Source organism: Flavobacterium sp., assembly GCF_039595935.1.
Classification (GTDB): Bacteria; Bacteroidota; Bacteroidia; order Flavobacteriales; family Flavobacteriaceae; genus Flavobacterium.
The window spans coordinates 461,372-519,042 of sequence record NZ_JBCNKR010000006.1 but is presented as its reverse complement, the minus strand read 5'-3'; the positions used below and the strand labels follow the sequence as shown (position 1 = coordinate 519,042).

Below are 57,671 nucleotides of genomic sequence, written 5' to 3'. Positions count from 1 at the left end.
GCAAATTGTAATTTCGGTGCAAAAGTTACTGTTTTAGCAAACGGTGGAACACCAAACTATACTTATGCATTTGTTCAGGACGGTGTTACACCAGTTGCTGGAGATTACACAAATAGTGCAAGTGCAGTATTAGCACCTACTGTAAACACCCAATGGGATGTTTATGCTAAAGATGCAAACGGATGTACAGTAAAACTTGATGTAACTATTGCTACAGATGCGTTGCCAACAATTAATTCATCTGCGGGATTATACTGCTACACAGGAGGTCCGGTTCCAATTACAATTACTGGAACTTATGTTGGAACACCAACATACAGCATTGGTAACGGATACCAGTCTAGCCCTAACTTTGTATTGAATGCGCCAGGAAACTACACATTCTATATTAAAGACGGTAACGGATGTATCGTTTCAGCTCCTTATACATTACGTCAGGAATTGTTATTGAAAGCTACTTTAACACAAGATTTAACTTGTGCAGGATCAGCTAGTATCACATTATTGGCGACTCAAGGAACTCTTACTTACACAGGATTTGAGGTTAGCTTTAATAGTGGAGCATATGTTGCTGCAACATCACCTTACACGGCTACTGCAGCTGGAACTTACACTTTCAGAGTAACAGACAGTCAGGGATGTCAGGCAGTTTCTATTCCGGTAGTAGTAACTCCAACAACAACTCCAACAGCAACATTTACACAAACAAATGTTAGTTGTGTAGGAGGAAATGACGGAAGTATTATTGTTACTGCTGCAAATGGAATCACTCCATACCAATACAGTATTAACGGAGGAGCTTTCCAAGCTTCAAATATATTCACAGGATTAACTGCAGGAACTTACAACATTGTTGTTCGTGATGCTAAACAATGTACTTCAGTAAGCGTAACTGCTACAATTACTGAGCCTACAGCTTTAGCGGCTACTGCTATGTTAACTCAAGGTTTAACTTGCGGAACAGGTAACTCAACACAGCCGGCAATTGTTACAATCAACGTAACTGCAGGAACTGGAACAGCGCCTTACCAATACAGTTTCAACGGTGGAACAAATTACAGCACGACAAATACGTTAACTACGTATAACGCAGGAACAGTTACAGCTTATGTAAAAGATGCTAACAACTGTATCATTGCAGTGCCAGTTACTATTACTATCCCAGCGTTAAATGCGCCAACAAATATGGATATTAATGGTACACCAATTTATTGTGCTCCGGCTGCTAATACAACAAGTACAGTTACAATCAGTAACGTAATCAATGGTGTTGGAACGTTACAATATGAGATTCTTTCTCCAATTGTTGTAGCTAAACAAACATCTGCTGTATTTGCAGGATTAGCTCCAGACACTTATTTATTCCAGGTGACTGATGCAAACGGATGTACTTACCAAGAATCATACACTATTAACCCAGTAACTAATATTACAGTTTCAGGTCAGTTAGTGAGCAATGTAGTTTGTAACGGACAATCAAACGGTGCAGTTAAATTCACTGTTGCTAATTATGCTGGAACTTACACTACGGTATTAACTGCTGGAACAGGTACATTAACTCAAACTGGAAACACAGTAAATGTTACAGGATTAGTTCCGGGAACATACACAGTTCAGGTTACAGATAATATTACAGGATGTACAGCAACTGCTTCAGTAGTTGTGGCTCAGCCAACAGCTATAGGCCTTAACTTAGTAAGCAATGTAAATGCAAATTGTAATTTTGGTGCAAAAGTTAGTGTTTTAGCTAACGGTGGAACACCAGTTTACAAATACGTGTTCGTTCAGGATGGAGTTACTCCAAACGTATTAGACTACGATACCGTAGCAAGTGCAGTATTAGATCCAACAGTTAACACTCAATGGGATGTTTACGCTATGGATGCAAATGGATGTACAACTATGATTAATGTAACAATTGGTACAGATGCGTTGCCAACAATCAATTCATCTGCGGGATTATACTGCTACACAGGAGGTCCAGTTCCAATTACAATTACTGGAACTTATGTTGGAACGCCAACATACAGTATTGGTAACGGATACCAATCTAGTCCTAACTTTGTATTGAATGCACCAGGAAACTACACATTCTATATTAAAGATGGTAACGGATGTATCGTTTCAAGTCCATATACATTAAATCAGGAATTATTATTACAAGCTACTTTAACACAAGATTTAACTTGTGCAGGATCAGCTAGTATCACATTATTGGCAACTCAGGGAACTCATACATACACAAGTTTCGAAGTTGACTTTGATGGTGGAGGATATTTCCCTGCGACATCACCGTATACTGCCACTGCAGCTGGAACTTATACTTTCAGAGTAACAGACAGTCAGGGATGTCAGGCAGTTTCTATTCCGGTAGTAGTAACTCCAACAACAACTCCAACAGCAACATTTACACAAACAAATGTTAGTTGTGTAGGTGGAAATGACGGAAGTATTATTGTTACTGCTGCTAATGGAATCACACCATACCAGTACAGTATCAATGGAGGAGCTTTCCAGGCTTCAAACATATTCACAGGATTAACTGCGGGAACTTACAACATTGTTGTTCAAGATGCTAAGCAATGTACATCAGTAAGCATAACAGCTACTATTACAGAACCAGCTGCTCTTGCTGCAACAGCAGTATTAACTCAAAGTTTAACTTGCGGAACAGGTAATGCAACGCAGCCAGCTGTTGTTACAATTAATGTAACTGCAGGAACAGGAACAGCGCCTTACCAATACAGTTTCAACGGTGGAACAAATTATAGTGCAACAAATACGTATACAACTTACAATGCAGGAACAGTTACAGCTTATGTAAAAGATGCTAACAACTGTATTATTGCAGTACCAGTAAGTGTAACAATTCCGGCACTTGATCCACCAACAATTGATTCTGTAACAGGAACAGACATTTGGTGTACACCAGCTGCTAACACTACAAGTACAGTTACTGTAACTGTTTCTCACGGTGTTGGTGCATTACACTACGAGATTCTTTCTCCAGCAAGCGCAGTAACAAATGTTACAGGAGCTGCAAACGGAATATTTACAGGTCTAACAGCAGATACTTACTTATTCCAGGTAACAGACGCAAACGGATGTAAAGACGATATGTACTATACAGTTGATCCTTTAGTAAACATTACAGCTGCAGGTCAGTTAATCAACGACGTAAGTTGTAATGGAGGTTCAAACGGATCAGTGAAATTTGATGTTGACAATTTTGGAGGAGCTTATACAGCTGCTCTAATTGGAGGCCCAACAACAGGAACTTTAACTCAGGTTGGAAAAGTGGTAACATTAACAAACTTACCAGTTGGTACATACACAGTTCAAGTTACTGATAATACAACAGGATGTACAGCTTCAGCTTCTGTAACAGTTGGTGAACCTGCTGTATTAACATTAGTTCAGGCAACTAACGTAAATGCTAATTGTAATTCAGGTGCTCAGGTAAGCGTAACGGCTGCAGGAGGAACACCAGATTACCAATATGCTTTCGTGCCAGGTACAGGAACACCAACAGCTGCTGACTATACAAATAGTAATAACGCTGTTCTTGATCCGGCTGTGAACTTGAACTGGAGAGCTTATGTTCTGGATTCAAAAGGTTGTGAAACGTTTATTCCAATCACAATTGCAGTAGATCCATTACCAAGTGCAATTACAGCTAATGTTTCTAGCCAATGTCCAACGGCAGCAGGTGAGTATACATTTACAGTTACTGTTGGTTCAGGTGTAGCACCTTACGAGTATAGCATCGGAGCTGGTTTCCAAACGAGCCCAACATTCACAGTAAATGCTGCTGGAACTTATGACATAACAGTTAGAGATGCAAACGCATGTACAACTACAGTAACAGCTGCAGTAACTATTACTCCGGCATTACAGTTAGAAACTACAGTAACAGCATTACCAAGCTGTACATTTAATAACGGTGTAATTACTGCAACAGCAACAGGTGGTTCAGGAACTGCGAACTACAGATATACTCTTGACGGAGGTGTAATCGTAAATACTACACCAGCAGTATTTAATAATGTTGCTCCTGGTACACACGTGATCAGAGTAAGAGACGTATTAACTACTTGTGACTTTAGTGTTACAATTGAAATCGCTCCGGCAACAGTTATTACTGGACTTGCTTTAACAGGAACTAATGTTTCTTGTAGAGGTAACTCTGACGGATCTATTACAGCTAACATCGACCCAAGTTCTCCTGGTGTAAATGATAACCCGGTTTACACTTACACATTAACAGGAACTACAGCTTTAGGTGTAGCGGTAAACAGACCAGCTCAGACATCAAATATTTTTGATAACCTTCAGGCTGGAGATTATACAGTAACAGTAACATCAGGAAGAGGATGTGTTGATTCTGAAGATATTAGAATCAGTGAGCCAAATGTAATTACAGTAGGATTGCCAGTTATAGCACAATACAGCTGTACAGCAGGTACAAATGCGCCAAACTATGCAGTTATTACAGTAAACAATGTTACTGGTGGTTCAGGAACTTATACAATTTATGAGTTCTTTAAAAACGGAGTTCAGGTTCAAAAAGGGGCTGATAATTTCTACACTGAATCTGATTTCGCAGGAGGTGATTATACTGTAAATGTTTATGATGATAAAGGATGTATGGGATCTAGTACAGGAATTATTAGAGTAAATCCTTTCATTCGTTTAGATCAGATAAATGTTGCTGTAAATACTGCTGTAACATGTATTTCTAACGAAGATATTACAGTATCTGTAACATCAATTGGAGGTACACCAGCGATATTAAATTATAATGTTGCAGGAACAGACGGAAACACATACAATCAATCAAATACAAATGGTGTTTTCACAGGATTAACTATCGGAAATTATTTAATTACCGTAACGAATCCAGCAACAGGATGTTCTATTACACAAGTTCATTATGTTAATGATCCTAACACATTCGATATTAATGTAGCTCCAGTTAACGGACAAATCTGTTACGGTACTGCAGACGGAAGTGTTGATTTAACTATAGTTGATAATCAATTAAACCCAACAGATGACGCAGGAGCATTTAACTATGTAATTACAGGACCAGTTCCAAGCAACGGAACTTCTGCAAATGCAGGACCAGTTAGAATTTCTAACTTAACTGCCGGTCAGTACACAGTTGTAGCTACATTAGTAAATAATCCATTCTGTACAATAACAACGTTATTTACAATAGAACAGCCAACAGCTGCTCTTACAGTAACAACAGCGAAATCTGATATTACTTGTGTAACAGGTAATAATGACGGAGAAATCACTGCTTCAGCTGCAGGCGGATGGGATAACAAATATGAATACCAATTAGTATTGAATGGTACAACATTAGTTGATTACTCTGCTCAATATGTTTGGTCAGGATTATCAGCAGGAAACTATACTATCAATGTTAGAGATAATGTAGGATGTATTGCAACAGCTACAGAAGTGTTAGTTGTTCCTGCACCAATCGTGGTTAACGCAACAGCAAATGCTACTTCATTAACATGTTTCGGAGATAAAACAGGAGTTATTACAGTTGATCCTCCAACAGGCGGACAAGGAAGTAACTACCAGTATACTTTAAATATACTTTCAGCAAATCCAGTAATTGTTTCTGGACCACAGCTTAGCCCAATTTTCAGTGGATTAGGTGCTGGAACTTATAGTATAACTGTTACTGACGGATTCAGTTGTTCTGCAACTTCAACAAATATTGTGATTACAGAACCTACAGAAGTTGTTCCAACTTTAGTAGAAGCTACATCACAAACATGTTTAACTCAGGCAACGCTTACGTTAAGCGCAGTAGGTGGAACAGCTCCTTACTCTTATAGTACTGATGCTGGTTTCGGAACTGTCTTAGGTACATTTAACACATCAGTTACATTCCCGGTAGGGGTTGGAACATTCAGCTACTTCGTAAGAGATGCTGTAGGATGTGTAGGATATGTTTCTAATGAAATCGTAATTGATCCGATTGTACCACTTAGCCTTGATATTGATGCTTCAAATGCAGTTGTGAAATGTACTGGTGAAGCTACAGGAGTTATCGTAGCTGAAGCTACAGGAGGTTTAGGAAACTATGTTTACAGATTAGAAGATACAGCAGGAAATGTTATCCAAGGTCCACAGGCAACAGGAATCTTCGAGAACTTAGTAATTGGTGATTATATTGTAAAAGTAGATAGCGGTGATTGTAACTATGCGTCAGCAACAATTACAATCAACGAGCCGCCAGTTGCTTTACAAGCTCAGTTCACTCCAACAAATGTTTCTTGTTTCGGTGAAAACAATGGTAAAATTGTCGTAACCGCGACAGGAGGAACAGGAGTTATTAAATATGCGATTTCACCAGACTTGAACCAGTTTGATACAATTAGCGTATTCGATAAACTTGCAGCAGGTACTTATACAATTATCGCTCAGGATGCAAACGGATGTTACATTATGACTGATGTTGTAATTACTCAGCCAGCAGCGCCACTTGCAGTTGCAGTTACACCTGGTTCAATATTAGGTGAGCAATGTAAAGGTGACTTAAACGGTGAGTTTACTATTGATATCACTGGTGGAACAGCTCCATACACAGTAAGCCTTGATTTACCAAATGGACCGTTTACTCCAATTACTGGAGCTCAGCATACATTTGATGGTCTTGCAGGAGGTAACCATACAGCTTATGTAAAAGATACAAATGGTTGTACTTATGAAATTGAAGTTCTTGTTCCACTAGCAGTTGACATTGATCCGATTGCGGAAGTTGTATATGGTTGTGAAACTAATACAGTAACAGTAACTATCGATCCATCTGTAGACCCTGCTGATGTTGATTACGCTTTAGATTCTAACGCTGGTCCATTCCAGTTAGAAAATGAATTTAAAGATGTAGTTCCAGGTACACACGTAATTTATGCTAGACATACTAACGGATGTATCCAGCCAACAGCAAGTTTCACTATCGAAGCATTTGATAAGTTACATATTCAATTAGCTGCAGGACAACCAGAGATGAACATAATTTCTGTAACTGCAATTGGTGGAAAACCAGCTTACGAATACAGTTTCGAAGGAGGACCATTTACATCTGATACTAAATTCAAAATCTACAAATCTGGAGATTATACAATTACAGTAAGAGATCAAAATGGATGTATAGACACAATTGTAGTTCCAATGACTTATATTGATGTTTGTCTTGACAATTACTTTACACCAAACGGAACTCACGATGGTTGGGGACCTGGCTGTACAAATATTTACACGAATCTTGAGTTTGCGATCTTCGATAGATACGGACGTCAAATTGCTAAATATCATTATGGTCAAAAATGGGATGGTAGATACAATGGCGAGGAATTACCAACAGGTGATTACTGGTATGTTCTTAAACTAAATGATGTGAATGATTCAAGAGAGTTTGTTGGACACTTCACTTTATACAGATAACAAAATAATAGCCCCATGATGTTATCTAAAAAAATTATTAAAATGAAAAAGTTTATTTTATCCTTAGTACTCATGGCTGTAACAACAAGTTACAGCCAAGAGTTAAACCTACCAGTGTTTACGCAGTATCTTGCTGATAACCCTTTCGTGCTTTCTCCTGCATATGCAGGTATTGGCGATAACCTTAGAATTAGAGCTAATGGTTTAACACAATGGGTTGGAATTAAAGATGCTCCGCAAAACCAATCGCTATATGCCGATTTTAGAATTTTAGACCGTTCGGGTGTGGGTATTTCGTTATACAACGATAAAAACGGATACACTAGACAAACCGGAGCAAAAGTCTCTTTTGCACACCACCTTATTCTGGATTATTATTCTAAGCAGTATTTATCTTTTGGTATTTCATACAACTTCAATACGTTTAGAATTGATACTGATGAATTCAATACAACAATTGAACATCCGGTTATAGATCCTACGGTTACAGATAACAGATACAATGCAAATAATAACTTTGACATTAGTGCTTTATACCGTAATAAAGATTTCTATTTGAGTTTTAATGCTAATAACGTTTTGAAGAAAAACACTGATAAATACAGAGGAGTAGAACCAAACTTACTTTCAAATTATCAGGTTTATACGGGATATGTTTTCCGCGATGCAGAAAATAGCCGTATAGAATATGAGCCTTCAGTTTTCTTCCAGTATTTTGCAAGTGACCAGCGTTCAACAACCGATATCAACTTCAAATACAGAAGATACAATCGTTATGAAGATTACTATTGGATTGGAGTTTCATATCGTTTCTTAAATGACCAGTTTCCAAAACCATTATCAGTTGGGCCAATGGCAGGTTTCATGAAATCTAAATTCTATTTTGGGTATTCATACCAGGTTATGTTCAACGATTTAGGAAACTACAATACAGGTACACACGTTGTAACCATCGGATTCGATTTCTTACAATCTATCAGTAACTGTCCTTGTACGCAGAGTCCGGTTCACGATTAATCGCCATTTGACGATTATTTTATAAGACTGAAAAGTCTCAATATTATAAAGCGAGTCGCAACATTATGTGTTTTTACCGCAATAATTTGAAATAAACATTCAATAGCATTAAATTTGAATCGTATCATTTTGTTTTTCAAAACGGTATAAATCAAATTTGATTCATGAAAGCAAAATTTTCATTTTATGCGAAACACTTAGTTCTGTGCCTCGCTTTTTTATTTCTGCCGTATGCGTTCACGTCTACAAATACCGTTTTTTCATTACCGCATTTGTACACAAACCCGCATGACCGCATATATTTGTTTATTTATTTTACACTTCTTTGTTTCTTTTACATCAATTACTATTATCTAATTCCAAGATTATATTTTTCAGAAAAGAAACTGCTGTACTATTTCATAATAGTCATTTTTCTTTTATTTTTTCTTTGGATATCAACTGTTTTAGATCATCCAAGCAGAAACTTTTTAGATTTTGAATATCATTCAGGAAAATTCCCAATTCATCCAAAACCATTTGAAGGAAGATTTCCGCCACCGCCGCATAGAAATGAACCTATGTCATTTGAATTTGCCGGAGGTCCGCCAACACAATATGGACACACCGCACTTGTATATTTAATAGGTGTAATCTCAAGTTTACTTTTTGCTATTTCCGGCAGGCTGCAAAATGTAGAAAAAGAAAAAGTAAAATCAGAATTAGCCTTTTTAAAAGCGCAGATCAATCCGCATTTTTTATTCAATACCCTAAACAGCATTTATGCCCTGGCCTTAAAAAAAGACGACAAAACTCCAGATGCAGTAGTTCAGCTTTCGGAGTTGATGCGATACATCATGACCAATTCAAATGATGAAGAAATTGACTTAAACAAGGAAATCAATTACATAAGCAATTATATTTCACTCCAAAAAACACGTTTAGGAAATACCGTAAATGTCGATTATTACGTAACCGGAAATACATATGGAAAGGTAATAACACCGCTTATTTTGATTTCATTTATAGAAAACGCATTCAAATACGGAGTCAATCCGGATCAAACATCAGAAATTACGATTAAAATTGATATTGAAGAAGAAACACTAACTTTATACGTTTCTAATAAAAAAACATTTTCTGTACAGTCTGATTCCGGAATTGGTTTACAAAACACAATCGAAAGATTAAAATTAGTTTATCCAAACCGACACGCTTTATTAATAGAAGATTCAGCAGAAAAGTACATTGTAAATTTGAGCGTTAAAATACGATGATAAAAGCAATAGCATTAGATGACGAGCCATTGGCATTAGAAATTCTTCAGAGTTTGTGCGATACTATAGATTACATTGAACTGAAGAAAACTTTCACGAAATCTGATGAAGCTTTTAAATATCTTAAAAAATATCCTGTCGATTTACTTTTTCTCGATATCAACATGCCATCGATTTCCGGTTTAGATTTCTACAAAAAACTGCCGCATAAAACGATGGTAATTTTCACAACAGCCTATTCTGAATTTGCTGTTGAAGGTTTCACCTTAAGTGCCACAGACTATTTACTAAAACCAATTTCACTATCACGGTTTCAGCAGGCAGTAGAGAAAGCGTATTCTCAATGGAAACTCCAAAACCAAAACATCGAGCAGCAATATCTTTTTATCCGCGCCGATTATAGTCTTATAAAAATCTTGTTTTCAGATATATTGTATATTGAAGGTTTAGACGATTATGTGAAAATTCATATTCAAAATCAAAAAACCGTAGTGGCCAGAATGACCTTAAAAGCAATTCTTCAAAAACTTCCCGAAACAGAATTCATAAGAGTTCACCGCTCGTTTATAATTCCAATTTCTAAAATATCCAAAATTAGAAACAAGGTTATTTATATCGGTCAGGCCGAAATTCCAATAAGTGCCAGTTACGAAGAACCTTTCCTAAAACTCTTAGATCAAAAATAAGATTGTTTTTGTTTGAAGATTTTTACTACAAAAAATAATTATTTTCCAGTTTACCTCATAAATAATAACGTTTACCTCAAACTTTTTACAGCGCCTAAATTTCCAATAATTTTATCTCAAAATAACTGTTAATCATTTAATTGAATAACATTTAAAAGACAAAAAAATGGAAAGAAAAGAGTTTTTAAGAGGTTTGGGTTTAGTAGGAATTGGTTCATTAGCCATTCCATTAATAAATTCATGTAGTCAGGATAATGATGATGGTTCATCAGATTCTTCAACCGACACAGATTCAGGTTCTGGTTCTTCTTCTGGTTCAGGTTCATCATCAGGAGATTGTTCCGTAACACCATCAGAAACAGCAGGACCATTTCCAACTATTTCGCCATCGACTTTGGTAAAATCAAATATTGTAATGGACAGAACCGGAGTAGCTTTCACCATTAAAATCACCATCAAAAATACAAAAGCAAGTTGTGCCGTTTTAAAAGATGCAATCGTAGACATTTGGCATTGCGATAAAGACGGTTATTATTCTGAATATGGCGGAACTTCCATGCAGTCTGTTAATTATACCTCAGTTCATTTTTTAAGAGGAAGACAAACTACAGACGAAAACGGACTGGTTACTTTCACTTCTATTTTTCCGGGATGGTACTCTGGCCGAGCCACTCATATTCATGTTCACATCTATAATTCAAGCGGAACTTCTTTATTAGTAACCCAAATTGCTTTTCCGGAAGGAACAAACAGCGCAGTTGCTTTAGTAAACGCATCAAGTGCAAACGGATATACAAAAGGAATGTCTGGCTATACTTATAACGCATCAGACAATGTTTTTTCAGATTCAGTTGCCAACGAATTAGGAACCGTTACCGGAAGTGTTAGTGAAGGTTTTGTTTTAACGCACACCATAAACGTTTCAAGTTAGATTTTAAAATAGGTTATAATGATAGCGCAGATTCCGGTACAAATTTACAAGTCAGATTCAAGAGGTGTTTTCCATTCAGAAAAACACAATTGCTTTTCGACTTTTAATTTTGAACATTATCAGGATGTATCCCGAAATGCATTTGGATCATTAAAAATTTTGAATGAGGTTATACTGGCGCCCCAACAACGTATTACCCGATTTATAAATTCTAAAACAAATGTGATTATTCTGCCCTTATTCGGCGGAATTGAATACAAGGATAATATTGGTAATGCCGAATTTGTGCATGTAGATCAAATCAGGGTTCTCGCTGCAGATGACGAATTAGAAGTTGAAATCTTCAATCCCTATGAAACTGAAAATGTAAGTTACTTAGAACTTGAATTTCACATGGGAAAACAATATTTCAAAAACTATTTTGAGCAATATAAGTTCAATTTGAATTCGCACAATAAGCTTCAGCCTTTGTTTGAAATAGAAAGAGCACTTGGCTTTATTGGGCTTTTTGATGGTAGAAAAGAAGGTACTTTTACATTAAAGAATCCTCGAAATGGTGTTTTTGCATTTGTTTTAAGCGGAGCTTTTGAAATTGAAGATCGACTTTTAGAAGCAAAAGACGGACTTGCACTAAAAGTAACCCATAAAATTGAATGGGAGGCACTTTCAGAAAATGCAATTCTGCTTGTTATCGAAGTTCCATTAAATCATTGATTATGAAAATAAGAAAGATAAAACTAGCCTATCGAATCGTGATTGATAAATCGTCAACATTTCTTTGGGATCAATATGTTTTTGAAGACACTTTCAAAGAATATCAAATGCAGAGTCAGCAGTATAATTCAGCAGAAAATCCTAAAAACACATTTAGAGAATTATTAAGTGTAAACGAAAAAGCCGTTCAGCTTCATTTCTTAACCGGAATTGCTGCAAATGGTTATGTTGAGCAGTTAAAAGGAAATTTTTATCGAGTTACTGATGTTTTAGGTAATAATTATTTCCCATTTATTAATTATCAATTAGATATCATAAACACAGACGTGACCGATTCGTCAAAACATAAAATCGGTATCACATTTTATTCGCCTTTGTTGTATTATTTCGGGATTATTGAAGGAAGCTATCTTGTTTCTAAAAGCATTGAAAACAAAAATGAATACGAAACCATTATGTTTCCGGTTCAGAACAATTTGTCTATTTGTTATATTCAGACAGAAGACTAATTCAACTTCCAAAAACAAAAAATTAATTTATTTCATTTTTTACCTTTTCTGTTTTTCTGTGAACAGGAAAGGTTTTTTTATATATATGAATATGAAATTGCTATCAATTAATTGTTTTTAATATTTAATAAACCAATTTATTTGTGAATTTATAACGTTTTCGTGCTTTTTATCCCTTCTTTTTTACTTTATTCGAATTTATTGGTAGCTGAAAAGTTCTATATTTGTTGTTCTTTCTAAAAAACTAAAAAAAATATCAAATGAAAACTTTAAGCGATTTCGATTTTAAAAATAAAAAGGCAATAATCCGTGTTGATTTTAATGTGCCGCTGGACGAGAATTTTAATGTAACTGATACAACACGTATTGAAGCTGCAAAACCTACGATTGATGCTATTTTAGCTCAAGGCGGAAGTGTTATTTTAATGTCGCATTTAGGAAGACCAAAAGGTGCAGAAGAAAAATACTCTTTAAAACATATCTTAAAAACAGCTTCTGAAATTTTAGGAGTACAAGTTAAGTTTGCTGAAAACTGTGTTGGTGAACCAGCTCAAACAGTTGCTAAAAACTTACAGCCTGGAGAAGTTTTATTACTTGAAAATTTACGTTTCCACGCTGAGGAAGAAGCTGGAGATGTTGCTTTCGCAAAAGAATTAGCTTCATTAGGAGATATTTATGTAAACGACGCTTTCGGAACGGCGCACAGAGCACACGCTTCGACAACAATCATTGCACAGTTTTTTCCAAATGATAAAACTTTTGGAACTTTATTAGCAAAAGAAATCGAAAGCTTAAATAAAGTACTTAATAATAGTGTAAAACCAGTTACTGCTGTTTTAGGAGGTTCTAAAGTTTCTTCTAAAATTACAGTTATCGAAAATATCTTAGATAAAGTTGACCACATGATTATTGGTGGAGGTATGACTTTTACATTCATCAAAGCTCAAGGCGGAAAAATCGGTGAATCAATCTGCGAAGATGATAAATTAGATTTAGCACTTGAAATCTTAAGATTAGCAAAAGAGAAAAATGTTCAGGTTCATATTCCTGTTGATGTTGTAGCTGCTGATGATTTCTCAAACTCAGCAAACACACAAATTGTAGACGTAACTGCAATTCCTGATGGATGGCAAGGTCTTGACGCAGGTCCAAAATCATTAGAAAACTTCAAAAAAGTAATTTTAGAATCAAAAACAATTCTTTGGAATGGTCCGTTAGGTGTTTTTGAAATGGAAACTTTCTCAAAAGGAACTATCGCTTTAGGTGATTTTATTGCAGAAGCTACTCAAAACGGAGCATTTTCTTTAGTTGGAGGAGGAGATTCAGTTGCAGCAGTAAAACAATTCGGTTTTGAAGAAAAAATGAGTTATGTTTCTACTGGTGGAGGGGCAATGCTTGAAATGTTAGAAGGTCGTGTTTTACCTGGAATTGCAGCGATTTTAGACTAAAATATCACAATTAACATTTTTTTGCGTATATTTAAGCGGTAAACTTTATAAGTTTGCAAAAATAACGTTTCTATAATAGTCTGATTTATAGAATTTTAAAAAAATGTTATATGATTGTAAAGAAAATTTCATTAGCGGTAACCGCTTTGTTCTCCCTGACGGCCTTTGCGCAGCAATCTGCCGAAGTCTCTCAGGAAATAAGGCCCGAAGTAAAGTTGTCTTATTTAGATTCTATTAAAGGCACATTCAAAAAAGATAATCTGGCAGCAAAAGTTGACAGCCTTTGGATGAATGAGTTGGTAAGTTTAGATATCTACGATGATTTGACAAAAGATATTCAAACAATTAATAAAGATGTTACTGTAGATGAAGAGCTGCCAACTGAACTGCTAAAAGAGCGTTTGGCGGCAATGAATGCAAAATCACCTTTTGAAATTGAATACAATCAAGGATTAGAAAATATAATAAAGTCATTTCTAAAAAATCGTAAAAAATCATTTTCACGATTAATGGCTTTATCAGAATACTACTTTCCAATATTCGAGGAAACATTCGCAAAAGAAAAAGTTCCATTGGAAATAAAATACTTAGCCGTTGTAGAATCTGCTTTAAATCCTAAAGCAGTTTCTAGAATGGGCGCCACCGGACTTTGGCAGTTTATGTACGGAACCGGAAAACAATACTCTTTAAAAATCGATTCTTATATCGACGAAAGAAGCGATCCTCTTAAAGCTACTGCAGCATGTTCTGATTATTTGACCAGAATGTTCAACATTTTTAATGATTGGGAATTGGTTCTGGCTTCTTATAATTCAGGTCCTGGAAACGTAACAAAAGCGATTCGTCGTTCTGGTGGAAAAACAGGTTACTGGGATATTCGCAATTATCTTCCAAAAGAAACTCAAGGTTATGTTCCGGCTTTTTATGCTACAATGTACCTTTTTGAATATCATAAAGAACACGGAATCAATCCTGAAAGGGCTGTAGTAAAAAACTTTGAGACAGACACAATAGCAATTAAAAATGAAATGTCATTTAAGCAGATTGCCAATTTATTAGATATGCCGGAATCGCAGTTGCAGCTTTTGAATCCTTCATATAAATTAAATGTTGTGCCTGCTTATCATGGCGAGCAGAATTTCCTGCGGTTACCAAAAGACAAAATCGCAACATTTGTTTCTAACGAAGATAAAATTTACGCTTACGTAAAATACGAATCAGAAAACAAAACGATTCCATCTCGTTTAGCAATGAAAATTGCTCCAAAAGGAAAACCGGTTAAAGACACTAAATCTTTAGAAGTTCAAAAAGAAATTCAAAAAGATATCGAGTTTTATAAAGTTAGAAAAGGAGATAACTTAGGCTCAATTGCTGATAAATACAATGTGAATGTTTCTGATTTGAAAAAATGGAATAATCTGAAATCAAATTCTATTGCCTTAGGAAAAACATTGAAAATTAAATCAGAAAAAGATTCTGCTGAAAAAGTGGTTAAAGAGCCAAAAGCTTTACCAGTTATAGAGAAAAATACTGAAGAAGCAGTTGCCTCTGCAGATGAAAAAGATAAAGTTTCAATACAAACAGTTGAGTATACTGTAGCAGCCGGAGACAATTTAGGAAGCATTGCTAAAAAATTCGGTACGACTATTGCGGAGTTAAAAGAGTTAAATGATCTTAGCTCTAACAATATTGGTTTAGGAAAAACATTAGTAGTTTCTAAAATAGTTACAGAAATACAAGAGCCTGTTTCAACAGCAATTGCTTCAAATTCTGTAGATTCTTTCAAAAAGAAAGCGCCATCAGTAAAAAATACAAGTGAAGATTATTACGTTAAAAAAGGTGATTCTTTATACAGCATTTCTAAAAAATATCCTGGAGTAACAATTTCAGATATTAAAAAATGGAATGGTATTAAAGATGAAGATATTAAACCTGGAATGAAACTTAAAATAAACGGATAATTCAAAATCTTAACTAAATTTGGGTTTTATTTCATAAATTAAGAAAATGAATAAAACCCATTTTTTATTTATAATACTTCCGTTTCTACTGATTTCTTGTTTTAAAACAGATAAACAGCAAGAGCCTGTTTCTGGAAAAACAAATACAATTTCTATTATAATTGACGATCAGTTATGGTATGGAGAAGTAGGCGACAGTATTCGAAATAAATTTGCTTCGCCCGTATTAGGCTTAACTCAGGAAGAGCCGCTTTTTACAATAAATCAATATCCCGCAAAACTTCTTGAAGGTTTCGTAACTGACAGCCGCAGTATTATTGTGGTAAAAAAATCAGCTGTAGAAAAGTTTGAAATTACACATAGTAAAGCACTTCCTCATAATACTTTTCGCATTTACGGAAAATCTGTCGATGATATTATTTGCAGTATCGAATTAAATTCGGCGCAGATTATCAAAATGATTCGCGATGCCGAAATTGAAAAAATTCAGGAAGATAACAGGCAGTCACTTTTAAATCCGGCTGTAATAAAAAATAAATTCCATATCGATATTCAAATTCCAACCGGATATGTATATATGCTTCATAAAAAGAATTTTATCTGGCTAAAAAAAGACATAATCAGTGGGAATACAAGTTTATTGATTTATCAAATTCCACTCAACAATTTCAAAACACGCGGAAATGTCATAGGCAATATTATCAAAATGCGTGATTCTGTTGGTTATTACATAAAAGGACGCGAGCCTAAAACAAGAATGATTACGGGAGAAGCGTACGCACCGTATTTCTCAAATACGTCTCTTGACGGAAAAGAAGCTTTTGAAACAAAAGGAACGTGGGAACTTAAAAACGATTTCATGGCCGGACCTTTCATTAACTATGCAATTGTAGATCCTGTTTACAATCGAATTTTGGTAATCGAAGGTTTTTGTTATTCGCCTTCAAATCAGGAACGTGATTTAATGTTGAATCTTGAAGCGATTATAAAATCGGTTAAAATTGACAAGCGTTAATGTTTGTTTCAAGTTTAAGGTTTCAAGTTTTTTGACCAAAAAGATTTTATAATTCTTTTCGTTGTCTTGCCTGCTTATACGGTTTGAGATCACTCAAAAGTATATAAACCTGAAACTTTATACCTGAAACCATGTTGACTAATATTTTTCTTACTTTTGTTTTGTAACAAACATAAAAACAAATGCTTATGAAAAAGTTAACCGCAACATTAGCAATTATTGCACTATGTTTTATTTCGTGTAAAAAAGAAGTAAAATCAGAAACTGAAACCCCAGCCGCCACTGTTTCAGATAGTGTTAAAACCGAAGAACCAGTTGCAGAAGCTCCTGTAGATTCTGCGGCAGCTGCAAAAGCATGGCAGGCTTATGCTACTCCGGGAGAATCACACAAATTAATGGCTGACGAAGTTGGAACATGGAATTGTGAAATGACATTTTGGTACGAACCAGATGGCAAACCTGAAAAATCAACTTCTGTAGCTAATATTAAAATGATTCTTGGCGGACGCTATCAGGAAGCAACTTATCAGGGAAAAATTATGGGAGCTCCGTTTGAAGGAAAAAGTACTCTTGCTTATAACAACGCAAGTAAAGAATTCACGTCTACCTTTATCGATAATATGGGAACCGGAATGATGGTGGCAACCGGAAAATATGATGAAGCTACAAAAAGCATGGAGCTGAAAGGGGAGATGGTAAATCCTATGGACGGAAAGAAATCTCCATACAGAGAGATTTATACTATTATAGATCCCACGACACGTAAAATGGAAATGTTTGACGTAAAAAATGGGAAAGAGTTTAAAAGCATGGAAATTGTAATGAAAAAGAAATAATAAAGCTTAGTTTTAATCTTAAGAAAAAATATAGAATCCCGACTTGATACAAAATGAAGTCGGGATTTCTATTTGATGATATTTGGCGTAATTTTGTCTTTCATCACTATTAAATAAAAAGAAAAATATACCATGGAATTAAAATGGAAAATAAAGCCATTTGAGGCATTAACTGCAAACGAGCTATATGATTTATTAAAACTAAGAAGCGAAATCTTCGTAGTAGAGCAAAACTGTGTTTATTTAGATCTTGATGGTAAGGACAAAAAAGCGCTTCACCTGATTGGTGAATACGATGGCAAAACGGTAGCCTATTCTCGTTTATTTGATGCCGGAATTTCTTTCGATAATGCATCGATTGGAAGGGTAGTTGTCGATCAAAATTATCGTGACAGAAAATGGGGACATGATTTAATGCGTGAAGCAATTGCCGGAATCAAATCTAATTTTGATAAAGACAAAATTACAATTGGAGCCCAATTATATTTGAAGAAGTTTTACGAAAGTCACGGCTTTGTGCAATCAAGTGAAATGTATCTTGAAGATGACATTCCGCACATTGAAATGGTACGTGAATAGTCTAAAGTGCTTAATGCAACATTGTTTCTATTTTTTGTATATAAACTATTTTAAAAGCATAAATAGTTTATATACAAAAAATTAACAGCTTTGTTTAGAGCAAAACTTTAAGTGAAATCTTTTTTTGTAACAACCAGTATTCTTAAATTTTCGTAATCAAAAATTCTACTCGGCGGTCATAACTATCACCTCTTTTTAATGGAAATTTATTACCGCAGCCTTGATAACGCATTCTGTTTTTAGAAACTTTTCTGGAGCTTAAATAATAGAAAACGGTTTTGGCCCGGTTCCAGGAAAGTTTTCTTTCTTTGGTGTCACGGTCAATTGCGTCGCTGTATATTTGAGGTGTACAGCAAACATGACCTCTAATTTCAAACTGAATGTTTTTTTGTTTTTGGAGAGTTAAGGCAATTCTGTCCAGTTCTTTTTTGGAGTTATTCGTTAGTCGGGCGCTTCCCATATCAAACAGAATATTTTCGAGATATATTTTATCGCCTACTTTCAGTTTGTCTTTAAAAGAAGTATAATCTTTTTTTAAGAAACTATTGCGTTTTACCACAATCAAATCAACCCGCCGATTACGTAATCGGGTTTCGTATAAATTTTCAACCGTGTCTGCCTTAACCACAACACGGCCTTTACCTTCAAGAATTACAATTTTACTTTGGCTGAATCCTGATGAGAGAAGTAAATTCTGTATCGTATTGACACGATAGTGCGAGAGTTTGAAGTTATAATCGTCGGTGCCGCGGTCATCACAGTAGCCGTAGATTTGTATAGATTCGACTTTGGCCGTGTCTATCGATTTTATAAATTTATTTACAATTTTGGTTTGCGGTTCAGTAAGATCGTACTTGTCGAAATCAAAATAGACTGTTTCGATTGGTTTTTGCTGCGCCGATAGATTGTAAATAAAAAACAAAAACAGGACCCGGGAAAGTTTCATTTTACTACATTTTTAAAATCGTTTTATATTCAGTTTGATTATTTAATACGTTTACTGCTCTCTTAATTTCTGAATTGTTCTTGATATAAAACTGATACAAACCTTCCTGGTATTGGTATCTTTTGATAAGCTCTTCCTGAATCAAACCTTTAATTTCTTTTTGATTTTTATCAAGAAGCGTGTTTTCACTTTTCTCTAATGCGGCTAATAATTGTTGATATTCCGGAGCAATAGTTTCGTCAATTTTTTCATTTTTGGCTGCTGCCAAAGTATTTTTTAAGGCAACTTCTGTCTCAGTATCAAAACTGATTTTATTTGTTTTAAGATATTGTTTAAAAGCAGCATAATCAGCATCTGTAACAACAGGTATTTTATCGCCTAAATTTGGATTTTTATAATAGTAAGTAGTGGCATAATCAAATATTCCGTCATTTTTCAACAGAGCGGTCGTAATAGGGCTCATTTTGGCTTCTTCAAGCTCAATGTCCGGTAAAACACCTCCGCCGTCATAAACCGTTCTTTCTTTTCTGGTTTTAAAAGCATTGAAATTTTTAGAATCGGTTTTTTGGGCAACACCATTTTTATCTTTATGCGCATAATCCAGTGCCTGAATGCATCGGCCTGATGGAGTGTAGTAACGTGAAATAGTTACTTTAAGCTGAGTGCCGTAAGTTAAATCAACAGAGCGTTGTACGAGTCCTTTTCCAAAACTTCTGCTTCCTAAAATTACAGCGCGGTCTAAATCCTGCAATGCGCCCGAAACAATTTCAGATGCAGAGGCACTTCTTCCGTTTACTAAAATGGCAAGCGGAATTTCAGTATCGATCGGTTCTTTTGTTGTTTTATAAGTATTGTTATGTTTTTCAATCCTTGATTTTGTGGTTACGATAACTTCGTTTTTCGGAACAAACAAATTACAAATGTCTATGGCTTCATTCAAAAGTCCGCCTGGGTTTCCTCTTAAATCTAAAACAATCTGTTTTGCGCCATCAGCTTTTAGTTTTTCTAAAGCTTCTTTAACTTCTGCGGAAGCTTTTCGGCTAAAATGTGCCAAAACGATATAACCGGTTTTGTCGTCGATTTTTCCGTAAAAAGGAACCGATTTAATATCAACTTCATCCAAAACCAATTCTGTTGTATACGTTTTTCCCTGACGAAGATATTTGATAGCGATTTTAGTGTTTTTTGTTCCTTTCAATAATTGCGATGCATCATCTTTAAAATCAGCAATCAAGACATCACCAATTTGGATAATTTCATCACCTGCTTTTAATCCGGCTTTGTCAGCAGGATAATTTTTGTACGGTTCGCGAACAATTAAACGGTCTTTCTTGCGGGCAATCATAGCGCCAATTCCGGTATATTCTCCCGTATTGTTGATTTTGAAATTCACGACATCCTGTTCGTTAAAGTAAACCGTATACGGATCTAAACTTCCCAACATGCTTTTAATGGCTTTGTCCATCAAATCTCCCGGATTCGTTTCGTCTACATAATTGGTATTTACAGCTTTGAATAAGGTTGTGAAGATTTCGATTTGTTTGGCAATTTCAAAAAAGTCTTCTTTGAAACTGGTTCCCACAAATAATAACCCCGCTGCAACAGTTGGTATAATGAATTTCTTTTTGAAATAACGATTCATGATTGTTCTTTTTTTCTTTTTAATCTTTTTCTAATAAAATAGGCTAATACACAAAATATAATTATAAACGGCCAAATGCTGATAATTGATATAACAAAACTTGACAAACTAAAGAATCCTGATTTAATAGCCGTCCAAAGTTTAGATCCGTATGATAATTGCACCGCTTCTTGTTCAGGAAGGTTTTTGTAGAACTCGATTGTAACAGTACTTTCAGAAACTCTGCTTTCCAGATATTTTAACTGACCTTCTTTGGCTTCAATTTCTTCACGTATGATAGAAACCTGTTTTTCGATTTCTAAAATTTCGCTGATTTTTGTCGCTTTTTGTAATAGCTGAAGATAACGTTCTTCGAGTTTTCGTTTGTTTTTTAATCTTGTAGTAAGATCAATGTATTGTTCTGTAACATCTTCAGCAGAAATGTCTTTTCTCTCAAAATAAGAAACTCCTTTTGAAATTGTATTTATAAAATTATCAAAATTCTGACTAGGAACTTTAATCGTAAGATTTCTGAAAACAGAGTTGTAGTCTTTTCCTTCAGAATCAATTAAAATATTTCCTTTGTTTGCTGCAACCGCACTTTTGATTTGACTGAAAGTTTCTCCCAAATCATTGGTTTCAAATCGAAGTGAAGCTTCTTTAATGATTTTTTGTTCAATTTTAGGCGAAGGAGCTTCAGGAGCATTTAAATTCTTATCATTAGAGGAAGGCGCATCATTTTTTGGAGGCAATTTAATTGCACTAATTGACATTACTTCATCTTTAGATTCTTCAGCTTTGCTGCAACCCGAAAGAACACAAAAAAATACAGATAAAAAGAAAATGTATCGCATAAAATTTGAATTTAGTGCTAAAACTACAATTTTTTTAGAATCTTTTATCTGATTTGTTGTACAAAGTTGATTTTGAAAGCCTATAAATCCTTTTTAATTTCTGAATCAGGAGTTTTGTTTATCTGCTGTACAAATTTCTCAAACAACTGAATTGTTTTGGTGTTGATTTCTTCATACGATAATCTGTCTTTTGTCTGATAAAAAAGCATGATCGAATAAGGCTGATCCAGATTATTTAAAATCAAATGTTTGTTTAATCGGTACGTTTCACGAAGTACTCTTTTAAAGTAATTTCTATCTACGGCTTTCTTAAAATATTTCTTCGAAACCGAAACGCCGACTTTTGTTATTTCTTCTGAATTTCCTTCCGCTTGACGGAAAACCAAACGCAACGGATATTTTGAAACCGATTTTCCTTCAGAAAACAGTAATCCAATTGTGGTTTTGCTCTTTAAGCGCTCATTTTTAGGGTAAGTAAAGTTCATTTAATTCAGAAAAAAGTTGCAATTTCTGCGACAAAGGTACAATTAAACCATAAAAACGGTTATTGTTTTCAAATTTTCTATCGCTAAGAATATATTTACTACTTTTGACCTCAAATTTTTTCAAGCATGCAAAAGATAATTTCATATCCAATTTCCGTAATTTATTATGTATTTTTTGGATTGTCTCTGGTTATTTTTCACCCGATACAATGGATCTGCCTAAATCTTTTTGGTTATCAGGCTCATAAAAAAAGTGTCGATTATTTAAATCTGTGTCTTTTAAGATGTACCAATTTGGTTGGAACAACGTATAAAATTTCTGGAGTAGAGAATATTCCGACAGGAGTTCCGATCATTTTTGTGGCCAATCACCAAAGTATGTACGATATCGTTACAATCATTTGGTACTTTAGACGTTTTCATTGTAAATTTGTAAGTAAGAAGGAGTTAGGAAGCGGAATACCGAGTGTGTCGTATAATCTGCGTCACGGAGGTTCTGTTTTAATTGACCGTAAAGACCCTAAACAAGCGATTCCAGTAATCAAAGGCTTGTCTGAATATATAGAAAAAAACACTAGATCAGCAGTAATCTTCCCGGAAGGAACCCGTAGTAAAACAGGTAAACCAAAAGAATTTGCCCAAAGCGGTTTAAAAATTCTATGCAAATATGCGCCTTCGGCGTATGTTGTTCCGGTAAGTATTAATAATTCATGGAAAATGGTTCGTTACGGTATGTTTCCGGTTGGTTTAGGAAACCGCTTAACTTTTACGGCACACAAAGCAATGGCTGTAAAAGATTATGATTTTGCCGAATTAATGGAATTAACAGAAAAGGCGGTAGTTGAAGGAGTAAACGAGTATAAACAGGTTTAAGTTTTAGTCCGAGCTAAAACATAAATCCCCAAATTAAAATAAGTAATGTCTATAAAAAACATTAGATTAGAAGTGATGCAGTTTTTGGAAAAAAACGTTGACAGCTTCGTTGAACAGTATTTAATTCCGGTGGAAAAAATTTGGCAGCCGTCAGATTTCCTGCCTAATTCTGAAGGAGAAAACTTCTTTGAAGAGGTAAAGGAACTACGCGAAATTGCTAAAGAATTGCCATACGATTTCTGGGTAACGCTTGTAGGTGACACTATTACCGAAGAAGCTTTGCCAACATATGAGTCATGGTTAATGGATGTTGAAGGTGTCGATCAGGTGGAGAACGGCGGAAATGGCTGGTCTAAATGGATCAGACAATGGACCGGTGAAGAAAACCGCCATGGAGATCTTTTAAATAAATACTTGTATTTGTCTGGTCGTGTTAATATGCGTGAAATCGAAATGACTACGCAGCATTTAATCAACGACGGTTTTGATATTGGAACTGGAACTGATCCGTATAAAAACTTTATTTACACAAGTTTTCAGGAATTAGCAACTTACGTTTCTCACAACAGAGTTTCGCAGATTGCAAAGAAATTTGGTGATAACAAGTTGTCTAAAATGTGTAAAATGATTGCTGGTGATGAAATGCGCCACCATCATGCTTACAGCGAATTTGTTACCAGAATTTTTCAGATTGATCCAAGTGAAATGATGCTGGCTTTTCAATACATGATGAAGCAAAAAATTGTTATGCCTGCTCACTTCTTAAGAGAATCAGGTCAAAAGATAAGTTCTGCTTTCGAACAGTTTTCTGATTCTGCACAACGTATTGGAGTTTACACTGCAACTGATTATGTTGAAATTATGCAGAAATTAATCAACAAATGGGAAATTGATAAAATCACGAACTTAACAGATGAAGCTGAAAAAGCACGTGATTACTTAATGAAACTTCCGGCTCGTATGGCTAAAATTTCAGAAAGAATTGTAATTCCTGCTGAGAGTCATATCTTTAAATGGGTTGAGCCGGCTAGATTGTAAAAATTTTAGATTGCAGATTTCTGATTTTAGATTTTAAAATTGATTTTTTGCAATTGATATTGAAAATATTGTTGATTGTTGAGGTTTTAAAACTTTGACAATCAACATTTTTTATTTAAAATATAAACACCAGTGTAAATCCGTTTAATTTGTTTTATCCGCGTGCCATTTTCACACAAACCAAAATACCCTTATGAATAACTCTGAACTTATAGATAAAACCATTGCTTTTGTAAAAGAAAAATTAAATGATGCCGAAGGCGGACACGACTGGTTTCATATTGAACGTGTTTACAAAAACGCGCTTTTAATCGCAAAAGATACTAATTGCGATAAAACAGTTGTAGAATTAGGAGCACTGCTTCACGATATAGCCGATAGTAAATTTCACGACGGAGACGAAACAATTGGACCAAAAACAGCCCGTTTGTTTTTAGAATCACATAATGTTGCAGAAGATATAATTCAGCATGTGGTAAATATCATCGAAAACATTTCTTATAAAGGCGGAAATTTTGAAAAGAAATTTGCTTCTGTAGAATTAGACATTGTTCAGGATGCTGATCGCTTAGATGCAATTGGTGCAATTGGTATTGCAAGGGCTTTTAATTACGGCGGATTTAAAAACCGTGCGTTGTACAACCCGGAAATTGAGCCGATAACAAATATGACGAAAGAAGAATATAAAAAGAATAATGCGCCAACGATTAATCACTTTTATGAAAAGCTTTTACTTTTAAAAGATAAAATGAATACCGAAAAAGGAAAAGAAATCGCTGCAGAAAGACATCATTTTATGGAATTATTCCTGGCTCAGTTTTATGCTGAATGGGAAGGTGTAAAATAGCATCCGATTTTAGTATGACTAAAAAAACGACCTCAGATTTTGAAGTCGTTTTTTTATTATAAGAATTTAGAAACTCTGCTGTTTTTATTGTTTAGAAATTAGGATTTTAAAGCACTCATTAATGCAAAAGCACATAAGAATCCAATCGAAAACCATAATAATCTTGCAACTCTGTTATCTCTTACAATTTCTTCTCTTTCAAACTTAGTCATTTCTGATGAATTTTTACACTGCAAAATTAATTCTGAAATAGTTTAAGAACAGGACTTAAAAGATTTAAAAATAATAACATAAGATAGAATCTTCATCAAATAAAAATAGTAATTTTCTTAACATTTAATATATTTGTGACTTATCCTAAAACAAATTATTTAATGAGAAAACTTTACTTAATTATTGCAGTTTTATTTAGTACATTTTGTTTGGCACAAGTATCAGTTAAAGACGAAATGGTGATTACAGGTAAGGATTCTGTTCTTACCTCAAAAATTAGATTTGGAAATGATTTGGTTACAGTAGAAAGTACACCTGAATGGAAATTTACTATAGTTTCAGAAGCGGCTGTAGCTGAACGCAAAGGAATAACCTTAAAAATTTCTGCCGCCAAAGACGAGATCGATTATTCTGATGCGGTTTTGGAATACTATGTCAACAACGAATGTCAGCCTTCAATAGACAAATGTTTCTATCAAAAAATCGACAACCGCACTGTACTTTTTCAAAGACGTTTTAGTGTTGATGATCCGAGATATTATTACAGAATGACTAATATTTTCTTTAAACGTGCTGTTCTTTTAGAATGGTATGCTGATATTCCGGTTGATGGAAATGAAGATGAACTGAAAAAACAGCTTGATGAGTTTGCAGAATACATGGGAATGCATAAAGTTAAAATTTCGGGTAACATTTTCAGTAAACCAACTGTTGGTAAAACGGTAAAAAAGTAAGGAAAGCATAAAAAAAGAAAAAGCTTTATAAGGATTAAAAATCCCTGTAAAGCTTTTTCTAGTTTATGAAATAAGGTTTTACGAGCAGCCGCAATTACCATCGCCGCAGTCTTTTTTCTTTTTTGATTTCCAAAAGAATTTTTTAATTAAAAACCCTACTGCCAAAAGTAATATTGCAAAGGCTATAATTTCTTGTACCATAACTTTTTACTTTAAAAATTGATAAGCCACAAGCGCTGTAATATAAGCCAGACCACTCATAAAGAAAAGCTGCATTACCGGCCATTTCCATGAATTAGTTTCTTTTTTAGTAATGGCCAATGTACTGGCGCACTGCATGGCAAAAGCATAAAATAACAATAATGAAATACCGGTTGCAAAGTTAAAAACCTTTTCTCCGGTTTCAGGATTTACTTCTTTTTGCATTCTGCTTTTAATGGTCGATTCATTATCACTGTCTCCAACGCTGTAAATAGTAGCCAGTGTTCCCACTAAAACTTCGCGTGCGGCAAAAGAACTGATAATAGCAATCCCAATTTTCCAATCGTAACCCAATGGAGAAATTACAGGTTCAATGGTCTTGCCCATTATTCCGATATATGAATTCTCTATTTTTTGAGAAGCAACTTCATTCTCAAACTGAGTTTCAGTTAAAGTTGTGTGGGCAAATTTTTCCTTAACGATAGTTTCGGCTTCGTTAAATTCTTTTCCAGGTCCGAAAGAAGCCAAAAACCATAAAATAACCGAAATTGCCAGAATGATTTTACCTGCTCCTAAAACAAACGCTTTTGTTTTTTCTACAACATTAATTCCAACGTTTTTAAAAAGCGGCAGTTTATAGCTTGGCATTTCAACAACGAAATAGGTTTTCGATTCAAACTTCAAAATTTTATTTAAAATTGTAGCCGATAGAATCGCCATAAAGAATCCTAAAAGGTATAATAACATTAGTGATAAACCTTGTAAATTTAAAATTCCAAGAACACGTTTATTCGGAATCACTAATGAAATCATAATCGCATAAACGGGTAGTCTTGCAGAACAAGTTGTGAATGGCGTTACTAAGATCGTAATAAGGCGTTCTTTCCAGTTTTCAATATTTCGTGTGGCCATAATCGCCGGAATAGCACAAGCAGTTCCTGAAATTAATGGCACAACGCTTTTCCCGGAGAGCCCGAATTTGCGCATGATTTTATCCATTAAAAAAACCACCCGGCTCATATAACCGCTTTCTTCGAGTATTGAGATGAATAAAAACAAGAAAGCAATTTGTGGAATGAAAATAATAACACCGCCAATTCCCGGAATAATTCCCTGCGAAATTAAATCAGTCAAAATACCGCTTGGCAATTTTTCAGCGGCATAACTGCTCAAAGAAGCAAAAGTACCGTCAATGAAATCCATAGGAATTGTCGACCAGCTGAAAATAGACTGGAAAATGATAAATAAAATGCAAAGGAAAATAGCATAACCCCAAAACTTATGGGTTAAAACACGATCCAGTTTTGCTCTAAAATCAGTAGCCGCTTCTGTATCGATTTTTAAACCTTCTTTTAAAACATCATTTATAAACTGATATCTTTTGATGGTTTCTTTTTGTTGTAAACGCTTTAATTCTGAATGAGATTTGGTAAAAGTATTGCGAATTTCATTTCGATCTAAATTTGAAAAATTGACATCCTGAGTAATTACCAGCCACAATTTATACATTAATTGGTTTGGAAAAGCATGCTGTAATTTTTGAAAATACTCGGGGTCAATTACCGATGCATTTAAGCAAGGTTCATGCGGAACGGTTTTATAAGAAACTATCAATTCTTTTAATTCTTCAATTCCTAAACCTTTGCGTGAACTTACTAAAGCAATTTTGGTTTTTAGTTTTTCTTCTAAAAGCGGAATATCTAAAGAAATTCCTTTGCTCTGCATACGATCCGCCATATTGATAACCAAGATCGTCGGAATTTCAAGATCTTTTATTTGAGTAAAAATCAGAAGATTTCTTTTCAGATTTTCAACATCCGTTATCACAACGGCAACGTCGGGATATAGTTTATCGTTTTTGTTGAGTAAAAGTTCAATTACAACACTTTCGTCCATCGAACTGGCGTTCAAACTATATGTTCCCGGCAAATCGAGAATATTTGCTTTTACATTATGAGGTAATTTGCAAAAACCTATTTTTTTCTCAACAGTAATTCCTGGATAATTTCCAACTTGTTGATTTAAACCTGTTAATTGATTAAAAACAGAAGTTTTCCCAACATTAGGATTTCCGATAAGGGCAACATTGATATTCTGAACGCTCATTATAAATTGTTTTGGACAGGTTCAACTTCAATTTCACGAGCAGTTTCAACACGAATCGCAACATGTGAACCATTAATGTCTAAATATAGAGGGTCTCCAAAAGGAGCAATATGCAATAATTCAACTAAGCTGCCAGGCAGACAACCCATTTCTAATAATTTTAGAGGAATAAGATCTATATCAAAATCTTTGATAATGGCTTTATCGCCTTTTTTCAGAGTGTGGATAGTATTTTGCAAGCTTATTTAGATTGAATTTAGATTGCAAAAATAGGTAATAATTATCTATTCCAAGACAATATTCACTTTGGAAAATGCTAAATGTTTCTAAAAATAAGGAATTTTACTCTTTAGATAAGAAATTTATGTCTTCAATAAGGCGTTCAATTTCTTCTTTTTTAGTTCCGTCATAAAATCCGCGAACGCGTCTTTTTTGATCTACCAAAACAAAATTCTCAGTATGAACCATATCATAAAGCTGATCCGGACGGCCTAATTTTACAGCCAGATAGGATTTTCTGGCCATGGTGTAGATTTCTTTTTTATCTCCGGTAACCAAATTCCATTTACTGTCTACAACGCCATATTTTACCGCATAAGCTTTTAAAACCGAAACACTGTCTACTTCTGGAAAAACAGTATGAGAAAGCAGCATTACTTTTGGATTGTTTAAAACGGCCTTTTGAACTTCAACAAGATTTGTCGACATTTTTGGACAGATTGATCCACAGGTAGTAAAGAAAAAGTCGGCAACATAAATTTTGCCTTCGTAATTTTTTTGAGTAATTGTATCGCCGTTTTGGTTTACAAACGAAAAATCAGCGATGGTATGGTATTTACTTTTATACTGAATCGTACTGTCAACCAACTCAGGGTTTACATCGGCAGGGTTATAAATAGGAAGTGTTTTTTGTGGCTTTAATGCCGAATAAAATAAAGATATAGTGACAACCGAAAAGACAATTAATACAATGAAGAATTTGCGGTATTTATAAAGAAGCGATTTCATAAAAATAATTTGGCGCAAAAATACGAAAAGACCATTTTAAAAGGCACAATTTTAATGGTTTTTAACAAATGACAAGGAGTTTTTCGCCACGAATTCACGAATTAAAATTAATGAATTGAATAAAAAATAATTCGTGAATTCGTGGCTAACTAAATTTTAGGTTTTCGAATTGATTTATTTACCATATACAAACCAGCTAAAGTCACAACTGAACCAATTACAATTGCCTGAGAAAGTGTTTCGCCAAAAATAATCGAACCCAAAACCATTGCTACAATCGGGTTGATGTATACATAAATACTGCTGATTTCTGTTGGAAGATGCTGAAGCGAATAAATAAAAGCAATGAAAGTTAAAACCGAACCTACGATAACCAGGTAAATAATAGACAACCACGATTCAGATGGAATTTCATTCATAGGAATATTAACTCCCGTGCTTTCCGTAATTCCAAAAAGAAATATACTCGAAATCAACATTTGCAGTCCAAGACTAAAATACGGATTAAAACTGGCCGCCTTTTTCTTGGTTTGTAGAATTCCAAAAGCCCAGGTAACCGTTGACGCTGTCATTAGAAAAATTCCGAATTGAAAATCAGGATTCAAAAAATCGGCGATATAATCAATAAAGATTACACAAATTCCGCCAAAACTGATTAAAATTCCCAGTAAAGCCATTTTGGCAATTCGTTCTCCATTAAAGAAATTGATGATGATAATCCAGACTGGAAAAAGCGCACTGATGATGGCGCCCAGTCCGCTTGTCATATATTTTACGCCCCAGGTACTTAAGCCGTTGCTGCAAACAAAATTCAGAAAACTCAAAATGATAATAGTACGCCATTGTTTTCCTTTTGGCCACGGCTCTTTTTTCAGAACAAAATAAACCACATACAGTAAGCCGCCAAAAAACTGGCGAATGGTAGCAAGCTGCAGAGCCGGCATATGTTTAACACCTTCTTTTGACGCCAGCCAGGTCGTTCCCCAAAAAAAACTTACCCAGCATACTGCCAAAATGGGTAAACCAATAGCTTCAATTTTTCCGGAAAAGGCATTCTGAATTTTTGCTTTCATTTTTGAGTATAATTTGATAAACAAATATTCCAAAAACAATTTCAATTATCGCAGAGAAACAGCGTTTTAATTCATGAAAATAATTGATAGTTTCTATTAGAATGAAATAACAGAATTTATTGCCTCGATTATTGCAAAAATTTTAACATGAAGTTATCAATATTAACAATATGTTTGTATAAACACTCGAAACATATAAATTAATGAAAAAACAACTTAGTAAACCGTTGTTTTGTGCTTTTTCTGTAATGTTATCATTTACAGCTGCTAATGCTCAAAACGCTGCTCCAAAAGAGCCTGGTATTAATGTGTCTTACATGAATACCCAAATTAGTCCGAGTCAGGATTTTTTCCAATACGTAAATGGAACCTGGCTTAATCAAACTGAAATTCCAAGCGATCGTACCACTTGGGGAAGTTTTAATGAATTGATTAAAAGGACAGATAAAGATGCGATGTCTATTTTGAAAGAAGCATCAAAAAATCCAAAATACAAATCGAATACTGATCAGGGAAAAGCTGTTAACTTATTTCTGACGGTTTTAGATACTGTGGGTAGAAACAAAGCAGGAATTACTCCGTTAAAACCGTATCTGAAAAAAATCGACGCCATTAAAAATGTGGCTGATCTGCAAAAATATTTAGTTGAAATGGAACCGGAAGGCGGTTCTGGTTTCTTCGGAATTTACATTGGAGCTGATGAAAAAAACAGTTCTAAAAATTCAGTAAGTCTGGCCGTAAGTCAATTAGGTTTGAGCGACAAGGATTATTATACTTCTGACGATAAAGATTCTAAAGAAAAACGCGCTAAATATGAACTTCACGTTGCAAGAATGATGCAGTTTATTGGAGAATCTCCAGAGAAAGCAAAACAAAGTGCAGCAGAAATCGTAGCTTTTGAAACCGAATTATCTAAACCAAGATTAAACCGTGTTGAAAGCAGAGACAGCCGTTTGCAATATAACCCGATGACAGTTGCAGAACTTCAAAAGTTAACACCTGCCATTAACTGGAATGCTTATTTTACAGGTATTGGTCTGGCAAAACTAGACAGTGTAGTTGTAATGGAACCTCGTTATATGAAAGCGCTGCAAACCGTTTTTACTGAAAATAAAGTAGAGCAGTGGAAGGAATATTTGAAATGGGACTTGTTAAATACTTCAGCTTCAAAATTATCTACTGATATTGAAACAGCAAATTTTGATTTTTACAGCAAAACATTAAGAGGTGCAAAAAAAGAATTACCTCGCGAAGAAAAAGCGTTACAAGTTGTAAACAGAGGTATTGGTGAAGCACTTGGAAAACTGTATGTAGAGAAAGTATTTCCTGCTGAAGCAAAAACCAAAGCATTGGATATGATTCATAATGTTATTACGGCGTACCAAAACCGTATTAATAATTTGGCTTGGATGTCTAAAGACACTAAAGCGAAAGCTATTGAAAAACTGAATAAAATTACCATTAAAGTGGGATATCCTGATAAATGGAAAGATTATTCGGCACTTGAAATTAAAAGCGTAGCAGAAGGCGGAAGTTATTTCAGCAATTCTAAAAACCTGTCAAAATGGAGATTTAAAAAAGGTATTGAAAAACTAAATAAACCGGTTGATAGAACAGAATGGGGAATGTCGCCTCAAACGGTAAATGCTTATTACAACCCATCATATAATGAAATTGTATTTCCAGCCGCCATTTTACAGCCGCCATTTTACAATTACCAAGCTGATGAAGCTGTAAATTATGGTGGAATTGGAGCTGTTATTGGTCATGAAATATCTCATGGTTTTGATGATTCAGGAGCTCGTTATAATGCTGATGGAAATCTTGTTGACTGGTGGACACCAGAAGATTTAGAGCAGTTTACAAAATTAGGTTCTCAATTAGCAGATCAATACAGCGCTCTTGAACCGTTACCGGGAATTCATGTTGATGGTAAATTTACTTTAGGAGAAAATATTGGTGATTTAGGCGGAATCAACGCGGCTTATGATGGTTTGCAATTGTATTTGAAAGCACACGGAAATCCGGGTTTAATTGACGGATTTACTCCTGAACAGCGTTTCTTTATTTCCTGGGCAACAGTCTGGAGAACCAAAACGAGAGACGAAGCGATTAAAAATCAGGTGAAAACTGATCCGCATTCACCGGGAATGTACAGAGCGTATGTGCCAATTCAAAACGTGGATGCTTTTTATGAAGCTTTTGGAATTAAAAGCGGAGATAAAATGTTTGTTACTCCAGAAAAACGAGTTAAAATCTGGTAAGATTTATAAATAGAAAAACGGCGCTGATACAGCGCCGTTTTTTATTGGTTATTGAACTGCAATGTAAATGTCTACTTCTGCATTTTCGTGATTATGAGCTTTTTCTCCGTAAATTTCAAAATCACTGGTAAAGATTCTGTTTAAACCAGAATCCCATATTTTAAGCCATTCGTTATAAACAATTCCTTCAGCAAGATTTCCTTTAGGAGCAAATTTTTCATAATTATCACTTTCAATGATTTTGCCGGTCAAACCTTCCGGAATTGAATCTAAATTTTCTACCGGGCAGCCTAAAATGGTTGTGTAAGGTTTAGTATGATCTTTTTCATAATCCGTGTAAACGCAAATAATATCGTTGTTTAATTTATTTGCGATTTTATCAGCAATTCCTTCTGATATAAATTTGTTCCAAAGTGCAGGAATATCTTGTCCTGACTGCCCATTTTCGTTAGTTGTTCTAACAGAAATTCCAATAATGCTAAAATTATGAATATCCATTTTTACTTAATTTTTGAGTTGAGCTCAAATTTATATTCAGGTGGTGACAACAGTATGTCAGCAGGAAAATGAAATTGCGTATAAATTATTTTAAATGGCTGTAAATATAAGTTTCAATTGCTTTTAACTCTTCATCAGACATTGTTTTTGTAACGGCAAAGTTAGTCTGCATTACCGTAAACTGACTTGGGTCTACAATAGGATCTGCGTTTCCTTTTAAGAACGTTGGAATATCGCCTTTTTTATCTTTGTATATTTTGGCAATCTCCTGAATACTTGGGCCAATAACTTTTTGGTCAGGCTGATGGCAGGAAGTACAATTTCCTCTTCCTTCAAAGATTTCCTTTCCTAAAGCTTCAGGTGTTGTGGCTTCTGTAGTTTCTCGTTCGGTATAAGTTTCTGTTGTCGAGTCTGTATTTGCGGGAACTTCATTTTTGCAAGATGCAAATGCTAAAACGGCTGATAAAAATAATACTTTCTTCATCTTATTTATTTAAAATTATTGAGGCTTCTTTTGCAAAGTATGTTGAGATAATACTTGCTCCTGCACGCTTAATGCAATAAAGTTGCTCTATCATAATTTTGTCGTGATCTAACCATCCTCTTTCGGCTGCAGCCTTTACCATAGCGTACTCACCAGATACTTGGTAAACTGCAACGGGTACGTGAACGGCATTTTTTACTTCACGAACTATGTCTAAATAGGCCATTCCAGGTTTTACCATTACGATGTCTGCGCCTTCTTCAACATCTAATAATGCTTCACGAATTCCTTCAATTCTATTGGCATAATCCATTTGATAAGTCTTCTTGTCTTTTGGAATATTTTGAGAATCTACCGGAGCAGAATCTAAAGCATCACGGAAAGGGCCATAGAATGCCGAAGCATATTTGGCACTGTAACTCATAATTCCAACATTATGATGTCCGTTTTCTTCTAGTGCTTTTCTAATCGCCAAAACACGTCCATCCATCATATCACTTGGCGCTACGAAATCAGCTCCCGCTTCAGCGTGGCTTAAACTCATACGAGTTAGAGCATCAACCGTTGCATCATTGATTAACTGACCGTTTTCGATGATTCCATCATGACCATAAATTGAATAAGGATCTAAGGCCACATCTGGCATTACAATCATTTCCGGAACAGCATCTTTAATCGCACGGATTGTTTGCTGCATTAAACCGTCTTTGTTCCAGGCTTCAGTTCCTTTATTGTCTTTTAAATTATCCGAAACTTTTACATAAATGTTTACCGCTTTGATTCCTAAATCCCAGGCTTCTTTTACTTCTTTGATGGTGTTGTCTAATGAATGACGGTAAATCCCCGGCATTGAAGGAATTGCTGATTTTACATCTTTTCCTTCTGCAACAAACATTGGAAGCATAAAATCCTGTGGACTTAAACTGGTTTCACGAACTAAAGAACGAATAGATTCATTGGTTCTTAAACGACGGTTTCTTTGAAGTGGAAACATATGATTTTAGATTTTAGATTTTAGATTTTAGATTGCAGCTGATTTCTTCGAAATCATATTGATGAATCGTATTTCTAAAATGTATTGTTTTTTATTTTTTTGAAGGTTGTTTTACTTTTTGACAAGTGGCGCAAAGTTAAAGAAAAAGGAACAGAATTAGGCTGTTAGCTGAGGTTAGAATGAGTTAATATTATCTAAAAATTTGATTGGATATTAATATTTTCGAAGTCATTAAAATTATGCCGAATCTTCTTTTTACAAAAGGGTGTAAAATTTAAAATTAGACCAAAAATAATGGGGTTTTAAAACCCCATTATTTACTTCTTTTTTTAGTCTAAACTATTTTTAAGTAATCGAAGCTTTATAAATAGCTTTAATTGTATTACTAAGTGTTGTGTCAAAATAGGCATCAGACTGATCAGCATTTAAACCTTCGGATAATGCCCTTGAAAAACTCGCAATCAATCCGTGGTTATGAGCAAGTTTGTCATTGGCTTCTTCTCTTGAATATCCACCAGACAAAGCCACTACACGCACGACATGCGGGTCTGAAATTAATTCAGTATAAAAATTATTTACTGTTGGAATAGATAGTTTCAGCATCACTTTTACATCTTTGTCTAAAGAATGAAGCTGTTTTAGGATTTCATCTTTCAGAATCTGTTCTGATTTTTCTTTATCTGGACTATAAATATCAACTTCAGGTTCTATAATCGGGATAAGTCCTTTTTCAAAGATTTGTTTTCCAACTTCAAATTGCTGTTCTACAATGTCCCGAATTCCAGCTGCATTGGCTTCTTTAATAACAGAACGCATTTTTGTTCCAAAAACATTTCTTTCTACAGCCCTCGTAAGCAATTCATCTAAATTAGAAATAGGTTTCATTAATTGCACACCATTTGCAGGATCAGCAAGTCCTTTATCAACTTTTAAAAAAGGAACTATATTTTTTTCTTTCCATAAATAGTCAGCCGTCCATTGACCGTCTATTTTACGGTCCATAGTATTTTCAAATAAAATAGCACCCAGAATATAATTGCTGTCAAAAGCAGGACTTTTAATAATTCTGGTTCTCATTTCATGTACAAGTGTGTACATTTCTTCGTCATTTTTATAACTGCTTTCCTCAACACCATATTGCGATAATGCCTTTGGAGTACTGCCGCCGCTTTGATCTAATGCAGCAATAAACCCTTTTCCGGAATGCATACGATTTAATTGTTCCTGGTTTATACTTGCCATAATAATGAATTTTAGTTTTTATAAATCTATGTAATTTAAGCAATTTTCAGAACTTATTGATTATGAGAGAGAAGATTTCTCAAAGACCAATTTTCTCATTTACTTTATCGTATACTTCTTTTACTTTTTTTGGAGGATCAAATCGATAACCTGCAGAAAGTTTTAAAGTAACAATGTTATCATTCAGTCTTGGATCGACTTTTTCATCCTGAGCAAAACTTATAGTGTTAAGACTTGCAAAAGCAAAGAAACGATCATTATTATAAGCGAGTTTTAAATTAAAATCCGCCTGATACAAAGCCGAGGATTCTTTGTCGATTAAATTAATTCCGGCGCCAAGAGCAAGTCCGGCTCCAATTAAAACCCTGTCGCTAATTACGAAATTATAGAAATAGGAGGGAGCGAGTGTAAAAACATAAATATCTCCGGGTGATGAATCGGGAGTATTCAGGTCTAAATTGGTATAATAAAAAGAAAAAATAGGGATAAAGCTTCCGGAACTTTTAATCTGCCATTCGTTTTGACTAATTAAGGTTTTAAAAGAGAATTTGTCATTGAAGATATAAGAAGTCGAACCGCCGATTTTGGTTGTCCGCATACTGGGAAGCTGTGCCGTAATGCCATCGTCATTAATATAAAACCCTTTCTGATTAATGAAAGAGAAAGACTGCATCCATTTTTTATAATAAAAACGTGTATTAAAATTGAAATTTTTTGATTTTGAATCGCCTTTGTTTCCACCTAGAAATTTCGGTGCAAAACCTACTGTTACATCAATAATTTTATAGTTTAAAGTAAAACCAATCTGTTCTCTGCGATTGGGGATGAGGTCAACATAAAACCGCTCTCCGTTTTCATTTGATGCAATCTGAAAACTATTAGAAGTGTTTAAATAATAAGTGCTGACTGTAATTTTATCTCTGTAGGATTTAAAATAGAATTTTTGCAGAGAATCATTTTGGGCGAAACATCCAAAAATGCTGGTAAAGAATGCTATGTAAATTATTTTTAAACACATAGAGACATAGTTTTTAGATAATTTGAAAATACGTTTCGTTCAAAATATTTCACATAAATGACATGTGAAAAATGTAATTTTCTAAAATATCCTCTAAGATAGGTCTTTAAATTTATGTTTCTATGTGTTGAATAAATTTTAGGCTATGACATTAAACCCAATCAATCGGATTTTGCAATACTTTTATCAATTTTTCTTCCTCACTTCCGGCTACTGGATGATGATCATAAACCCATTGCACGTGAGGCGGCAGACTCATCAGGATACTTTCAATTCTTCCGTTGGTTTTTAAACCGAATAATGTGCCTTTGTCATGAACCAGATTAAACTCAACATAACGGCCGCGGCGAATTTCCTGCCAGTTTCTGTTTTTAGGAGTATATTGCAGATTTTTTCTTCTTTCTACAACCGGAACATATGCTTGAAGGAAACTGTTTCCGACTTCGGTTACAAAATCATACCAGTTTTCCATCGACATTTGCTCATTTGCTTTGCAATAATCAAAGAATAAACCACCAAGACCGCGCGCTTCGAAACGATGTGCATTCCAGAAATACGAATCACATTGTTTTTTATATTTTGGATAAAACTCCGGATTGTGTTTGTCGCAGGCTGTTTTACAAGTTTGATGAAAGTGTTTTGCATCTTCTTCAAACAAATAATAAGGCGTTAAATCCTGTCCGCCGCCAAACCATTGTTCGATTACTTTTCCAGAATCGTCATACATTTCAAAATATCGCCAATTGGCGTGCACCGTAGGAACCATGGGGTTTTTCGGATGTATGACCAAACTTAATCCACATGCAAAGAAATCAGCTTCACCCACACCAAACATTTTTTGCATGGTATCTGGAAGTTTTCCGTGAACTGCTGAAATGTTTACGCCGCCTTTTTCAAAAACAGCTCCATTTTCAATAACGCGCGTTCTTCCACCGCCGCCTTCAGGACGTTTCCATAAGTCTTCACGAAATTTTGCAGTTCCGTCAACAGTTTCTAATCCAGCACAGATTTGGTCTTGTAAATTTTGTATGTAGGCGTAAAATTTGTCTTTCATTGTGATTATTTTTTGGCTTTCGCCGAAGCTATTTTGGTATTTATTCCAAAAGAAAAAACTTTGCTTTCCTGCTGAATATATTGATAAATCACTAAAGCTTTATCAGTAAAATTATAATTTTCATCTTTAGAGAATTCGATTAAAATATCTCCAAATTGTTCTAAATGTTCCCAATCAAAATGAAGTCGCATTAATAATGTAATCAGATCTTCATTCGTTTGACTTGATAAAGTTTCGAAATTTAGCCCAATTTCTTTTAGCTGATCTTCAATGTTTTCTTTTTCTAAATTATTCAAAGGATAAGGAACATACATAAGAGTTCGTAACGTTTTGAGGACGTTATCAATTCTTATTTTCTCTTCGTCTCTTAATCCTTTGTTGAGCATTTTATTTCGTTTCCTGCAAGGTTTTCAAAACCTTGTAGGTATTGGTTATATATTAAATTAAATATAATGATCTTGTTTTAGACCTACAAGGTTTTAAAAACCTTGCAGGACAGATCGAAATCATTCAAAAGTATAAGTTTCATTTAAAAACTTATTTTTTTGATTATGGCAAAAAACGAAATTTTCTAAATCTCCAAATAGACTTAAAGCTTCATCTCGTTCTATTTTTGTTTCTCGATTTGATAAAAAAGCTTGATAAGATGAAAATTTAAAGCTGGTAAAGTCTAAATCGAAATGATGTTTTGGATTTAAATGAACGTAAACAATCAGTCGTCTTAAATAATTTTCATCATTTAACTTTATTCTTTTAAAATGTTTTTCGAATAAACTTCCTGTTCTGTTGGTTTGTTTATTAAATGCTTTGGCATAAGAATTAAACAAGTTTGAAAATGCTTGTATTACTTCTTTTTCTTCTATGTTTAAACGAATAACTAAATGAAAATGATTGTTCATCAAACAATAAGCAAATATGGAAATTCTATTTTCCAAATATTTAGCTACTTGCTTTAAGAAATATAGTTTGTTAGAGTCATTTTCAAAAATGGTTGTTCCATTAATGCCTCGGTTATAAATATGGTAATAACAATCTTTTTTTAATACCTCAAGTTTCATTCGTAAGTTTTTTTATATTTATTGTAGGTTTTTACTGTAAATATAAAAACAACTTTTAAACCTGCAAGGTTTACAAAACCTTGCAGGAATGTTACTTAAGACTAAAACTATTGCCCGTATTCCTTAACCGCGTCAATAAACGCTTTTGCGTGATCTACAGGAATATTTGGTAAAATACCGTGACCTAAATTTACAACATATTTATCTTTTCCAAACTCATCGATCATTTCATGAACCATTTTCTTAATAGTCGGAATTGGAGAAAGTAATCTCGACGGGTCAAAATTTCCTTGTAAAGTAATATTTCCACCAGACAAATAACGCGCGTTTCTTGCCGAACAAGTCCAGTCTACTCCAAGTGCAGAAGCGCGGCTTTTACCCATTTCGCCAAGAGCAAACCAACAACCTTTTCCGAAAACAATAACCGGAGTTAAATCGGCTAAAGCTTCAACGATTTGGTTGATATATTTCCATGAAAATTCCTGATAATCAACAGGAGAAAGCATTCCTCCCCAAGAATCAAAAATTTGAACAGCATCAACACCCGCTTTTACTTTTTCTTTTAAGTATAAAATAGTTGTGTCTGTAATTTTTTGTAATAAAGTATGCGCAGCAGCCGGATTTGAGAAACAGAATCCTTTTGCCATATCAAAACTCTTAGAACCACGACCTTCAACAGCATAACAGAAAATTGTCCAAGGCGAACCAGCGAAACCAATTAATGGCACTTCGTCGTTCAGCATTTCTTTAGTCAATTTAATTGCATCCATTACATAACCAAGGCTTTCCTGAATATCCGGAACATAAACTCTGTGAACATCTGCCATAGAGCGAATTGGATTCGGAATAAATGGTCCGATGTTTTCTTTCATCAAAACTTCAATACCCATTGCCTGAGGCACAACTAAAATATCAGAAAATAAAATAGCCGCATCCGGAGCGATTCTGCGAATAGGTTGTACCGTAATTTCTGCTGCTAATTCAGGAGTCTGACAGCGAGTGAAGAAATCGTATTTATCACGTAATTCAATAAATTCCGGTAAATATCTTCCGGCTTGACGCATCATCCATACCGGCGGACGCTGAACAGTTTCTCCTTTTAGTGCTCTTAAAAATAGGTCGTTTTTTAACATTTGTTTTTTGCTTTAGGCTTTAAGCTTTAGGCTTTAAGCGGTGTTTGTTTTTTTGCTTTAGGCTTTAAGCTTTAAGCTTTAGGCCATCACATTGATTGTTTTTGTTTTTTTGCTTACGGCTTATAGCCTAAAGCGTATTGCTTACTTGTATTCATTAATTACATCTTCAATCACGTCTTCAATCGTTGGCTGATCTGCGATGATGATGTTTTTGGTAATTTTATGTAAAGCTTCTGCTGTGGTTTCGCCAATACAGAAACAAAGCTGTTTGTTTATAGTGTTGTCTTTCAGGTAACTTGTAACTCCAGACGGACTAAAAAACAAAAGAGCTTCAGGATTTGCTTTTATTTTCTGAGGCTGAAGTGAAGTTTCGTAAACCTGAATTTCATTGAATTGTATTCCAGCTTCTGTTAAAGCTTCCGGTAAAGTATCTCTTCGAAGATTTCCACTGAAAAAAGTAAAACTTTCTTTATTGTAAATCAGAGCAATAATTTCGGCCAAATCAGATGCGTAACCTGTGTAAGCCACAACATTAAAGCCATTATCGCTTAAAAGCGTTTTGGTTTTTAGACCAACACAGTACACATTTTTCTTTTTTAATTCTTCTGATTTTGGATTTGACAAAATACTGTGTACGGCATTTTGACTTGTGAAAATTAAACTTTCGTTGAGGTTTTTTAATTCGAAAGGTTTGTTTTCGGTTTTGATGAAATCAGCTTCAATTACTTCTAAACCAATTTTTACCAACCCTTGTTTTTGAAGAGGAGATAATATTTTAGTAGATAATATCTGAATTGGGTTTGCCATTATTTTTTCAGGGATTCTTTGATTTGCTGCATTAATTCCGTTCCGCCATTATTCAAAATCTCCTGAGCAGAGTTGAAACCTAGTTTTTTCCATTCAGAAATATCAACCGTTTTGTTGATTTCCAGTTTTTGTTTTCCATCGATAGAAAGTAAAACACCTTGAAAATGCAAAGTGTCTTCATCTTCATTATATTTTACTAAAGCTCCAATGGGTGCTGTACATCCGCCTTCAAGCGTTCTTAAAAACTGACGTTCGATATGCGTACAAATTTCAGTTTCTATATCATTTAATTGAGAAAGGGCATCCAAAGTATAGTTGTCATTCTCCATTCCCACAACTAACATTGCGCCTTGTGCCGGTGCGGGAATCATCCAATCAAGATTAATGAAATTTTCAGGTTTTAAGTTTATACGCTCCAAACCTGCAGCGGCAAAAACAGCTCCGTCCCAATTATTATCCTGCAATTTTTGCATACGAGTGTTTACGTTTCCACGTAAATCAACCACCGTATGATTTGGGTATTTATTGAACCATTGCGCCTGACGACGTAGACTTCCCGTCGCAATTATACTTGGATTTGTAAAATCAGGATTTCCTTTATGGACTAAAATATCCAGAACATTGGCTCTTGGCAAAACCGCCGCCTGAACAATTCCTTTTGGTAAAGCCGTTGGAACATCTTTCATAGAATGTACTGCGATATCAATATCACCATTGATCATGGCAATGTCAAGCGTTTTGGTAAAAATTCCGGTAATTCCCAATTCGTAAAGAGGTTTATCCAGAATAATATCACCTTGAGATTTTACGGCAATAATTGTGGTTTTATAACCTAAATCATTTAGTAATTTCTCTACAGTATGTGCCTGCCAAAGTGCTAATTCGCTATCGCGCGTTCCAATTCTGATTGTTTTTTCTGCCATGTTTTGTTTTTTGAACAATATACGTTATATAAGTGTAAGCAGTTTGGGCAAAACACGAACTTTTATTAAATGAACTTATATAACTTATATGGTTTAAAATTTATTTAAGATGCTTTTATTTTAAAGACTTTTTCGATCCATTCGATGCTTTCATCAACCATGGTGTTATCGTCTTTTAAATGATTTGCAAAATGAGTAGTGATTTTCTGGATGATTCGGTTGCTTATGATTTCAGCTTGCTCTTCATTAAAATCGGCAATTTTTTTACTTTGAAAATCCAATTCAGAAGCTTTAATAGCATTTAGTTTTTCTTTTAAAGCATTGATTGTCGGCGCAAATTTGCGGCCTTTCATCCAGGTAATAAATTCGTCTTTAATTTCTTCGATGATTGCTTCAGCAGCCGGAATATGTAATTTTCTGTTTTCCAAAGTTTCATCTGTCAACTGAGACAAATAATCCATATGAATTAAAGTTACACCTTCTAATTCTTCAACATTTTCATGAACGTTTTTCGGAATTGACAAATCCAGAATCAGTAAAGGTTTTTTCAAATTCAAAATTGCTTTGTCAACTGTTGGATTTTGCGCGCCGGTTGCTACAACCACGACATCGGCTTTTTGAAGTTCTAAATGTAATTCAGAATAATCTTTAACAATTAAATTTAATTTTCCAGCCAGTTTCTCGGCTTTGTCTTTAGTTCGGTTTATTAAAGTAATATGTTCATTTTTAGTATGTTTTACTAAATTTTCACAAGTATTTCTTCCAATTTTTCCGGTTCCGAAAAGCAAAATGTTTTTATTGCTGATGTCTTCAACATTCTTCAAAATATATTGTACAGAAGCAAAAGAAACCGAAGTGGCACCAGAACTGATTTCAGTTTCATTTTTAATTCTTTTACTTGCCTGGATAACCGCATTGACTAATCTTTCCATAAAAGCATTGGCCAGGCCTAATGATTTTGAATGGATAAAAGAAGTTTTGATTTGAGATATAATTTCAAAATCGCCCAGAATCTGACTATCTAAACCAGTCCCTACGCGAAATAAATGATTAATTGCTTCCTGATTTTTATAAACGAAACCAACTCTCTGAAAAGCGTCAACAGAACCATTGCTGTTATCGCAGATAAGTTTAATTAATTGAAATGGATGTTCTGCAAAACCGTATACCTCAGTTCTGTTGCAGGTCGAAGTTACAAGTAAACTTTCTATTCCATCTTTTTTAGCTTGTTCCAGCAAACGCGTTTTGGCAATTGCATCCAAACTAAATTGACCTCTGACCTCAGCATCAGCTTTTTTATAACTCAGACCAACTGAGTAAAAATAAAGGTGTTTCGGTACGTTATTGTTTTCCATAAATTCACTTCATAAAAGTGCAACAAAAATATTATTATACCCTTGATAAAAATAACGCTAAAAGTACTTTTTATGTCGCTGTATGTTTTTTTGAACCTAAATAGGTGTTTTTGAGTAAAAAGGACTATTTTTGTAGCAAAATCAACTCGTTTGAAGCGATTTGTTTAGAGTGATTCTAAATAACATTTTGCATTTGTTTTGATTTTTGTTTTAAAAAAATATCGCTATGGGTTCTCAAGAAATTATTAAAATTGAAGACGACTTTACGCTGATCCGTTTTCAAAACGATGGCACTGAGCCTTTTTATGCACAGCATGAAATAATAGGTACTGGCCTGATACAGTTTCATTTCGGGATAAAAGGGAATGCAAAATTTTTATTCAATCAAGGCAATTATGCTTTAGAATTAAAAGAAGAAAAATCGCTGCTTTTATATAATCCTCAGAAAGAATTGCCACTTAATTTAGAGCTGGCTCCAAACTCATGGGCGATCTCGGTAATTGTATCGATTAAAAAGTTTCACGCCTTATTTTCTGCCGAAGCCGATTATATTACTTTTTTAAGTCCTGATAATAAGGATAAAAAGTATTATAACGAAGGAAATATAAGTCCGTCAATGGCAATTGTTTTAAGTCAGCTGTTTCATTATAATCTACATCCGTCTATAAAGAACCTTTATTATAAAGGAAAAGGATACGAATTGTTGAGTTTGTATTTCAACAGAACCGAAGACCCAAATGCAGAACAATGTCCGTTTTTAATTGATGAGGATAACGTTTTAAAAATCCGAAAAGCCAAAGAAATTATCATCGCCAATATGGCTGAACCTCCGGGATTGCAGGAACTGGCAGATGAAATTGGTTTAAATTTGAAGAAACTAAAAATGGGTTTCAAACAAATTTACGGCGATACAGTTTATGGTTTTCTTTTCGATTACAAAATGGATTTCGCGAGAAAACTTTTAGACAGCGGTTCTTATAATGTAAACGAAGTAGGATTGAAAATAGGCTACAGCACCGGAAGCCACTTTATAGCAGCTTTCAAAAAGAAATTTGCCACGACTCCAAAGAAATATTTAATGTCGATTAATGCGAATGTTTAATGGAATGAAAAAAGTTTCTTTTATAATATGTGTTGTTTTCTTTAACTGTAAATCACCAGACAGTCCGTTGTTGACTGAATATAAAAATCAAGCTTTACATGATATTGAAGTTGACAGTGTGAAAACATTTACTTATGGTTTGCCATTTATTTCTCCTATTGAATCTCAAAGAAAAATTCAAGAAGCAAAAAAGCATAAACGAGATAGTATTTATAATAAATATGGTTTATTTAAAAAAAATGAAGGATGTGTAATTGGCGACAAAAAATTGGATGAAGCAATAAGTGCATATCATAAAATAACAGATTCTTATTTAGAAAATAGAAATGGAAAAGGATGGAAAGAAAAAATGGAAAAAGAATTAAGCAAATATTAAAAGCATCAATTTTATAAATAAGAACATAATTAAAAAGTAATAATTATCATATTTCCAAAAAGCAGCAAGTTCTACTTTTGACAAAAATTTTAAAAAACAAATAAAAAAGCTTAAAGCTAATGCTTAAAGCCTAAAGCAAAAAATATGAAAGGCGTATTATTAGTAAATCTAGGATCTCCGGATAGTCCAACGACAAAAGATGTTAAACCTTATTTAGACGAATTTTTAATGGATAAATACGTGATTGACGTGCCGTATTTGTTGAGAGCATTATTAGTTCGTGGAATTATTTTAAGAAAAAGACCAGAAGAATCGGCTCACGCTTACGCGAAAATTTGGTGGGAAGAAGGTTCGCCGTTAGTGGTTCTTTCAGAAAGAATGCAGAAAAAGGTTCAGCCACTTGTGAATGTTCCAGTTTCTTTAGCAATGCGTTACGGAAGTATGACAATCGAAAAAGGACTTCAAGAATTGAGCGATAAAGGAGTTACAGATGTAATGCTTTTTCCTTTATATCCGCAATACGCGATGGCTTCCACTTTGACTATTTTAGTTAAAGCTGAAGAAATTCGCAAGAAGAAATTCCCTCACATGAAATTTACTGATGTTCCGGCATTTTACAACAAACCGGATTACATCAAGAATTTGGCAGATTCAATTCAGAAACATTTGGTTGGTTTTGATTATGATCATTTGTTGTTTTCGTATCACGGAATTCCAGAACGTCATATTCGCAAAACCGACGTAACTAAATCGCATTGTAAAATTGACGGTTCTTGCTGCAACACACCATCTCCGGCGCATGAATTCTGCTACCGTCACCAATGTTATGAAACTACAAGACAAGTCGTTAAATTATTAGGACTTCCAGAAGACAAATACAGTCTGACATTTCAATCACGTTTAGCGGGAGACAAATGGTTGGAGCCTTACACTGATGTTGAAATTGATAACATGCCGGCAAAAGGAATCAAGAAATTGGCAGTTGTTACACCAGCTTTCGTTTCAGATTGTTTAGAAACTCTGGAAGAAATCGCGATGCGCGCCAAAGAAGATTTTGAAGCAAATGGAGGAGAAGAATTCTTAGCAATTCCATGTTTGAACGATGATGACGAATGGTGTCAGACAGTAAGCAACTGGATTAACGATTGGGCGAAATAGAAGAAAGAGGCAAGAGTAAAGAAAATAGACTTTATGGAATATTATAACTACTTAAAATCACTGCATCTTATATTTGTAATAACCTGGTTTGCGGGTTTGTTTTATATTGTGCGTTTGTTTGTGTATCAAATTGAGGCCAGTGAAAAGCCTTCTCCAGAAAAAGAAATTCTGCAGGCGCAATACAAAATAATGGCCTACCGTTTGTGGTACATTATTACGTGGCCTTCGGCGGTTTTGGCAAGTATTTTTGCTTTTTGGATGCTGTTTTTTACAGATGCAGGGCATATTTGGCTTACACAATCGTGGATGCACGTAAAATTATGTTTCGTTTTCCTTTTGTATTTATATCACGGAAAATGCCATCAGATTTTCAAACAACTACAAAACGATGAGGTAAAATATTCAAATAATTTTATGCGTTTATGGAATGAAGGTGCAACGATTATTCTATTTGCTGTTGTATTTTTAGTAGTTTTAAAAAGCGCTATAAACTGGATTTTCGGCGTAATCGGAATTATTTTATTCTCGGTTTTAATAATGCTGGGATTCCGTTTTTATAAAAGAATAAGAGAGAGAAAATAGTTTTCAGTCGCAGTCACGGTTTTCAGTTTTTCTGAGACTGAGACTGAGACTGAGACTGAGACTGAGACTGAGACTGAATACTAAAAAATATGTTTAACTTCAAAATGTCAATGCTATCCCTTCGTACCAGGATTTTCCTGTCGATGATTGTATTGATTGTTGTAGCATCTTTTTTATTGGCTTCGATTTCTATTATTCAGTTTAAAACAGAGGCCAAAGAATACCATCAGGAACGTTTAGAACGAAAAGAAAATGCGGTAAAAGAACACATCAATTATGTGCTTTCGACTACAACTTATCCGCTGAAAACCCAAAATCTGGATTTAATCTTTAAAGATAAAATTCATGAGCTGGCGCAGATTCATAAAATCGAAATTAATATTTACAGCCTTGACGGGAAACTGCTTAAATCTTCGAAAGAATCTTTTGCAGTTGATAAAATCGCACCGCCAATTCCGGAATATATTTTAAAGTTAGTTCGCTCTTCAATCGAAAAGCGTTTTGTAGACATAAAAACCATCGACGGAGTTAAGAACAGATCTTCCTACAGTTTAATAAAAGATGAAAAGTTTAAACCGCTCGGTATATTAAATCTTCCGTATTTAGAAGACGACGGTTATTATGATAATGAGTTGAACACCTTTCTGATTCGTTTAAGTCAGGTGTATTCTTTTATGTTGATTGTAGCTTTCGCTTTGGCATATTTCCTTTCAACTTATATCACAAAATCTTTAAAAACCATTTCTGATAGATTAGAAGAAACTAATCTGGATCAGAAGAATGAAAAGATTGTGTTGGAAGCGAATAGCAAAGAAGTTAATTTCCTTATAAAAGCCTATAACGGAATGGTTGACAAATTGGAAGTCAGCGCCATAAAATTAGCACAAAGCGAACGTGAAGAAGCCTGGCGAGAAATGGCAAAACAAGTGGCACACGAAATTAAAAATCCGCTTACGCCGATGCGCTTAACAGTTCAGAGTTTCCAAAGAAAGTTCGATCCGAATGATCCTGATGTGAAACAAAAAATGAATGATTACTCCGAAACCTTAATTCAGCAGATAGACACCATGACGTCTGTGGCTTCGGCATTTTCGAATTTTGCTTCGATGCCGGCTCAGCAAAATGAAACCCTGAATGTTGTTGAGGTTGTCGAACTGGCATTGGATATCTTTAACGAAGATTATATTTCTTTTGAAAGCGATGAAGAAGAGATTATTTCAAAAATGGACCGTACGCAATTGATACGTGTTATTACCAATTTGGTTAAAAACGCAACGCAGGCCATTCCGGAAAGCCAGTTTCAAAAATCGATTGTAGTTACAGTAAAAAGAAGAAACAATAACGTTGAAATTGCCGTAAAAGACAACGGAATCGGAATTCAGAAACAAGACATCGGAAGAATCTTCGAACCAAAGTTTACTACCAAAACCAGTGGTATGGGACTTGGTCTCGGAATTATCAAAAACATCATCGAAAATTACAAAGGAACAATTACCTTTGAATCAACATACGGAAAAGGAACCACTTTTAGAGTTTCGCTCCCTATCACAAACTCATAAAAACAGTCGTTATGAACTACGAAAATATCTTAATTTCTATTCAGGAAAAAATCGCTACAATAACAATTAACAGACCAACTAAACTAAATGCTTTAAACAAAGCTACAATTAGTGATCTGAGTAATGCTATTCAATTATTAGCAAAAAACGATGAGGTTCGTGTTATTGTTTTAACCGGAAGCGGAGAAAAAGCTTTTGTTGCCGGAGCCGATATTTCTGAATTTGCAAACTATACAGTTGTTGAAGGCGCACAATTAGCAGCAGAAGGACAAGAATCGTTATTCGATTTTATCGAAAACCTTAAAAAGCCGGTTATTGCGGCCGTTAATGGTTTTGCTCTTGGCGGCGGATTAGAATTGGCAATGTCTTGTCATTTTAGAATAGCTTCTGATAACGCAAAAATGGGATTGCCGGAAGTAACTTTAGGATTAATTCCGGGTTATGGAGGAACACAGCGTTTACCGCAATTAGTTGGAAAAGGCCGTGCCATGGAAATGATTATGACCGCAGCGATGATTACTGCCGAAGAAGCTAAACACTACGGATTAGTAAATCATGTGGTGCCTCAGGAAGAATTATTGTCGTTTACAAATGTAATCGCTCAGAAAATTATCAAAAATGCACCATTCGCAATCGGAAAAGCTATAAAAGCCATCAATGCAAACTTCAAAGACGGCAAGAATGGTTTTGATACCGAAATAAAATCATTTGGAGAGTGTTTCGGAACACAAGACTTCAAAGAAGGAACAACTGCCTTTTTAGAAAAACGTAAAGCTGAATTTACAGGAAAATAATTTTTCTTAACCGCAAAAAAAATATTAGTTTTTAGCCACAGATTATTTGGATTAAAAGGATTTACAGGAATCTGTGTTAATCTCTATAATCTGTGGCTGATTTTTTTTTGCCCAATTCTTGTGTTCTTTGTGTAAATCTTTGCGACCTTTGCGGTTAAATATAGACAAAGGTTTAAAAAAAAAACTTAGAACCTCAGCATCTCAGAACCTTAGCAACTTAAAAAAATGTACGAACCAATATTTGCCCTTTTTTGTGAACGAGTTAAACAAAGTATTCAAAGCGGAACTTTCGCAAAACTTACTTTGGCTAAAACTATGGGTGATACCGAAATCAAAAACATTTATTTCAGATTGGTTTTAAATGAAGATAATACTTTTTCTATCTCATTAACTTCACGCTACAAGACTGAAGAAATCGAAAGCATTCATACTTTAGATGAAGCTTTACTGGTTTTGGGAACTTACATCAAAAAACCTTTTTTAACCGCACTTTTATTTACAACAGATAATGATGTGACTTTTAAAGTAAATAAAAAGAACGCAGGAAGCATTATAGAACAGCCGCCAACGTTTAAAAATGCTTCTCCGGTTATGTTGGAAATGATTGAGAAGGGGATTGTTTAAATAATATTTTAGTTAATCCTGAAGTAAGAAAAACATTGATGCGTTTTTAGGAATTAAAAAAATGGTTTTTGGTTTTTAAGAATTTATTCTAAAATTTAACCCTCAATTTTTTGTTTGTTTTGTCGTTTTAAATTTTCAATTTGGCATTCAATATCAAATATTTCATTATTGATTTTTTGGAAATGCATATAACAACCTACTGGGACTGCAAACAGAAAAATTAAGGCAAACAGTAAAACAGAATTGTGATAGCCCATTCTATCAACTAGCATTCCCTTTCTTAGAGGAATATATGGGCCAACAAAAGGTGTAATAATTCCAACGACAATTAATCTCCAAATTTTCCACTTCTCTTTTGGGAGTTTTTTTAATTGTGCTTCAAGATCTTTTATTTCATTTTCTGAATTGATTTCAAATTCATCCATAAATTTATATGCTCGATTTACCTTTTAGATGTCTTAAACCAGCTTCACAAACAGATTAGAAGCAATTTTATTTGAAATAGATAATTCCCTTTCATTAACCTTAATTTTCACCGATAAATCAAAAGATTCTTTAGAAAGGAATTCAATTTTAGAACCCAAAGCAATTCCTTGTTTGTCGAGATATTTCAAAAACTCAGAAGAAGTATCTTTTACGCCAACACAAACTCCGGTTTGGTTTTCAGATAATTCAGAAAGTAGTTGCTTTTCAATCTTTATAATTCGGCCGTTTGCATCCGGAATGGGGTCACCATGAGGATCTTCCGTTGGATTTCCCAGAAAATCATCTAAACGATTAATCAATTGTTCGGATTTGATGTGTTCCAATTGTTCGGCAATATCATGAACTTCATCCCAGCTAAAGTTTAATTTCTCTACAAGAAAAACTTCCCATAAACGATGTTTTCTAACGATCATTTTGGCTGCCAGTTTTCCGTTTTCGGTTAACGAAACACCTTGGTATTTTTTATAATTGACTAAATCTTTCTCTGCCAGTTTTTTAAGCATATCGGTTACAGAGGAAGCTTTCGTTTCCATGATTTCAGCAATAGCATTGGTACTCACTTCAGTTTCTAAGGCCGCAGTAAGATGATAGATCGATTTAAGGTAATTTTCTTCTGAGAAGGTCATTTTTTTCTTTTTGAGTAACAAAGGAACAAAGTTGCAAAGTGACAGAGCTAAAAAAAACTTTGTTACTTTGTCACTCTGAACTTTGTATCTTTTTATTTAACAATCAACAAAGGTATTGAAATTTTATGTCTCAATTTATCTACCGTTGTACCAAAAAGAATATCTTTTAATCCAGTGTGGCCGTGGGTTCCCATGACAAGGATATCAAAAATACCGCTGTTAATGATTTCCGGAATTATTTTGTCAGGTTTTCCAAAACCAAGTTCCGTTTCAATGTCAAATCCCTTTTGCGAAAGCATTTCTTTATATTCTAATAATAGCTTTTCATCAATTGTAGTCTCATGATCGTGAATGTGAATTCCGTACATGAGAGCACCAACAGTTTCCACAATATGGATGAGCGTGTATTTTGCATTCATTCCGCCCATTTCAAAAGCATGATTTAATGCGGCTTCATCAGCATTAGAAAAGTCTACAGAAACAGCAATATTTTTAATCGTTTGACTTTCCTTTGGTTTAAAATGAAGTTTTAAATTATGCGGAGAATGATTTATTGGTTTTGATTTAAACTTGGCAATAAAAGGTTTAAAAACAATGTATAAAAGCAAAGCCAGAAACCCAAAAGCCAATGGAATAACGGTAAACCACAAAATGATAGGATTACTTGAGCTTTCAAGCCATGAAGTAATTTCGTCATAAACCAATTTGGCGTTTAGAGACACAATAATCGAAGCAATAATCCAGGAAACAACCTGCGTAGTTCTGGAAATATGAAAACCGTTCATTTTTGATTTATCGCTCACAAAATGAATCAGCGGGATAATGGCAAATCCTAGTTGGAGACTCAAAATTACCTGACTCAAAATTAAAAGCTTTCCGGTTAGGCTTTCACCGTATATCCAAATTACGATTAAGGCAGGAACAATCGCAATTAAGCGCGTTATGATTCGGCGAACCCAAGGCTGAATTCTTAGATGTAAGTAACCTTCCATAACAATCTGTCCGGCAAGAGTTCCGGTTACGGTCGAACTTTGTCCGGCAGCGATTAAAGCGACGGCAAATAAAATGGGAGCCCATTTATTTCCCAATAAAGGTTCAAGAAACTGATGTGCATCCTGAATTTCTGCTACTTCAAACATTCCGTTTTTGTGGAAAGTCGCAGCAGCAAGAATTAAAATGGCCGCATTTACAAAAAAGGCTAAATTCAGAGCAATCGTCGAATCAATTAAATTATACTTTAAAGCTTGTTTAATTCCAGATGGAGTTCTGTCAAACTTTCGGGTTTGAACTAAAGAAGAGTGTAAGTAGAGGTTGTGAGGCATTACAGTGGCTCCGATGATTCCAATTGCGATGTACAATGCTGCAGAATTTGGAATAGAAGGCACAAGTCCGCCGATGATTTTATGAATTTCAGGTTCTGCAAAAATCATCTCAAAAATAAATGAAAAACCAATTATAGCGACCAAAGCAATAATGAAAGCTTCCATTTTTCGGATTCCTTTGTTAATTAGGAATAGCAGAATGAAAGTATCCAGTACGGTAATCAAAACTCCTTCAAAAAGCGGAATTCCGAAAAGGAGGTTAATTCCAATGGCCATTCCGAGTACTTCGGCCAAATCGCAGGCAGCAATCGCAATTTCGGCCAGAAAATATAAAATGTAGTTGATGTATTTAGAATACGTTTCTCTTGAAGCCTGCGCCAAATCACGCTGGGTTACAATTCCGAGACGGGCACTTAAACTCTGTAAAAGCAGTGCCATTAAGTTGCTCATTAATAAAACCCAGACTAAAGTGTAGCCAAACTGACTTCCGCCGGCAATATCTGTGGCCCAGTTTCCGGGATCCATATAACCTACACTTACTAAATAAGCCGGACCTAAAAACGCTAATATTTTCCTGAAACCTGTTTTTTTATGTTCTGTAGCAACCGATTGGTTTACTTCTTCTAAAGATTTGGTCATTTTAAAAGTATTGTTTTAACAAATATATAGAAAAATTATATTCGCGGAACAATATTTTTAGGCGAGTCTAAAACTTAGATGTTAGAATTTAAACAATTTGGACACAATCCCGAAAGCGTAAAGTTTATCTCTTTAACTTTATAATTGTGCGGCATAATGTAACTTGGTTTTACTCCTTCGAGACAAGTAATTTCATGACAGTTTTCACAGCTGAAATGAGCATGATTATGAATGTGAACTTTTTGATGCGAATGATTGCATTTTGCATATTTCACCGTTCCGTCAAGGTTCGATATTTTATGAATAATATCATCATTTAACAGGCGGTCCAGAATTCTATAAATAGTAACGCGATCGCAAATATCGTTTAATTGCTTTTGAATTTCGGAATGTGACAGGGCTGTTTTCGATTTCTCAAAAACCTCTAAAACGGCTGTTTTTGCTGTAGTGTTACGCGTGGTTTTCATCTTATTTAAAATTAAAAAAATTAACGCAACAATATTGCGTTTGAATTTTATGTGTATATTTGCAACATTATTGCATTAAACAAAAGTACATGAAATGAAGAAAATAACAACACCTTTTTATGATATTTTAGGAATTTCGAGCGCGGCCGTTTGTTTGGTTCATTGTTTGATTTTTCCACTTTTAACCATCCTCCCTTTAGGATTAATTCATAACCCAATTATCGATTTGCTGTTTGCTTCAATTGGTGCATTTGCGATTCTCAAAATTATTAAAAAATCTTGTCTTTTAGTCTCTGTTATTTTAGTCGTTTCAATGGCATTAATCTGGATTAGTGTTTTAAGCGAATTACTTCTCGAAACACATTTGGATTTAATTTATTATGGAGGAACAGGAATGATTATCGGACACTTAATTAATTACAAGTTACACAAAAAAGAACATCATTAAAAATTCAGATTATGGAACAGAAAAATTTTGAAGTGATTATTATTGGCGGAAGTTACAGCGGGTTATCAGCGGCAATGAGTTTAGGGCGTTCATTGCGTCAGGTTTTAGTTATCGACAGCGGTCAGCCTTGTAACAGACAAACACCTTATTCTCATAACTTCATTACACAAGATGGCGAAAAGCCTGCTGTGATTTCGGCGAAAGCCAAACTACAGGTTGATCTTTATAAAACGGTGCAATTTTATAACGGACTTGCTGTAAAAGGAGTTAAGAATGAGAATGGATTTGAAATAACGACACAATCCGGTGAAGTTTTTACATCAAGAAAAATTTTGTTTGCAAGCGGAGTTAAAGATTTGCTTCCTGAAATTAAAGGCTTTGCTGAATGCTGGGGAATTTCTGTTTTACATTGTCCGTATTGTCATGGTTATGAAGTAAAAACAGAAAGAACAGCCATTATTGCCAATGGAGAAATGGGGTTTGAATATGCCAAATTGATTTCGAACTGGACTAAAGATCTGAGATTATGTACCAATGGAATATCCCAATTGACTTTGGAACAAACCGAAACTTTACAAAGACATGGTGTTCATATTTTTGAAGACGAAATAGATTCTTTTGAACATAATGGCGGACATATTCAGAATATAATATTAAAAAACCAGGAAAAAGTAGCCGTAAAAGCCATTTATACCAAACCGCCTTTTGAACAACACTGTTCAATTCCCGCAACTTTGGGTTGTGAACTTAACGAACAAAACCTCCTAAAAGTCGATGCGATGCAAAAGACAAATATAGCAGGAGTATTTGCGAGCGGCGACTGCACAACGCAAATGCGATCTGTTGCCATTGCAGTTTCTACTGGTTCTTTTGCCGGTGCAGTCATTAACAAAGAATTGATTGACGAAGATTTTCGATAATAAAGATTTTTAAACCCGACAGGTTTGAAAATCTATAGAAAGATATTTTTCGTTCAAAATCTAACATATTGAATTCAATCCGTTTAAAATTATTGACAATAGAATCATTATTTGTCAAATTTAATTTTTAGTTTTGTCTAAATTTAATTTTACAACAATGAAATATTTATTTTTGACAATATTAATAATAACAACTAAATCTATATATTCTCAAAATATTACTGGAAAAATAAATTCAGATAGTCCTCTTAGGCAGGAAATTGATATTCGTTTATTAAATACAAACTTTAAAACACAAACAGATTCTCTGGGCAATTACAAACTTGAAAACATTCCGGCGGGAAGTTATAAAATCGCAATAATCTCGACTGGATTCAAAACGTTGACCCAAAAAATAGCATTATCAGAAAATCAAAATCTAAATCTTGATTTTGAATTAAAAGAAGATCAAAATGAACTTAATGAAGTAGTCGTTTCGGGAACTTTAAAACCAGTAAAACGTTTAGAAAGTGCTGTTCCGGTTGAAGTTTATTCACCCGTTTTTTTTAAGAAAAACCCAACGCCAAGTATTTACGATGCGTTGCAAAATATAAACGGAGTCCGCCCTCAGCTTAATTGCGGAGTTTGCAACACGGGAGATATTCACATAAATGGATTAGAAGGTCCGTATACTTTAGTTATGATTGACGGAATGCCTATTGTAAGCAGTCTTTCGACAGTTTATGGTTTATCGGGAATTCCGAATTCTTTGGTTGAACGAATAGAAATTGTAAAAGGTCCGGCTTCATCTCTTTATGGAAGTGAAGCAGTTGGCGGATTAATCAACATTATCACCAAGAACCCAACCAATGCACCAATGTTTACTGCCGATTATTTTACGACGACTTATTTGGAGAACAATCTGGATTTGGGTATGAAATTCAATGCCGGCAAAAAAGCGATTTCGCTTTTAGGAATTAACTATTTCAATTACAATCAGGTTATTGATAAAGACAAGGACAATTTTACAGATGTAACGCTTTCTGATCGTGTTTCGGTTTTTAATAAATGGAGTTTTCAGCGAAATAATAATCGTCTTTTTACGATCGCTGCTCGCGGAATGTATGAAGATCGCTGGGGAGGAGATGTTCGCTGGGAAAAAAAATATCGTGGCGGAGATGAAATTTATGGCGAAAGCATTTATACCAAAAGAGCCGAATTAATAGGAAGTTACCAATTGCCATTTGAGGAAAAACTGATGCTTTCGTTTTCTGGAAATGTACATTATCAGGACAGTCGTTATGGAACAACTTCGTATATCGCCAATCAAAAAATTGGTTTTCTTCAATTGACCTGGGATAAAAAAATCGGCCGAAATGATTTATTGGCTGGAATAGCCAGTCGTTATACGTATTATGATGATAACACGCCGGCAACAAATGAAGCTGAAAAAACCTGGCTTCCGGGCGTTTTTGTTCAGGATGAAATAACCTTTTCTCCAAAAAGCCAGGTTTTGCTCGGAATGCGATATGATTATAACTCCATTCATGGCTCGATATTTACACCAAGATTTGCGTATCGTTTCAAAGCCAATGAAAACACCATTTTTAGATTGAATGCCGGAACCGGATTTAGAGTTGTGAATTTGTTTACCGAAGACCACGCTGCTTTGACAGGTTCAAGAGTTGTAATAATCAAAAACGACTTGAAACCAGAACAATCTGTAAATGTGAATTTGAATTATATTCAGAAAATCAATTTCGGAAATGGAACTTTTATGGGAATTGAAACAACCGCTTTTTATACCCGATTTAGTAATAAAATCATTTCAGATTATGAAACTGACCCAAACAAAATCATTTATGACAATATTGATGGTTATGCATTGAGTCAGGGAATAAGTACCAATGTTGATGTTAACTTTACGAATGGTTTGAAATTTATTTTAGGAGCAACATTTCTGGATAATAAAAATGTTCAGAACGGAATTTCTGAAAGACCTTTTCTAACTGAAAATTTCACCGGAACCTGGAGCATTTCATACAAAATCGAACCTTGGAATTTACTTTTGGATTATACCGGAAATGTTTACAGTCCGATGAAACTGCCTTTACTGAACGAATACGATCCAAGAAATCCAAACTCACCTTGGTATAGTATTCAGAACATTCAGTTTACGTATACGGGCTGGAAGAATTTTGAACTATATGGCGGCGTCAAAAATTTGCTGAACTTTACTCCAAAACAAAATAATCCGTTTTTGATTTCGAGAACAAACGATCCTTTTGATAAAAATGTGCAGTATGATGCAAACGGAAAAGTATTGGTTACGCCAGATAATCCGTACGGGTTAACTTTTGATACGACTTATGTTTATGGACAAAACCAAACCATTCGAGGTTTTTTAGGATTGCGATATACTTTGAGATAAATTTAGGGCACATATTTCATAGCAATATAAAATGAAACAATATAATTTAATTAAACTGGACTGAAGTCCAGCTCTACAATATAAATCGAGCCTATGGCTCTTTAAAGTTCCAACGGAACGAACTATTTTGTAGGGCTGGACTTCAGTCCAGTTTAATAGTATGAAAATTTTAATGACAACACAATGAAAAAGCTATTTCTACTAATATTTTTCTTCGGAATAACTTCAACAGGATTCTGTCAATTAAAAAACAGAACTTTTGAAGATGTAGATAGTTTACAACAAATTCAAAAACGAAAAATCATTGTTTTTATTCATACCGATTGGTGTCAGTTTTGCCAAAGGATGAAAGCAACGACTTTTAAAGACAAAGAAATAATTGAAAAACTAAATTCAAATTTCTACTTTGTTGATTTTAATGCTGAGGAAAAGCGGGATATTACTTTTCATAATCAGACATTTAAATACAAACCTTCGGGAAATAATATTGGCGTTCATGAACTGGCCTTGGAGCTTGGAACAATTAATGATCAAATTGTATATCCGGTTTTATGTGTTTTGAATGAGAAAAATGAAATTATATTTCAGAATAATAGCTATTTAAACCCTAAAGATTTAAAACTTCTTTTAGAAAAACTGAAAGAATAAATTTTCTTATTTTTGAGAATGAATTCCTCCCAAATAAAACATTTCGATTATATTTTTACAGGAACCGGACTGGCATCTTTAATGACCATCTATAAAATAATTTTATCCGGGAAATTTTCAGAAAAGTCTATTTTGCTGCTAGATCAGGATTTGAAGAAAACAAACGACAGAACTTGGTGTTTTTGGCAAAAAGAAGACACAATTTGGGATTCGGTTATCTCAAAAAAATGGGATCAGGCTTTGTTTGCAAATGAAAATT

54 protein-coding genes (2 of these 54 running past the window's edge) are annotated in these 57,671 nt (G+C 34.5%); 29 read left to right on the top strand and 25 right to left on the bottom strand.

The annotated features are described in order from the left end of the window. The 12 genes from ABDW27_RS11970 to ABDW27_RS11915 form a co-directional block, all read left to right on the top strand. On the top strand, positions 1-7,470 hold the 3' end of the coding sequence (locus ABDW27_RS11970; RefSeq protein ID WP_343696121.1) for a T9SS type B sorting domain-containing protein. Its footprint begins 16,977 nt before the window's first position; the window shows 7,470 of its 24,447 coding nt (coding positions 16,978-24,447); its start codon lies off the left edge, out of view; it ends in the stop codon at positions 7,468-7,470. 42 nt (positions 7,471-7,512) lie between these two features. Then, entirely contained in the window at positions 7,513-8,487 is a 975-nt protein-coding gene (locus ABDW27_RS11965; RefSeq protein ID WP_343696120.1) for a type IX secretion system membrane protein PorP/SprF, read from the top strand. Positions 8,488-8,651: 164 nt separating this feature from the next. Continuing rightward, on the top strand, positions 8,652-9,743 hold the full coding sequence (locus tag ABDW27_RS11960) for a sensor histidine kinase (protein WP_343696119.1): 1,092 nt from the start codon (positions 8,652-8,654) through the stop codon (positions 9,741-9,743). Beyond that, positions 9,740-10,429 (top strand): LytTR family DNA-binding domain-containing protein, encoded by a 690-nt coding sequence (locus ABDW27_RS11955; protein ID WP_343696118.1) that lies wholly within the window; start codon positions 9,740-9,742, stop codon positions 10,427-10,429. The genes ABDW27_RS11960 and ABDW27_RS11955 overlap by 4 nt, the downstream gene beginning before the upstream one ends. A 166-nt stretch (positions 10,430-10,595) precedes the next feature. Continuing rightward, positions 10,596-11,360 carry an intradiol ring-cleavage dioxygenase gene (locus ABDW27_RS11950; RefSeq protein ID WP_343696117.1) on the top strand — a complete coding sequence of 255 codons (765 nt, stop codon included), beginning with the start codon at positions 10,596-10,598 and terminating at the stop codon, positions 11,358-11,360. Positions 11,361-11,378: 18 nt separating this feature from the next. After that, complete coding sequence (locus ABDW27_RS11945) at positions 11,379-12,074, top strand: hypothetical protein (protein ID WP_343696116.1); 696 nt, start codon at positions 11,379-11,381, stop codon at positions 12,072-12,074. A gap of 2 nt (positions 12,075-12,076) precedes the next feature. Continuing rightward, complete coding sequence (locus tag ABDW27_RS11940) at positions 12,077-12,583, top strand: hypothetical protein (RefSeq protein WP_343696115.1); 507 nt, start codon at positions 12,077-12,079, stop codon at positions 12,581-12,583. Between the two features lie 260 nt (positions 12,584-12,843). After that, positions 12,844-14,031, top strand: a complete 1,188-nt coding sequence (locus ABDW27_RS11935) for a phosphoglycerate kinase (protein WP_343696114.1) — start codon at positions 12,844-12,846, stop codon at positions 14,029-14,031. A gap of 110 nt (positions 14,032-14,141) precedes the next feature. Further along, on the top strand, positions 14,142-15,992 hold the full coding sequence (locus tag ABDW27_RS11930; RefSeq protein WP_343696113.1) for a LysM peptidoglycan-binding domain-containing protein: 1,851 nt from the start codon (positions 14,142-14,144) through the stop codon (positions 15,990-15,992). 46 nt (positions 15,993-16,038) lie between these two features. After that, complete coding sequence (locus tag ABDW27_RS11925) at positions 16,039-17,007, top strand: DUF4837 family protein (RefSeq protein ID WP_343696112.1); 969 nt, start codon at positions 16,039-16,041, stop codon at positions 17,005-17,007. A 188-nt stretch (positions 17,008-17,195) separates the two neighbouring features. After that, positions 17,196-17,843 carry a DUF1579 domain-containing protein gene (locus ABDW27_RS11920; protein WP_343696111.1) on the top strand — a complete coding sequence of 216 codons (648 nt, stop codon included), beginning with the start codon at positions 17,196-17,198 and terminating at the stop codon, positions 17,841-17,843. A gap of 132 nt (positions 17,844-17,975) precedes the next feature. Continuing rightward, the gene (locus ABDW27_RS11915) at positions 17,976-18,422 is read left to right on the top strand and encodes a GNAT family N-acetyltransferase (protein ID WP_343696110.1); all 447 of its coding nucleotides are present in this window, start codon (positions 17,976-17,978) and stop codon (positions 18,420-18,422) included. Positions 18,423-18,564: 142 nt separating this feature from the next. Here ABDW27_RS11915 and ABDW27_RS11910 read toward each other — a convergent pair whose 3' ends face one another. The 4 genes from ABDW27_RS11910 to rnpA all read right to left on the bottom strand — a co-directional run bounded on the left by ABDW27_RS11910 (position 18,565) and on the right by rnpA (position 22,328). After that, on the bottom strand, positions 18,565-19,368 hold the full coding sequence (locus tag ABDW27_RS11910) for an OmpA family protein (RefSeq protein WP_343696109.1): 804 nt from the start codon (positions 19,366-19,368) through the stop codon (positions 18,565-18,567). A gap of 4 nt (positions 19,369-19,372) precedes the next feature. Next, positions 19,373-21,010: a S41 family peptidase gene (locus tag ABDW27_RS11905; protein WP_343696108.1), complete on the bottom strand. Its 1,638-nt coding sequence runs from the start codon at positions 21,008-21,010 to the stop codon at positions 19,373-19,375. Next, positions 21,007-21,843, bottom strand: coding sequence for a DUF4349 domain-containing protein (locus ABDW27_RS11900; RefSeq protein WP_343696107.1), 837 nt, complete (start codon positions 21,841-21,843; stop codon positions 21,007-21,009). The genes ABDW27_RS11905 and ABDW27_RS11900 overlap by 4 nt, the downstream gene beginning before the upstream one ends. 80 nt (positions 21,844-21,923) lie before the next feature. Continuing rightward, positions 21,924-22,328, bottom strand: coding sequence for a ribonuclease P protein component (gene rnpA / locus ABDW27_RS11895; protein WP_343696106.1), 405 nt, complete (start codon positions 22,326-22,328; stop codon positions 21,924-21,926). Positions 22,329-22,454: 126 nt separating this feature from the next. Between rnpA and ABDW27_RS11890 the strand changes: the two genes are divergently transcribed. The 4 genes from ABDW27_RS11890 to ABDW27_RS11875 all read left to right on the top strand — a co-directional run bounded on the left by ABDW27_RS11890 (position 22,455) and on the right by ABDW27_RS11875 (position 26,033). Then, a complete protein-coding gene (locus tag ABDW27_RS11890; RefSeq protein WP_343696105.1) occupies positions 22,455-23,201 on the top strand; it encodes a lysophospholipid acyltransferase family protein in 747 nt (248 codons plus the stop codon). A 45-nt stretch (positions 23,202-23,246) separates the two neighbouring features. Continuing rightward, a complete protein-coding gene (locus ABDW27_RS11885; protein WP_343696104.1) occupies positions 23,247-24,239 on the top strand; it encodes an acyl-ACP desaturase in 993 nt (330 codons plus the stop codon). A gap of 193 nt (positions 24,240-24,432) precedes the next feature. Further along, on the top strand, positions 24,433-25,086 hold the full coding sequence (locus ABDW27_RS11880) for an HD domain-containing protein (RefSeq protein WP_343696103.1): 654 nt from the start codon (positions 24,433-24,435) through the stop codon (positions 25,084-25,086). A gap of 374 nt (positions 25,087-25,460) precedes the next feature. Further along, on the top strand, positions 25,461-26,033 hold the full coding sequence (locus ABDW27_RS11875; RefSeq protein WP_343696102.1) for a hypothetical protein: 573 nt from the start codon (positions 25,461-25,463) through the stop codon (positions 26,031-26,033). Positions 26,034-26,111: 78 nt separating this feature from the next. On the opposite strand, the gene ABDW27_RS11870 is transcribed toward ABDW27_RS11875, so the two are convergent. From ABDW27_RS11870 to ABDW27_RS11850, 5 genes are all read right to left on the bottom strand, one after another. Next, positions 26,112-26,234, bottom strand: a complete 123-nt coding sequence (locus ABDW27_RS11870; protein WP_073415246.1) for a FeoB-associated Cys-rich membrane protein — start codon at positions 26,232-26,234, stop codon at positions 26,112-26,114. A gap of 6 nt (positions 26,235-26,240) precedes the next feature. Beyond that, a complete protein-coding gene (feoB, locus tag ABDW27_RS11865) occupies positions 26,241-28,340 on the bottom strand; it encodes a ferrous iron transport protein B (RefSeq protein WP_343696101.1) in 2,100 nt (699 codons plus the stop codon). Further along, positions 28,340-28,579 (bottom strand): FeoA family protein, encoded by a 240-nt coding sequence (locus ABDW27_RS11860; protein WP_343696100.1) that lies wholly within the window; start codon positions 28,577-28,579, stop codon positions 28,340-28,342. Before ABDW27_RS11860 ends, feoB begins: the two co-directional genes overlap by 1 nt. Positions 28,580-28,682: 103 nt before the next feature. Continuing rightward, positions 28,683-29,348, bottom strand: a complete 666-nt coding sequence (locus ABDW27_RS11855; protein WP_343696099.1) for an SCO family protein — start codon at positions 29,346-29,348, stop codon at positions 28,683-28,685. A gap of 149 nt (positions 29,349-29,497) precedes the next feature. Next, positions 29,498-30,421, bottom strand: a complete 924-nt coding sequence (locus tag ABDW27_RS11850; protein ID WP_343696098.1) for an EamA family transporter — start codon at positions 30,419-30,421, stop codon at positions 29,498-29,500. A gap of 203 nt (positions 30,422-30,624) precedes the next feature. Between ABDW27_RS11850 and ABDW27_RS11845 the strand changes: the two genes are divergently transcribed. After that, positions 30,625-32,685, top strand: coding sequence for a M13 family metallopeptidase (locus tag ABDW27_RS11845; RefSeq protein ID WP_343696097.1), 2,061 nt, complete (start codon positions 30,625-30,627; stop codon positions 32,683-32,685). A gap of 48 nt (positions 32,686-32,733) precedes the next feature. Here ABDW27_RS11845 and ABDW27_RS11840 read toward each other — a convergent pair whose 3' ends face one another. The 12 genes from ABDW27_RS11840 to hemA all read right to left on the bottom strand — a co-directional run bounded on the left by ABDW27_RS11840 (position 32,734) and on the right by hemA (position 43,251). Continuing rightward, positions 32,734-33,183 carry an effector binding domain-containing protein gene (locus ABDW27_RS11840; RefSeq protein WP_343696096.1) on the bottom strand — a complete coding sequence of 150 codons (450 nt, stop codon included), beginning with the start codon at positions 33,181-33,183 and terminating at the stop codon, positions 32,734-32,736. Positions 33,184-33,268: 85 nt separating this feature from the next. Next, entirely contained in the window at positions 33,269-33,667 is a 399-nt protein-coding gene (locus ABDW27_RS11835) for a c-type cytochrome (protein ID WP_343696095.1), read from the bottom strand. A gap of 1 nt (position 33,668) precedes the next feature. Beyond that, a complete protein-coding gene (gene hemB, locus ABDW27_RS11830) occupies positions 33,669-34,661 on the bottom strand; it encodes a porphobilinogen synthase (protein WP_343696094.1) in 993 nt (330 codons plus the stop codon). 345 nt (positions 34,662-35,006) lie between these two features. Continuing rightward, positions 35,007-35,894, bottom strand: coding sequence for a fructose bisphosphate aldolase (locus tag ABDW27_RS11825; protein ID WP_343698131.1), 888 nt, complete (start codon positions 35,892-35,894; stop codon positions 35,007-35,009). An 88-nt stretch (positions 35,895-35,982) separates the two neighbouring features. Continuing rightward, the gene (locus tag ABDW27_RS11820) at positions 35,983-36,921 is read right to left on the bottom strand and encodes a DUF4421 family protein (protein WP_343696093.1); all 939 of its coding nucleotides are present in this window, start codon (positions 36,919-36,921) and stop codon (positions 35,983-35,985) included. Between the two features lie 151 nt (positions 36,922-37,072). Further along, positions 37,073-37,975 carry an oxygen-dependent coproporphyrinogen oxidase gene (gene hemF, locus ABDW27_RS11815; RefSeq protein WP_343696092.1) on the bottom strand — a complete coding sequence of 301 codons (903 nt, stop codon included), beginning with the start codon at positions 37,973-37,975 and terminating at the stop codon, positions 37,073-37,075. Positions 37,976-37,980: 5 nt separating this feature from the next. Further along, the gene (locus ABDW27_RS11810) at positions 37,981-38,361 is read right to left on the bottom strand and encodes a hypothetical protein (protein WP_343696091.1); all 381 of its coding nucleotides are present in this window, start codon (positions 38,359-38,361) and stop codon (positions 37,981-37,983) included. A 120-nt stretch (positions 38,362-38,481) separates the two neighbouring features. Beyond that, a complete protein-coding gene (locus ABDW27_RS11805; protein WP_343696090.1) occupies positions 38,482-39,033 on the bottom strand; it encodes a transposase in 552 nt (183 codons plus the stop codon). 107 nt (positions 39,034-39,140) lie between these two features. Then, positions 39,141-40,166: a uroporphyrinogen decarboxylase gene (hemE, locus tag ABDW27_RS11800; RefSeq protein ID WP_343696089.1), complete on the bottom strand. Its 1,026-nt coding sequence runs from the start codon at positions 40,164-40,166 to the stop codon at positions 39,141-39,143. A gap of 141 nt (positions 40,167-40,307) precedes the next feature. Continuing rightward, a complete protein-coding gene (locus ABDW27_RS11795) occupies positions 40,308-40,973 on the bottom strand; it encodes a uroporphyrinogen-III synthase (RefSeq protein ID WP_343696088.1) in 666 nt (221 codons plus the stop codon). Next, positions 40,973-41,896 carry a hydroxymethylbilane synthase gene (gene hemC, locus ABDW27_RS11790; RefSeq protein WP_343696087.1) on the bottom strand — a complete coding sequence of 308 codons (924 nt, stop codon included), beginning with the start codon at positions 41,894-41,896 and terminating at the stop codon, positions 40,973-40,975. The genes ABDW27_RS11795 and hemC overlap by 1 nt, the downstream gene beginning before the upstream one ends. 104 nt (positions 41,897-42,000) lie before the next feature. Beyond that, complete coding sequence (gene hemA / locus ABDW27_RS11785; RefSeq protein WP_343696086.1) at positions 42,001-43,251, bottom strand: glutamyl-tRNA reductase; 1,251 nt, start codon at positions 43,249-43,251, stop codon at positions 42,001-42,003. 226 nt (positions 43,252-43,477) lie between these two features. Here hemA and ABDW27_RS11780 point away from each other — a divergent pair, with 226 nt between their 5' ends. From ABDW27_RS11780 to ABDW27_RS11750, 7 genes are all read left to right on the top strand, one after another. Beyond that, the gene (locus ABDW27_RS11780) at positions 43,478-44,353 is read left to right on the top strand and encodes an AraC family transcriptional regulator (protein WP_343696085.1); all 876 of its coding nucleotides are present in this window, start codon (positions 43,478-43,480) and stop codon (positions 44,351-44,353) included. Positions 44,354-44,357: 4 nt separating this feature from the next. Further along, positions 44,358-44,729, top strand: coding sequence for a hypothetical protein (locus ABDW27_RS11775; protein ID WP_343696084.1), 372 nt, complete (start codon positions 44,358-44,360; stop codon positions 44,727-44,729). A 144-nt stretch (positions 44,730-44,873) separates the two neighbouring features. Then, positions 44,874-45,887 (top strand): ferrochelatase, encoded by a 1,014-nt coding sequence (gene hemH, locus ABDW27_RS11770; RefSeq protein ID WP_012023026.1) that lies wholly within the window; start codon positions 44,874-44,876, stop codon positions 45,885-45,887. Positions 45,888-45,920: 33 nt separating this feature from the next. After that, positions 45,921-46,469 carry a CopD family protein gene (locus ABDW27_RS11765; RefSeq protein ID WP_343696083.1) on the top strand — a complete coding sequence of 183 codons (549 nt, stop codon included), beginning with the start codon at positions 45,921-45,923 and terminating at the stop codon, positions 46,467-46,469. 143 nt (positions 46,470-46,612) lie between these two features. After that, positions 46,613-48,028 (top strand): ATP-binding protein, encoded by a 1,416-nt coding sequence (locus tag ABDW27_RS11760; protein ID WP_343698130.1) that lies wholly within the window; start codon positions 46,613-46,615, stop codon positions 48,026-48,028. A gap of 11 nt (positions 48,029-48,039) precedes the next feature. After that, on the top strand, positions 48,040-48,822 hold the full coding sequence (locus ABDW27_RS11755; protein WP_343696082.1) for an enoyl-CoA hydratase-related protein: 783 nt from the start codon (positions 48,040-48,042) through the stop codon (positions 48,820-48,822). A gap of 225 nt (positions 48,823-49,047) precedes the next feature. Beyond that, the gene (locus ABDW27_RS11750; RefSeq protein WP_343696081.1) at positions 49,048-49,446 is read left to right on the top strand and encodes a hypothetical protein; all 399 of its coding nucleotides are present in this window, start codon (positions 49,048-49,050) and stop codon (positions 49,444-49,446) included. Positions 49,447-49,541: 95 nt separating this feature from the next. Here the strand turns inward: ABDW27_RS11750 and ABDW27_RS11745 are convergent, their stop codons facing one another. The 4 genes from ABDW27_RS11745 to ABDW27_RS11730 all read right to left on the bottom strand — a co-directional run bounded on the left by ABDW27_RS11745 (position 49,542) and on the right by ABDW27_RS11730 (position 52,986). Further along, positions 49,542-49,871, bottom strand: a complete 330-nt coding sequence (locus ABDW27_RS11745) for a hypothetical protein (RefSeq protein WP_343696080.1) — start codon at positions 49,869-49,871, stop codon at positions 49,542-49,544. A gap of 33 nt (positions 49,872-49,904) precedes the next feature. Next, complete coding sequence (locus ABDW27_RS11740; protein WP_343696079.1) at positions 49,905-50,558, bottom strand: metal-dependent transcriptional regulator; 654 nt, start codon at positions 50,556-50,558, stop codon at positions 49,905-49,907. A gap of 92 nt (positions 50,559-50,650) precedes the next feature. Next, positions 50,651-52,519, bottom strand: coding sequence for an Nramp family divalent metal transporter (locus tag ABDW27_RS11735; RefSeq protein ID WP_343696078.1), 1,869 nt, complete (start codon positions 52,517-52,519; stop codon positions 50,651-50,653). Positions 52,520-52,593: 74 nt separating this feature from the next. Continuing rightward, positions 52,594-52,986 carry a transcriptional repressor gene (locus ABDW27_RS11730; protein WP_343696077.1) on the bottom strand — a complete coding sequence of 131 codons (393 nt, stop codon included), beginning with the start codon at positions 52,984-52,986 and terminating at the stop codon, positions 52,594-52,596. 94 nt (positions 52,987-53,080) lie between these two features. Here ABDW27_RS11730 and ABDW27_RS11725 point away from each other — a divergent pair, with 94 nt between their 5' ends. The 5 genes from ABDW27_RS11725 to ABDW27_RS11705 all read left to right on the top strand — a co-directional run. Next, positions 53,081-53,434 (top strand): MerC domain-containing protein, encoded by a 354-nt coding sequence (locus tag ABDW27_RS11725; protein ID WP_343696076.1) that lies wholly within the window; start codon positions 53,081-53,083, stop codon positions 53,432-53,434. A gap of 11 nt (positions 53,435-53,445) precedes the next feature. Beyond that, positions 53,446-54,354 carry an NAD(P)/FAD-dependent oxidoreductase gene (locus ABDW27_RS11720; RefSeq protein WP_343696075.1) on the top strand — a complete coding sequence of 303 codons (909 nt, stop codon included), beginning with the start codon at positions 53,446-53,448 and terminating at the stop codon, positions 54,352-54,354. A gap of 157 nt (positions 54,355-54,511) precedes the next feature. Continuing rightward, entirely contained in the window at positions 54,512-56,764 is a 2,253-nt protein-coding gene (locus ABDW27_RS11715; protein ID WP_343696074.1) for a TonB-dependent receptor, read from the top strand. Positions 56,765-56,947: 183 nt separating this feature from the next. Then, complete coding sequence (locus ABDW27_RS11710; protein WP_343696073.1) at positions 56,948-57,412, top strand: thioredoxin fold domain-containing protein; 465 nt, start codon at positions 56,948-56,950, stop codon at positions 57,410-57,412. Positions 57,413-57,430: 18 nt separating this feature from the next. Then, on the top strand, positions 57,431-57,671 hold the 5' portion of the coding sequence (locus tag ABDW27_RS11705) for a lycopene cyclase family protein (protein WP_343696072.1). It continues 932 nt past the right edge of the window; the window shows 241 of its 1,173 coding nt (coding positions 1-241); its start codon is at positions 57,431-57,433; its stop codon lies beyond the right edge, outside the window.

Bases quoted from the DNA above. Each gene is read 5' to 3' on its own strand.
- ABDW27_RS11965 (WP_343696120.1), top strand. From the start codon at position 7,513: ATGAAAAAGTTTATTTTATCCTTAGTACTCATGGCTGTAACAACAAGT.
- ABDW27_RS11960 (WP_343696119.1), top strand. From the start codon at position 8,652: ATGAAAGCAAAATTTTCATTTTATGCGAAACACTTAGTTCTGTGCCTC.
- ABDW27_RS11955 (WP_343696118.1), top strand. From the start codon at position 9,740: ATGATAAAAGCAATAGCATTAGATGACGAGCCATTGGCATTAGAAATT.
- ABDW27_RS11950 (WP_343696117.1), top strand. From the start codon at position 10,596: ATGGAAAGAAAAGAGTTTTTAAGAGGTTTGGGTTTAGTAGGAATTGGT.
- ABDW27_RS11945 (WP_343696116.1), top strand. From the start codon at position 11,379: ATGATAGCGCAGATTCCGGTACAAATTTACAAGTCAGATTCAAGAGGT.
- ABDW27_RS11940 (WP_343696115.1), top strand. From the start codon at position 12,077: ATGAAAATAAGAAAGATAAAACTAGCCTATCGAATCGTGATTGATAAA.
- ABDW27_RS11935 (WP_343696114.1), top strand. From the start codon at position 12,844: ATGAAAACTTTAAGCGATTTCGATTTTAAAAATAAAAAGGCAATAATC.
- ABDW27_RS11930 (WP_343696113.1), top strand. From the start codon at position 14,142: ATGATTGTAAAGAAAATTTCATTAGCGGTAACCGCTTTGTTCTCCCTG.
- ABDW27_RS11925 (WP_343696112.1), top strand. From the start codon at position 16,039: ATGAATAAAACCCATTTTTTATTTATAATACTTCCGTTTCTACTGATT.
- ABDW27_RS11920 (WP_343696111.1), top strand. From the start codon at position 17,196: ATGAAAAAGTTAACCGCAACATTAGCAATTATTGCACTATGTTTTATT.
- ABDW27_RS11915 (WP_343696110.1), top strand. From the start codon at position 17,976: ATGGAATTAAAATGGAAAATAAAGCCATTTGAGGCATTAACTGCAAAC.
- ABDW27_RS11910 (WP_343696109.1), bottom strand. From the start codon at position 19,368: ATGAAACTTTCCCGGGTCCTGTTTTTGTTTTTTATTTACAATCTATCG.
- ABDW27_RS11905 (WP_343696108.1), bottom strand. From the start codon at position 21,010: ATGAATCGTTATTTCAAAAAGAAATTCATTATACCAACTGTTGCAGCG.
- ABDW27_RS11900 (WP_343696107.1), bottom strand. From the start codon at position 21,843: ATGCGATACATTTTCTTTTTATCTGTATTTTTTTGTGTTCTTTCGGGT.
- rnpA (WP_343696106.1), bottom strand. From the start codon at position 22,328: ATGAACTTTACTTACCCTAAAAATGAGCGCTTAAAGAGCAAAACCACA.
- ABDW27_RS11890 (WP_343696105.1), top strand. From the start codon at position 22,455: ATGCAAAAGATAATTTCATATCCAATTTCCGTAATTTATTATGTATTT.
- ABDW27_RS11885 (WP_343696104.1), top strand. From the start codon at position 23,247: ATGTCTATAAAAAACATTAGATTAGAAGTGATGCAGTTTTTGGAAAAA.
- ABDW27_RS11880 (WP_343696103.1), top strand. From the start codon at position 24,433: ATGAATAACTCTGAACTTATAGATAAAACCATTGCTTTTGTAAAAGAA.
- ABDW27_RS11875 (WP_343696102.1), top strand. From the start codon at position 25,461: ATGAGAAAACTTTACTTAATTATTGCAGTTTTATTTAGTACATTTTGT.
- ABDW27_RS11870 (WP_073415246.1), bottom strand. From the start codon at position 26,234: ATGGTACAAGAAATTATAGCCTTTGCAATATTACTTTTGGCAGTAGGG.
- feoB (WP_343696101.1), bottom strand. From the start codon at position 28,340: ATGAGCGTTCAGAATATCAATGTTGCCCTTATCGGAAATCCTAATGTT.
- ABDW27_RS11855 (WP_343696099.1), bottom strand. From the start codon at position 29,348: ATGAAATCGCTTCTTTATAAATACCGCAAATTCTTCATTGTATTAATT.
- ABDW27_RS11850 (WP_343696098.1), bottom strand. From the start codon at position 30,421: ATGAAAGCAAAAATTCAGAATGCCTTTTCCGGAAAAATTGAAGCTATT.
- ABDW27_RS11845 (WP_343696097.1), top strand. From the start codon at position 30,625: ATGAAAAAACAACTTAGTAAACCGTTGTTTTGTGCTTTTTCTGTAATG.
- ABDW27_RS11840 (WP_343696096.1), bottom strand. From the start codon at position 33,183: ATGGATATTCATAATTTTAGCATTATTGGAATTTCTGTTAGAACAACT.
- ABDW27_RS11835 (WP_343696095.1), bottom strand. From the start codon at position 33,667: ATGAAGAAAGTATTATTTTTATCAGCCGTTTTAGCATTTGCATCTTGC.
- hemB (WP_343696094.1), bottom strand. From the start codon at position 34,661: ATGTTTCCACTTCAAAGAAACCGTCGTTTAAGAACCAATGAATCTATT.
- ABDW27_RS11820 (WP_343696093.1), bottom strand. From the start codon at position 36,921: ATGTGTTTAAAAATAATTTACATAGCATTCTTTACCAGCATTTTTGGA.
- hemF (WP_343696092.1), bottom strand. From the start codon at position 37,975: ATGAAAGACAAATTTTACGCCTACATACAAAATTTACAAGACCAAATC.
- ABDW27_RS11810 (WP_343696091.1), bottom strand. From the start codon at position 38,361: ATGCTCAACAAAGGATTAAGAGACGAAGAGAAAATAAGAATTGATAAC.
- ABDW27_RS11805 (WP_343696090.1), bottom strand. From the start codon at position 39,033: ATGAAACTTGAGGTATTAAAAAAAGATTGTTATTACCATATTTATAAC.
- hemE (WP_343696089.1), bottom strand. From the start codon at position 40,166: ATGTTAAAAAACGACCTATTTTTAAGAGCACTAAAAGGAGAAACTGTT.
- ABDW27_RS11795 (WP_343696088.1), bottom strand. From the start codon at position 40,973: ATGGCAAACCCAATTCAGATATTATCTACTAAAATATTATCTCCTCTT.
- hemC (WP_343696087.1), bottom strand. From the start codon at position 41,896: ATGGCAGAAAAAACAATCAGAATTGGAACGCGCGATAGCGAATTAGCA.
- hemA (WP_343696086.1), bottom strand. From the start codon at position 43,251: ATGGAAAACAATAACGTACCGAAACACCTTTATTTTTACTCAGTTGGT.
- ABDW27_RS11780 (WP_343696085.1), top strand. From the start codon at position 43,478: ATGGGTTCTCAAGAAATTATTAAAATTGAAGACGACTTTACGCTGATC.
- ABDW27_RS11775 (WP_343696084.1), top strand. From the start codon at position 44,358: ATGAAAAAAGTTTCTTTTATAATATGTGTTGTTTTCTTTAACTGTAAA.
- hemH (WP_012023026.1), top strand. From the start codon at position 44,874: ATGAAAGGCGTATTATTAGTAAATCTAGGATCTCCGGATAGTCCAACG.
- ABDW27_RS11765 (WP_343696083.1), top strand. From the start codon at position 45,921: ATGGAATATTATAACTACTTAAAATCACTGCATCTTATATTTGTAATA.
- ABDW27_RS11760 (WP_343698130.1), top strand. From the start codon at position 46,613: ATGATTGTATTGATTGTTGTAGCATCTTTTTTATTGGCTTCGATTTCT.
- ABDW27_RS11755 (WP_343696082.1), top strand. From the start codon at position 48,040: ATGAACTACGAAAATATCTTAATTTCTATTCAGGAAAAAATCGCTACA.
- ABDW27_RS11750 (WP_343696081.1), top strand. From the start codon at position 49,048: ATGTACGAACCAATATTTGCCCTTTTTTGTGAACGAGTTAAACAAAGT.
- ABDW27_RS11745 (WP_343696080.1), bottom strand. From the start codon at position 49,871: ATGGATGAATTTGAAATCAATTCAGAAAATGAAATAAAAGATCTTGAA.
- ABDW27_RS11740 (WP_343696079.1), bottom strand. From the start codon at position 50,558: ATGACCTTCTCAGAAGAAAATTACCTTAAATCGATCTATCATCTTACT.
- ABDW27_RS11735 (WP_343696078.1), bottom strand. From the start codon at position 52,519: ATGACCAAATCTTTAGAAGAAGTAAACCAATCGGTTGCTACAGAACAT.
- ABDW27_RS11730 (WP_343696077.1), bottom strand. From the start codon at position 52,986: ATGAAAACCACGCGTAACACTACAGCAAAAACAGCCGTTTTAGAGGTT.
- ABDW27_RS11725 (WP_343696076.1), top strand. From the start codon at position 53,081: ATGAAGAAAATAACAACACCTTTTTATGATATTTTAGGAATTTCGAGC.
- ABDW27_RS11720 (WP_343696075.1), top strand. From the start codon at position 53,446: ATGGAACAGAAAAATTTTGAAGTGATTATTATTGGCGGAAGTTACAGC.
- ABDW27_RS11715 (WP_343696074.1), top strand. From the start codon at position 54,512: ATGAAATATTTATTTTTGACAATATTAATAATAACAACTAAATCTATA.
- ABDW27_RS11710 (WP_343696073.1), top strand. From the start codon at position 56,948: ATGAAAAAGCTATTTCTACTAATATTTTTCTTCGGAATAACTTCAACA.